The following is a 56,081-nucleotide window of genomic DNA, read 5'->3' on the forward strand; positions in this document are numbered from 1 at the left end:
GTACTCATCCGCGGCCCACACCTGGTCGCCGACCTTGCCGCAGTGCGATGCCGTCACGGCAAAGGACCGGCCGTCCGGCAGGCTGAAGGAGTAGGCGACGCTACACAGCTGATAGCTGAAATACTCCCCCGGCTGCGGCGTCTGCACGGACAGGTGGATGGCCGCGCCCGGCGGCACGGGCGCGAACTGTGGGGTAAGGATCTCGTCTTCGCGCGGCGGGAGCTTGGTCTGCTCCGCCGCCGCGCCCAGATCCGTCGCGGGCGCGGTGCGCTGGCTGGTCTCCTCCAGCGGGTCTTCTACCGGCAGGCTGCACGCGCTGGACAGCGCCACCACCGCGGCGGCCGCGAGGACCCCGCGGCTAGCTCTGCGAAGCACCATCGTCCGGGGTGGTCTCGTCCTCTTCCTCGGCCGCTTGGGCCCGCAGGTCACGCAGGAACTTCTCCGGATCGAATTCCGTGTGGTACTCGGGCCCAGCGAACTGTTCCTGTGCCATTGTTAGACCTCCGTGGTGTCAATCGAGCGGGTGATGTAGTCCTTGACCGCGGCGGCATCGTTCGGCAAGTCCGCCACGGTACGTTCCGCCTCCAGGATACCGGCAAAACGCTCGGGCACCTCCGGCTCCCGGCCGGTGGCCTCCCGGATGGTGTCGGCGAACTTGACCGGCAGGGCCGTCTCCAGGCAGATGATCGGGGTATCCACGCCGGCCTCTTGGGCCGCGCGGGCGGCCTTGACGCCGTCGGCGGTGTGCGGATCGATGAGCACCCCGTAGCGCTCGTCGACGTCCGCGATGGTGGCCAGCCGGTCCGCGTGCGTGGAGCTGGCGGAGGTGAAGCCGAACCCCTCCCGGGCGTCTTCCAAAAGCTCCGGGGACACGGAGAAGCCGCCCTCCTTGACCTTCGTGCCGAACCAGTCGGCCACCTGGGCGGCGTCCCGGCCGGTCAGGTCGAAGACGAAGCGCTCGAAGTTAGAGGCGCGGGAAATATCCATCGACGGCGAGGAGGTCTTGAAGGTCTCCGCGGCCGGGCGCGGGCGGTAGTTGCCCGTGCGGAAGAACTCGTCCAGCACGTCGTTCTCGTTGGTCGCCACCACCAGGGTGTCGATGGGCAGGCCCATCTGGCGGGCGATGTGGCCGGCGCAGATGTCGCCGAAGTTGCCCGTGGGCACGGAGAAGGAGACCTTCTGCTGGTTGTTGTCGGTCACCCGCAGCCAGCAGGAGACGTAGTAGACCACCTGGGCCAGCAGCCGGGCCCAGTTGATGGAGTTGACCGCGCCGATCCGGTAGTCGCGCTTGAACTGGGCGTCCGCGGAGACGGCCTTGACCACGTCCTGGCAGTCGTCGAAGACGCCGTCCAGCGCGATGTTGAAGATATTCGGGTCATCCAGTCCGAACATCTGCGCCTGCTGGAACGGGGTCATGCGCCCGGCCGGGGTCAGCATGAATACCCGGATGCCGGGGCGGCCGCGCATGGCGTATTCCGCCGAGGAGCCGGTGTCCCCGGAGGTCGCGCCCAGAATATTCAGCGTTTCTTCCCGGCGCGCCAGCTCGAATTCGAAGAGCTCACCGAGCAGCTGCATGGCCATGTCCTTGAAGGCGGCCGTCGGGCCCTCCGACAGGTGGCCGATAAAAAGGCCGTCGCCCAGCTCGGTGACGGGCACGATCTCCTCGGAAGCAAACTTCGGGTAGGTATAAGCGCGCGCGGCGATCTGCTCCAGGTCTGCCGGGTCAATATCGTCGATATACAGCTTCAAGACCTCGGCGGCGACCGCGGCGTAGCCCTTCTTATCGGATAGGGTGCGCCAGCTGGTCAGCAGCTCATCATCCAGCTGCGGGTAATGCTCCGGGAGGTAGAGACCGCCATCCGGGGCGAGCCCGCCCAGCAGAATATCGGTAAATTTGGCCGGAACCTGGTCCACATCACGCGTCGAAATATAATCCACGCGGCTAAGTCTAGCGGTTCCGGGCGTGCTCGGGGCCCCTTTTATCCCTTCCCTTGCCGGGGCCCGCCGCGGCGCCGTGCCCGTCGGTCCCCAGTCGACAAAAATTCGCGCGGTAGTAAACTAAGCGGCCATGTCGACTCCTGAGAATCACCGCCCCAACCCGCGGGAAGTCATCACCACCAAGGCGCTGTATGTCTGGGTGGCCGCGGTGTTGGTCTACATCGTGGCGATTACCGGGCGCACCTCCTTCGGCGTGGCCGGCGTCGACGCCATCGAGCGCTTCGGGGTCGACGCCTCCCGGATCGCGGTGTTCACCTCCGTCCAGGTCGGCGTCTACGCCCTGGCCCAGATCCCCACTGGCATTGCCATCGACCGCTTCGGGCCGCGCAACATGCTGGTCGTCGGCGCGGTGGTGATGGGGATCGGCCAAGTCATCCTGGGCTTTACCACTAATTACTGGGTGGCCATCGGCGCCCGCGTGCTCATCGGCGGCGGGGACGCGACCGCGTTCCTGTCGGTCATGCGCATTTTGCCCTACTGGTTCCCGCTACACCGCACGCCGATGCTCACGCAGGTCACCGGTTCCCTGGGCCAGCTGGGCCAGTTCCTCTCCGCGGTACCTTTCCTCTGGTTGCTGGGGGCCACCGGCTGGACGGCGGCGTTTGTCAGCCTGGGCGCGGTGGGCATTATCATCGCGCTGGCCGCGGCCGTCGCGGTGGCCGACTCCCCGGAGAAGGCCGGCGTCTACGAGGAAAAGGTCGTCGAGGTCCAGCCCAACTCCCAGGCGCTGTCCATCCCCCAGCGCCTGAAATCCGTGGTGACCTCCCCGGTGGCCTGGCAGGCGTTTTTCATCCACTACTCCAACATGTTCTTCCAGATCGTCGTGGTGATGATGTGGGGCGTGCCCCTGATGACGCTCGGCATGGGCCTGTCGGAGGCCTCCGCCGGCCTGGTGCTGACCATCAACTCCGTCTTCCTCGTGCTCATCGGCCCGCTGCACGGCAAGATCTCCGCGCGCACGGGCAACGCCCGCGACCTGATCGCCGTCGGCTTTTCCACCCTCCACGTGCTGTTCTGGGCGTGGTTCTTTTCCACTTCGGAACCGCGCGGCTTGGCCGCGGCCCTAGGCTTCGCCTTCATCATCGCCCTCTGCTGCCCGTCCGCGAACTACGGCTTCGACCTAGTCCGCGAGCACCTGGGCCGCGACGTGGTGGCCACCGCCACCGGCCTGGGCAATATGGGCGGCTTCATCGCCGGCATGCTGGGCGCGCAGTCCTTCGCCTTCCTGCTGGACTCCCATTCCCAGGGCGCGGCCTACGAGTGGGGCGATTTCCGCTACGCCGCCTGGGCCATTCTGGCGGTGTGGTCCGTCGGCGTCACTGGCATCCTGTTTACCCGCTGGCTCCGCCGCGGCGAAGACGAGCCCGGCCCGCGCATCCGCATCACCCGCCTGCCGGAATAACCGCTTCCGGGTCTTTTCAGCTGTCCTCTTCGTCTAGCTCCGGGCGGGTCAAAAATTCCGCGACCGCTTCCGGTTCCGCGATGAATTCCTGGGTGGCCCGGTACGCGTCGGTCTCACGGTAGGCCACGTCCTGCAGGCCGAAGTCGTCGAACTGGAAGATCTGCGCCCCGGGCACGCCCAGCAGGATGGGTGAATGCGTGGCGATGAGGAACTGGGCGCCGCGCTGGACAGCCTGGTCGATCTCGGCGAGCAGCGCCATCTGGTGGATGACCGACAGGCCCGCCTCCGGCTCGTCCATGAGGTAGAGCCCGCGGCCGTCGACGTATTCGCCGAGGATATCGAAGACAGATTCGCCGTGGGATCGCTTCATCAGGTCCACGCCCCGGCTGAGGTTGTTGCGCCTGGCGGCCCGCTCGGACTCGTCGCGCAGCAGGTCAAAATGGGTCTCGTTGCGCAGGTAGTACCCGCGCAGCACCGCCTCATCGAAGCGCAGGGCCAGCCAGTGGGACAGCTCCGACTCCGTGTTGGTCCCCTTGACCCCCTCGGGCAGCAGCGGGCCGCCCCGCCCGCTGAAACCGGCGCTCAGGGCGATGGCCTCCAGCAGCGTGGACTTGCCGGCGCCGTTTTCGCCGGCGAAGAACGTCACCGGGCTGCGAAAGTCAATTTTGCCGAACTCCTGCAGGTAACGGGTTATCGGAAGCTCCCACACGTAGGCGCTACTCGCGCGGTGCCGGCGCTGCTCAAAGGGCCGGAACGCCACCGTTGTCAGCATGTCGGGCCACGACCTTCCCTAGTAGAGCTCGCGCAGCCGGGCAGGCAGCGCATCGGCTATCCGTTCAACCAGCCCAGTCTCGGCGCTGCCAGGGGGCAAGGCGCTGGCCGGGTGCAGCCCTACCCTACTGGTAAACGGCAGGTACGTCTCGGCTGCTCCGGCCCCGGCCACCACGAAATCGTTGACCGTGGCCGCCATGGCCACGCCGCCTAAAATCGGCACTCCCAGTGCGATTGCCAGCATCCCGAGGGTCTGCCAGCGCCGGCGGGCGGTGTAAGAACAGGACATAAACGTTACCTTTCCGTTATCTTCTAAGGGAAAGAATAAGCGTCGCGTCTGTGTGGGCGGTGGCCGGTTCCTGCCATCTCGCTGCCGGTTGCCCGGCCCCGCGCTACTGGTCGTCGTTGCTGGCCACCAGCGGGCCGGACTGCCCCTCGATGAGCCCCTCGTCGAAGGCCTTGAGCACTGCCTCAGCCTCGTCCTCGCTCAGGCGGCCCTCACTGACGGCGGTGTCCATGACCGCCTCGAGCTCCTCGCGGGATTGCTCCCGGCTATCGCCCGCCTCGAAGGCCTGCTTGGGCATGGCGGCCTCCGGGATACCCAGTGCCTCGGCCAGCTCGACCAGGCGGTAGCCCGGGCGCGGCTCTTCCTCTTCCTCGTCCGGGGCGGTGGTCTCCGGCCCGGTGGCCAGGGAGGCGGCGTCGCCGACCGTGCGGCCTTGGTGCGTGGTGTTCAGCGGCCACATAAACCAGACCGCCACCAGCGCGAAGATCAGGGCCAGGACGGCCACGGCCCCGGCGACGACCCACTGCTGACGATGCCCGTCCGCCGGCCCGCGCACCGCCTGCGCGGTCCCCGCCGGCTGCTCCGCCGGGGTGTGGTGCGAAGGCGAGGTGGGTTCTGTGCCTGCCATGCTGGCCCCTTGCCTGAACTAATAGAGAATCGAATGAACAAATACTAGTGCTGAACTCTCGGGAATTCTAGCGCCTAGAAGTGCCCGAAGCTATCACCGCGGCGCGGCGGCTCCTGCCGGCCGCTCAAGATATCGATCACGCTGCGGATGGCCTGCTCGCCCACCGGGCCGAAGTTGGGCTTGCGCTCGTCGACGCCGCGGCCGTCTTCGTCGACCACCTGGTGCGGCGCCTCGGGACGGTTGTGCCCGGCAGGTCCCTCGATGCTGATGATGAGCTTGTCGTCTTCTACCTTCAGCTCCGTATCCGCGCCCGCGCCAGCCGCGCGCGCCGAGTCCATAAATCCGCTTAAGTCGCGAAAGGTAGCCGCCGAAAGATCCAAAGAAATCCGCAGTGCCATTATTTTTCTCCTCTACTCTAGGTCCGCTGGTGGTGGGTTTAGTTCGCGTTGGTGCCGCGTCCGCGGTGGGGCCGTATATGGGGCCAGCCACCGTGGACGGCACCTCCCAGTCTAGGAAGACTAACTCGGCTTGCCTAGGCAAAAGCCGACTTTGCCAGCAAAATCAGGGCGAAATCCGGGCGACCCCCTAAGGGGAGGCCGCCGCCTGCTAATCGTGCTCGAAGGATTCGGCCTCGCCCCAGAAGACCTCGTCGACCACGCGGCGGGCGTGCCGGGTCAGCTTTAGGTAGGCCTCCAGGAATTCCTGGTTGTCCTCGGGCGCCCAGCCGGCCGCGCCGGCCACCTGGGCCAGCTGCGGGCCCGGCTGCGGGAGCTGGTCCACGCGCTTGCCGCGGACCAAGACCAGGGCGTTGCGGGCATCGGTAGCCATCAGCCACGCCTCCCTCAGGCTGGCCACCTGCTCGGCGTCAAGCACCTCGCACTCCTCCAGCGCGTCGAGTCCCCGCAGCGTCGACGGGTCGTGGAGCTGGGCGAACTCGTGCGCGTGCATCATGGTCAGCAGCTGGACCGTCCACTCGATATCGGTCAGCGCGCCGCGGCCCAGCTTGGTGTGGGTGTTGCGGTCCGCCCCGCGCGGCAGGCGCTCGTTGTCCACGCGGGCCTTCATCCGCCGGATAGCGCGGATGGTGGACTGGCTCACGCCCTCACTGGGGTACCGGAAGCGGTCGATGACCTCCAGGAATTTCTCCCCGACGTCCTTGTCGCCGGCCACGAAGGCCGCGCGCAGCAGCGCCTGCATCTCCCAGGGCTCGCCCCACTGGTCGTAATAGCGCTCGTAGGAGGCGATGGTGCGCACCACCGCCCCGGACCGGCCCTCCGGGCGCAGGCCCAGGTCGACCTCCAGGGGCGGATCGCCCGAGGGCTTGGACAGGCGGCGCCGCATCTTGTCCACGATCCCGATTGCCCACTTGATGGCGGCGGTCTCGTCCGCGCCCGGCGCGGGCTCGGCCACTATCATCACGTCCGCGTCCGAGCCGAAGCCCAGCTCCATGCCGCCCAGCCGGCCCATGCCGATAACGGCGATTCGCGCCGGCGGGCTCACCGGCTGCGCGGCCGGCGCAGCGTCGGCATCGTCAGCGTTTTCAGTGTTCTCAGTGCCGGCGGGTGCCTCGGCGGTTTCGGCTGCCGCTTCCTCCTGAGCGCGCAGCCAGGCGCGGATCTCGGCGCGCAGGGCGGCTTCCAGCACCGCGTCCCAGACCAGGGACAGGTCCCGGCAGACCTGCTCGACCGGCATAAATCCCAGCAGGTCCGCGGCGGCGATGCGGGCGAGCTCCACCCGCCGCAGCGAACGCGCCACGGCCACCGCCTTGTCCGGGTCGGCGTGCCGCTTGGTGGAGTTGACCAGCGCCTTGAAGGCCTGCTCCGGCTGGGCGTCCATGAGCTTCGGCCCGGCGGCGCCGTCGGAGAGCAACTTGACGGTATCCGGCGCGGCGATGATGAGATCCGCGGTGTACGGCGAGGTGCCCAGGATCTTCATCAGCCGCTGGCCGACGATGCCCTCGTCCCGCAGCATCCGCAAAAACCAGGTGCGGTCAAAGGCCGCCTCCGACAGCTTGCGGTAGTTGAGCAGGCCCATGTCCGGATCGGCGGTGCCAGACAGCCACTCCATCAGCGTCGGCAGCAAAATCGCCTGGATCTTGGCCTTGCGGGAGCTGCCCGCCGCCAGCGAGGTCAGGTGCTCGAAGGCGCGGTCCGGGTAGTTATAGCCCAGGGCGGCCAGCTGCAGCTTCGCGGCCTCCGGCGACAATTTAAGCTCCGCGGAGCTCATGGAGACCACCGAGTGCAGCAGCGGGCGGTAGAACAGGCGCGAATGCAGCTGCGAAATCCGGTGGCGGATGGTGCGCAGCGTCGCCGCCATCATCTGGGCGGCAGAACGCTGGCCCGTGGGCGTGAACCCGGAGATCTTGGCCAGCCACTTCCACGCGTCCGCGTCATCGTTGGGTGGCATGGTGTGGGTGCGGCGGAAACGCTCCAGCTGCAGGCGGTGCTCGAGCAGCCGCAGGAATTCATAGGCCTCGATGAGCTGGTTGCCGTCCTCGCGGCCGACGTAGCCGGCGCTGACCAGGGCGGCCAAGGCGTCGACGGTAGACAGCACGCGCAGGCTCTCGTCGGAGCGGCCGTGGACCAGCTGGAGCAGCTGGATGGCAAACTCCACGTCCCGCAGGCCGCCCGCACCCAGCTTAAGCTCCCGGGTGCGCAGGTCCTCGGGCACGTTGTCGAGCACCCGGCGACGCATGGCCTGCACGTCTTCCACGAAGGACTCGCGCTGGGAGGCCGACCAGACCATCGGCCCGATTTTGTCCAGGTAGTCCTGGCCCAACGGCAGGTAGCCGGTCTGGGGGCGGGCCTTGAGCAGCGCCTGGAACTCCCAGGTGTGCGCCCAGCGCTGGTAGTACTTCACGTGCGAGTCCAGCGTGCGCACCAGGGCCCCGGACTTGCCCTCCGGGCGGAGGTTGGCGTCCACCTCGAAGAAGCACTTGGTGCCAATCTGGATGAACTTCGAGGCCACCCGCGTCGCCTTGCCCAGCCGGGCGTCGTCTTCCTCGCTCAAGGGCTCGGCCACGAAGATGACGTCGACGTCGGAGATGTAGTTGAGCTCCCCGGCCCCGCACTTGCCCATCGCGATGACGGCCAGCTGGCTATCGAGCGGGTCCTCGCCATAGACCGTCGCCGTGGCCACCGCCAGCGCCGCGGTCAACCCCGCGTCCGCCAGCGCCGTGGTCAGCCGGGTAACCGTGGAGTATTCGATGCGCGGCTGCGGGCTCGACTGCCCCTTGCGCGAATAGAACGTGCCCGCCAGGTCGTGGCTGGCCACGCGCATCATCAGCGTCCGGTAGGTCGACTTCAGCGCCCGCGTGGCGTCCTGGCCCGTCGTGCCCGCAACGTAGCTGCCCGGGGTGGTCAGCTGCGCACTCGCCGTGTCCGGCCGGTCGAGTTCGGCGGCGAACTGCGCGGGGCGGGCATCGACCGCGCCCAGAAGCTGCGCGAGCATCTCGTCTGGCTCCGGCAAAGGCTCGGCCAGCTGGCGCCACAGCTCCGGCTCGGCGGCCAGGTGATCGCCCAGCGCCGTCGATGCCCCCAGAAGCGCCAGCAGCCGCACCCGCAGCGCCTCGTTGGTGCGCATCTGCTGATCCAGCTCGCGGCCGGAATCATCCAGGCCCTGGTAGAGGCGCATCACCGTGTTGAGCGCCAGATCCGGGTCCCCGGCCGCGGCCAGGCACCAGAGCAGCTCGGTGGATTCGGCGTTGTTCCAGCCCAGCCACTCCAGGTCGGCGGCCGCGCTCTCCCGGGTCAGCCCCAGGGTGGCCGGGGAAGGTACCGTCGCGCGCACAGTCAATTGCCCCTTTCGCTTGGGTCGGTAAAGGCTTAGTAGTTCAGGTTGTGGCGCAGCTCGAAGGAGGTGATCTGGCGCTGGTAGGCGTGCCACTCATCCCACTTCGAGCGCAGGAAGAACTCGAAGACGTGCTCGCCCATGACCTCGGCCATGAAGTCGGACTTTTCCAGGTGGCGCAGCGCCTGGTCCAGCGACATGGGCAGGTCCTTATATCCCATCGCCCGGCGCTCCCGGCGGGTGAGCTGGTGCACGTCGTCCTCGGCCGGATCTCCCATCTCGTAGCCCTCCCGGATGCCCTTGAGCCCGGCGGCCAGCAGCACGGCGTAGCCCAGGTAGGGGTTCATCGCGGAATCCACCGAGCGGATCTCCACCCGGCGCGACTCCTCCTTGGTCAGCCGGTAGGTCGGCACGCGGACCAGCGCGGAGCGGTTGGACACGCCCCAGGTCGCCGAGCCCGGGGCCTCCGAGCCGAACATCAGGCGCTTATAGGAGTTGACCCACTGGTTGGTCACCGCGGACATCTCGTTGGCGTGCTCCAGGATGCCGGCGATGAACTGCTTGGCCGTCGTCGACAGCGAAAACTCATCATCCGGGTCGTGGAAGGCGTTGGACTCGCCCTCAAACAGGGACAGGTGGGTGTGCATGCCGGAGCCGGAGTATTCCTCGAAGGGCTTAGGCATGAAGGTGCCGCGCACGCCCAGGTCGGCGGCGACCTTCTTGATGACGTAGCGGAAGGTCATGATGGAATCCGCCATGGTGATAACGTCCGCGTGCCGCAGGTCGATCTCCTGCTGGCCCGGCGCGGTCTCATGGTGGCTAAACTCCGTGGCGATGCCGAGTTCCTCCAGGTAGAGCATGGCCTGGCGGCGGAAGCGCGGGGCGGCGTCCTGGGTGGCCTGGTCGAAATAGCCGCCGTTGTCGGTGGGCAGCAGGTCTTCTGCCTCGGGGCGCTGCTGCAGCAGGTAAAACTCGATTTCCGGCGAGGCCATGCAGGTAAAGCCCTCGTTGGCCGCCGCGGTGACCTGCCGGCGCAGGATGTGGCGCGGGTCCACCATCGACGGCTGCCCATCGGGCTGGGCGATGTCGCAGAACATCCGCGCGGACTGCAGCTCCGGCTCGTCGCGGTCGAAGGGCATGATCTGGAACGTCGACGGGTCCGGCAGCGCGATCGTGTCCGATTCGGAGATGCGCGAAAAACCTTCCACGGAGGATCCGTCGAAGCCCACGCCCTCCTCGAAGGCGGATTCCAGCTCGGACGGGCTCATCACCACGGACTTGAGCGCGCCCAGGATATCGGTGAACCACAGGCGGATAAACCGGATGTCCCGCTCTTCGACGGTACGCAGCACGAATTCATGTTGGCTGTTCATGGATTCCACCTTAGTAGGCCGGCCCGGCCGTAGTGGGCTTTGTCGCGGACCAGTCCGGTGGGCCATTGCAGGGTGGTCACATTGCCCGCCTGCGGTCAGTAAGCGGGGGTAGCAAGCAGGGGAAGCTGCCGCCGATGCCCCACGCCCGGCGTGGTCGGATAAGGCCACCACAGCACCCAACGCACTCACTACCGTTTAGACGAAAGGAACCTTTAGCCCCATGCGTTTTAGCTACCACCGCCGCCTTGAGCAATTAGCCGATTTCCTCATCCTTGTCGCCCGCGCCGGCTGGCGGCCGGAGGACCTCATCCACATCTGTGGGCCCTATACCCACCAGATGGTCTTTTACGCCGCCGCCCGCATCCCGGCGCACGTAACCAGCCCGGCGCTACGGCACGCCTGGTTGACCATCGGGCCGCCGACCGATCCCACCGTCCCGGATGAGGCCATCGACCAACTCTTTGAGGATTTCAAGTCCCTGCCCAGCCTGCCCGACTGGGAGCTTCTGGATCCTTCTCAGGCCGCCGAGGCCGCCATGACGTCGGCGCAGCGCAAGGCCGCCGGCAAGGTGGAGGCCCTGCTGCGCAAAGCCGAGTCCACCGAGTTTTTGGACGAGGCCGAGACCCTCATCGCCAAGGCGCAGCAGCTGCGGCAGGAATACCGCCTGGCGGAGGCTTCCGCCGGCGCCGACCAGGCCACCGCCTGTATTGCCCACCGCGTGCACCTGCACGCGCCCTGGGTGGCTTACCAGGCCGTGCTGCTCAGCGTTATCGCCGCGGCGAACTCGGTGACCGCCTTGCTGGTGGACAAGCGCGGCCTGGCCGTGCTGGTGGGCGCTCCCGACGACTGCGCGCACACCGCGGACCTGTTTGCCAACCTCAACCGCCAGTGCGACTGGCACATGCGCAACGGCGCGGACGCGGAAATGGCCAAGTACTTCAGCCAGACCGCCTCCTACCGACGCAGCTTCCGCCTGTCCTATGCCGCGCGCATCTCCGAGCTCCTCGAGGAGGCCAACCGCGCCGGTGCGGCCAGCGCCGACGGGGACGCGGGTGGCGACGGCCTCCTGCCCGTCTTGGCTGAGCGCATGGCCGCGGCTCAGGAGGCCCTCGAGCAGGTCTACCCGCACACCAGCCAGTCGAGCCTATCGATGAACAACCCGCTGGGAGCCGGCGCCGGGGCCAGCGCCGCGGAGCGCTCCCACCTGGGCGGCGACTCCTCCGGCCTTGCGCCCCACCAGCGTGCGCTGAGCGCCTAACCCCATCGTGGGGTCAGAGGCGGGCCCACCGGCTGCCGACGCTTTCCGGATTCCGCGCCGGCGGGTGATGGCCCCGGCACGCATAAATATTCAGCCGGGTATGATCGCAGCTAATAGGCACAGCAGTCTTTACAAGGAAAGGGCACCCATGGCAACCAGCAGTTTCCTCGAGATCGAGGCGAAGTTCGCAGTCGCGGAATCCACCCCCACCCCGGATCTGACGCGCCTGGACCACGTCGCCGGGTATGGGGAATCCACCGAACAGTCCCTATCCGCCATCTACTACGACACCGAGGACCTGCGGTTGACCCGCAACAAGATCACCCTGCGGCGCCGCACCGGCGGCAAGGACGACGGCTGGCACATCAAGCTGCCCGGCTCGACCGGCCGCACCGAGGTCCGCGCCGAGCTCGGTGAGCCCGTCGACGGCGAATACCGCGTCCCGGCAGAACTGCTCAGCCATGTCCGCGCCATCGTGCGCAACCACCCGGTCTCCCCCATCGCCCAGGTTGATAACAACCGGACCGAGACCCTGCTGCTGGGCGACGACGGCCGCCCGGTCGCCGAGTTCTGCGACGACCACGTCACCGCCTGGAGCTTCCTGCCCGGCGGCCAGCAGTCCACCTGGCGCGAATGGGAGCTGGAGCTGGCCGCAGAAACCGCCGGCACCGACCGCGGCAGCGAGATCATCCGCTCTGCTACTTCCCTGCTCATCGGCGCCGGGGCCCGGGTGTCCGCCTCCCCGTCGAAGCTGTCGTCCGCCCTCGGCCGCTCCAAGGACCAGGCCCCGCTTCCCCCGGCCCTGCGCACCCCGGACGTGGAGGAAGACTCCCCGGCGGCGGCCGTCGTCGAGGCCCTGCAGGCCAACCGCGACAAGCTGGTCGAATACGACCCGAAGGTCCGCGCCGACGAGTGGGATTCCGTCCACCAGATGCGCGTGGCCACCCGCGAGCTGCGCAGCCACCTGCAGACCTTCCACGGGATCGTGGCCGGCCCGGAGATCGAAAAGATCGAGGCCAACCTCAAGGAACTGGCCGCCATGCTGGGCGTTGCCCGCGACGCCGAGGTCGTCGAGGAACGCTGGCAGTCCCTGCTGGAGCAGGAAGACTCCGACACCCTGGACGACAACACCCGCCGGCACATCGCCCACGACATGGGCACCGCCTACCGCCGCGCCCACCGGCGCGTCATCGGCGCGCTCAACTCCGACCGCTACCTCGAGCTGCTCGATGACCTAGACCAGCTGCTGGCCCACCCGCCCGTCGTGGAAGCCCAGCCGGCAGAGACCGAGCCGCAGGCCGAAACCGCGTCGGAGACCGAGACCGAGGCAGCCCCGGCACCGGCAAGCACGACCGAGGCCCCGGCACCGGCCGACGGCGCGGAGACAGCGCCCGCAGCTGCCGCCGAGTCTGTGCCCGCCGAGGCAGAGACCGAAAAGCCGCAGCAGCCGGAACCGGCTGAGCCCGAGGACATGGAAACCGTCATGGCGCGGCACCTGGCCAAGGCCTACCGCAAGCTGGTCAAGCGCCACGAAAAGGCGATCATCAACTGGGATAATGACGAGCTCAGCCTGCACGAGCGCGAAGACTACTTCCACGACATGCGCAAGGCCGCCAAGAAGCTGCGCTACGCCGCTGAGGCCGCGGGCTCGGCGACCAAGCTCAAGACCAAGCGCCTGTACAAGGTCTGCAAGCAGATGCAGTCGGTACTGGGCGACTTCCAGGACTCGGTGACCTCCCGCGACAAGCTGCTAGAGCTCGCGCAAGCAGCCCGCAGCCGGGGTGAAGACACCTTCGGCTACGGGCTGCTGTACCAGCGCGAGCGCCAGATTGGTCTGGAGGCGCTGGAGGACTACTCCGAGTCCTTCGATCAGATTAAGTCGGCATTCAAGCCGCTGAAGAAGAAGCTGAAGTAGGTTACTTGTCCCACTGGGCGGGCTTGCCCCAGTCGTCTTCTACTTCCTCGGCTTCATCGGCCGCGGCGTTGCGCTCCGCCGCGGTCTTCAGCGCGTTGCGGGCCTCTTCCTCAGACGAGTACGGCCCCATCCGGTTGTCCCAGGAATCCTGCGGGCCCTGGGTAACCTCACCGGTGGACGGGTTGAAATACCATTGCGAATCCTGCTCGGCCATGGTCTAAGCCTCCTTGTTTGACGGGGTTTATTAAGCGATTTAGCGCGGGTTATCGCCCGCGGTATCCCACAGTACCCATCGGTTCTTGTCCGCGCCGCTAGAATGTTTCTGTTAGGACTTCTCGTGCGCCGGCGCCCAATCCCCATCGATGCGACGGCGAGCGAGTGCGACCGTGAATGAAGGAGTATCCCCCGCAATGCCATTTTGGCCCGCCCCGACCGACCACGTTGTCGATAAAGCCCGCGCCGCCCACCACCAACGCGTGGGCGTAGAAGCCGCCCACGTGGCCAGCGCGCCGGCAACCTGGTTGCTCATCGGTGAGCACGTTGACCACTACGGGGGCATCGTTGCCGCGGGGCTTTCCGATCTGCGCGCCGCGGCGGCCGTCAGCCCGCGCGAGGATTCGACCATCACCGTGACCTACCGCGTCGACGGGCCCGGCGAGCCCCAGGTGCGCGAGGAATCGACGACGCTCGACACCCTGTCCCAACTGGCCGCGGCACAGCAGCCCAGCGTCGACGAGTCCGGGCAGCCGGTCCCGCCGCCGTTCCCGACGGGGGGGCTGGCCGAGCGCTTCGGCGGCGTGGTTAGCACGATGGTCTCCCGGCAGTTGCTCTCCCGCGAGACCACCGGCGTGGACATCACCGTGGTCACGGACATCCCGACCTATTCCGGCCTGGGTGGGCTGGCGGCCGCCGATGTCGCCGTGGCCCTAGCCATGCTGGGCGGCAACGAGGATCCCCACGATGCCCCGCTGCGCGCCCGCCTGGCCGAGGTCTGCTCCCAGGCCGTCGATTCCTTCGCGGCCCTGCCGGCACTGCGCGCCCGCCACACGGCAGCCCTGCGCGGCAACGGCCGGCAGGTCTCCATCATCGACTACGCCGACGGTTCGGTGACCCAGGCCCCGCACCCGCTGGGCGACAAGCTGCACGCCTTCGTCGTCGCGGTCCCGGACTCGAGCCCGGATCCGCAGATCGGGGTGGATCTGCGCATCCGCCAGCGCTTCGTTGACAACGCCTGCCACGCCTTCGGCACGGACAGCCTGCGCCTGCTGCCGGACGCGTCCTCGCGCGTGCTGGACTGGCTGGATGCGGTCCACGAGGTGCACCCGGAACAGGACCACCCCGAGCACGCCGATGCCGCCAGCTGGCTCGGTTTCTACGTCGCCGAGACCGACCGCGCCCTGGGCATCGCGCGCTCGCTGCGGTCTCGCCGCGGCGCCGACTTGCTGCCGCTAATCCACCAGTCGCAGTCGGCCCTGGGCAGTATCTACCACCTGCCGGTGGCCGCCGAAGTCGCCGAGCTGGTCACGGCCCGCGGCGCGGTGGCAGCGCGGGCGGCCGCGGCCGGGGTGGCCAACTCGGTGATCGCCTACGTTTCCGCCGAGCGCGCGCAGAACTTCTCTCAGGATCTGGCCGACGACGGCCTGCTCGTCGTTCCGGTCAACCCCGGCGAACCCGCCGCCTAATCGGCCGTTTTAGTCGGCCGTTTTAGTCGGCCGGCCAGGCGAATTTCACCGCGCGCTCTGCCGGCTCCGCGGTAACCAGGGAAACCGAGGTTTCGCTGCCCACGGCGGGCGCGCCCACGCACTGCCCGATGACCGGCGGCTCGTTGACCAAGAGGCGGGCGGTCTCGCGCTCGGCGTTGCTGGAGAGCACCACCGCCGAAAAATTCGTGCCCACCCAGGGTTCCAGGACGGTGGCCTCGGTCAGCTGCAAGCAGGCCTTGTCCACCTGGGAGGCCAGCTGGGAACTGCGGCGCATCGATGCCACGGCCTCCTCCCCGTCCGCTTTCACCCACTCGGGGATCTCGGTGCCGGCGCAGATAGCCAGGCACACCTCCAGCCCGAAGCGATCGATGAGCCGGCGCAGGGGCGCGGTCACGTGCGCGTAATAGCCACCGATGCCCGCGTGGATCTGCCCCTCATCACGCCCCAGCAGGGCGTAGTCCGCCCCGCGCAGCAGCCGGAGAGCCTCGCGCATGACCGCCATCCCGCGCGGCGAGCTGGCGTCCCCCCGCGCAGAAACTCGGAGATGCTCTGCTCCCCCAGTTCGAAGCCTAGGGCGCGGGCCTCGGCGCGGAACTCCTCCTCGGCCTCGGGGCTGGCACCTGGCAAGGTGCGCAGGAAGCCCACGCCGTGGCTGTGCATGAGTTGGCCCGCGCACATGCCCGCCATCAGGGAGATCTCGGAGTTGTAGTCCATGACCTCGTGGCGCGGCTCGATCTCCAGCTCGAAGCGCCCCTCCGCGTCTTCCACCACCCGCTGCGAAGGGATGCGCAGGGAAATCGCCTCGCGCCGCAGTGCGGAGGCCTGCCGCAGCTGGCCGACCTCCGGCAGCAGGCGAATGGCGGAGTTCATCCGCCCGTGCACCAAGTCCTCGTGGACGCCGTCGTAGTCCAGCCGCGCCCGAGAGCGAACGAGGGCGCGCTCGACGAAAAAGTCCGTGACCTCCCCGTCAGTATCCAAGTCGAAGCTAAAAAGCACCGCCGGCCGGTCCACGCCTTCCAGCAGCGAGGCGCGATCCTCGGAGAGCACGGCCGGGTGCAGGCGGGCCGGCGCATCCGGCAGGTAGATGGTCTGCCCGCGGGCCATCGACTCGGCGTGCACGGCCGCGGGTGCTTCCTCGCCGGTCCCGCCCAGCCAGGCGCCGACGTCGGCGATGGCGTAGTAGACGCGGTAGCCTCCCGCGGTCCCGCTGGTGATGTAGACGGCCTGGTCCAGGTCCTTGGATCCCGGCGGGTCGATGGTGACGAGCGGCAGGTCGCGGGCGTCCCGGCGGCTGGCGGCGAACTGATCGACCGCCGCGCGGGCCTGGTCGTTGACGTGCTCGTCGAAGTCGCGCGAGACCTGGAATTCCGTGGCGACGTTACCAAAGTCCAGCGGCGTAGCATACAGCTTCATACCGCCTCATTGTTCCACAGGCGCCCCACTCTCGCGCGCTGGTGCGAGCAACGGGAGATTAAAAAGCATGGGGCGAATGAGCCGGCCTATGAGCCGGATTCTGTCCGCGCGGGGCGGTTGCCCGTCCCCGGCGTGGTAAACATCCATCTGGGTCGACCATTGCTGGCCGCCTCAAGCAGCTACCTTCAGGCTCGGGCGAGCAGCCCTCAAACACCTGATCGGGCCTGCCTAAAAAGGCAGGCCGTGATGCCTTGCTCCCGGTGGGGTTTACCCAGCCACCCCAGTCACCTGGGGTGCTGGTGCGCTCTTAACGCACCGTTTCACCCTTACCTGGATTGCTCCAGGCGGTCTACTTTCTGTTGCACTTGCCCGCGGGTTGCCCCGGGTTGCTGTTAGCAACCACCGTGCTCTGTGGAGTCCGGACTTTCCTCGGCGCCTGCCTGCCCCCACGCGTGGGGCGGTTCATTTGCCGCGTTTACCCGGCCGACTCATTCGCGCGCTTCAGTTTAGTCCGCGCGCGGGCGGGCGGGAAAATTAGCTGTGCTCCGCGCCCAGCCCGGCTAGGTGGCCGGCGTCGTTGACGCAGCGCACCAGCGCGCCGTCGTCCCAGAACTCCGCCTCGGACAGCGAGGCAAGGTCCAGGAAGAAACGCTCGAACAGGCTGGGCCCGCCGCCCAGGCCCTGCGCGACCAACGACTTGATCGGGTTGACGTGGCTGACCAGCACGATGGTCTTGCCCGCGTAACGCTTAACGAGTTTCTCCCGCGCCTGGCGCACCCGTCGGTGCAGCTGCTGGAGGGATTCCCCGCCCGGGGTGGCCACCGCGGTGTCTTTCAGCCACTTAGCGTGCAGCTGCGGGTCGCGCTCATGGGCCTCGCTGAAGGTCAGCTTCTCCCAGGCGCCGAAGTCGAGCTCGATGAGCCCGTCGTCGGTGTCCACGTCGAGGCCTAGGACCTCGCCGACGGCCCGCGCGGTTTCCTGGCACCGGCCCAGCGGGGAGGCCACCACGGCCGAGACCTGGCAGTCCTCGCCCGTACCGAAGCGGCTGGCCAGGGCCTGCGCGGCGGCCAGAGCCTGGCGGCGGCCCAGCTCGGTCAGCGGCGGGTTGGAGTGCCCGGAGTATTGCCGCAGCGCCGACATCTTGGTTTGCCCGTGGCGCAGCAGCACCAGGCGGGTGGTTTCCCCGCGCCCGCCCAGCCAGTCGCTGGGCGCCGGCCCGCCGTGCTCGGTCGTGCCCGCGGCGTCGTCATCCGTACTCGCATCGCCCTCGATGCCGCCCTTGATGCCGTCCTCGGCGCCGTCCCCGCTGCCGCCGACGATGCCGACCGCATGCCCCGCGGCCGCCGCGTCCATGGCGTCGTTGGACAGGGCGTCGGCGACCTTGTTCTTGGCGCGCGGGACCCAGGCCAGCTGGAAGTCCTCCAGGCCGGCCACCAGCTTGTGGGCCTGCATGGCCAGCTTCTGCATGTCGGGGTGCTTGATTTTCCAGCACCCGTTCATTTGCTCGACGACGAGCTTGGAGTCCATGTAGAACTCGATCTCGCTGGCGCCCAGCTCCTGGGCGGCCTCGAGCCCGCGCAGCAGGCCGTTGTACTCGGCGACGTTATTCGTGGACTGCGTGCCAACCACGTAGGCGATGGTGCGCAGCACCTCGCGCCCGTCGGCGGCGTAGACCACCGTGCCGGAGCCGGCCACCCCGGGGTTGCCGCGGGATCCGCCGTCGGCGTAGATGATTACCTTCATGCGCGCTTCCGCCTAGGACTGCCGGATGAGGTAGGTGCCGCACTCGGGGCACTGCGGGACCTCGTCGGCCGGCGCGTTGCGCACCGCGGACTGGTCCGCCGGCGGGAGCACGATGAAGCAGCCGCCGCAGGACTTCTGCGCCTTGAACTCGGCGGCGCCGACGTTGTTTTCGGCGCGCTGGTCGTCGAAGATCCGCAGCGCCTCGCCCGGCAGCTGACCGCGCAGCTGCTCGATTTCGACGCGCGGGTCCGGCTGGTTGGCGGTCGCGGCCTGGGCGGCCTCGGCGGCGCGGCGGGCGACCTCGAGCTTGCGGGCGGCCTCGTCGCGCTGCGCTCCCTGCGAGTCGCGGTTGTTGCGCAGGGCGTGGATCTCGTTGTGGGCTTCCTGCAGCTCGCTCATCAAGTCGGCGATGCGCGACTTCGCCGCGTAGCGGTCATGCTCCAGGTCGCGGCGCTTGTCCGGCTCCAGCTCGGCGGACAGCTGCTTGCGGTCGTCGCGCTCGCGGGCGCGCAGCTTGCGCTCGTCGGCCTGGATGCGCAGGATCTCATTTTCCATATCGTCCACGGCCATCTGGGCGGACCCGGCGGAATCCACCAGGCGGGCGTACTCGCGCTCGGCGGTGGCCAGCTCCTCCTGCTCCGGGCTCTGGCGCTCCTCGGCGCCAAAATCGACGGCGCGCTGCAGGTTGGCCAGCTTCAGCAGCACGGCCTGGCTTTCTGGTTGCAGCTTCATGTCCTTTATTCTCCTTCCGAATGTAGCGACACGGTCCACGGGTCGGTGCGAATTTTTAGGACTTCGCAGTCTAGCCCGGTCTTCTCGGCGACCAAGTCGCGGGCCTGGTAAGTCCAAGGGAACTCGCTGGCCCAGTGCGCGGTGTCGATGACCGCGGGGCCGCCGGCGCGCAGGTGCTCGTCGACGGGGTGGTGCCGCAGATCCGAGGTCACGTAAACGTCGACGCCTAGTTTAGCCGCCTGGTCTAGGAAGCTATCGCCGGCACCGGAGCTCACGGCCACGGTCTGGACGAGCTGGTCCGGATCCCCGGCCGCGCGCACGCCCCAGACGGTCTCCGGCAGGGCGTTGGCCACCTGCTGGGTAAACTCCCGCAGCGTCATCGGCTCCGGCAGGCGGCCGACCCGCCCCAGGCCGCAGGCCTGTTCCAGGTCCGCCGGTTTGGCGGACTCGACGACGTCGAAGGCCGGGACCTCGTAGGGGTGGGCATCGATAAGCGCGGCCTGGATGGCGCGGCGCCGGGACGAAGGCGCGACGAACTCGACGCGGGTTTCGGCCCCGCGGTGGAGGGTGCCGACCTCGCCTTCGGTGGGGTTGGCCCCCGGCAGGGGCTCGAACTGGCCGGTGCCGGCGATGTCGAAAGAGCAGGCGCGGTAGTTGCCAATCTGGCCCGCCCCGGCGGCAAAGAGGGCCTCCTTGACGCGGTCGGCATCGCCGGCCGGCACGTGCACGCCCCACTTGTCCATGACGTCTGGGTCCTTGACCACGATGGGCCGGCCGGGTTCAATGCCGACCAGTTCGGCCAGCTTGTCGTTGACGCCGGGGCGGGCGGAGTCGGCGTTGGTGTGGGCGGCATACAGGGCCACGCCCCCGCTGAGCAGGGTGTGGACGACCTTGCCCTTCGGCGTGTTCGCGGCCACCGAGGTCACCCCGCGCAGCAGCAGCGGGTGGTGGACGACGAGCAGCTGCGCGCCGGCATCGACAGCCGCCTGGGCAACCTCGAGCGTGCAATCCAGCGCGAAGGCCACCTTGCTCACCGGCGCGTCCGGGTCGCCGCAGACTAGCCCGACGGCATCCCATTTTTCCGCCAGCGCCGGCGGGTAGGCCGAATCCAGGTGGTGGCAGACTTCTCCCACGGTGGCCGTAGTGGTCATACTTTTTATGCTCCTTTAGCGTTGGCAGGTCCTAACGGTATATCCTAACTGCGTTCTACGGTTGTGTAAGCAGCCCCCGCAAATCGAGCTAAAGGTGAGAATTCCCCGCTGATGGTTGTTTCTGAGACTGATCCCCGCCTCCACATCGTCTTCGTCTGCACGGGCAATATCTGCCGCTCCCCCATGGCCGAGGTCATCATCCACGACTCCGTGGAGTCCGCCGGGCTTGACGATGCCGCCCGCATCACCTCCTGCGGCCTCGGCGGCTGGCACGTCGGCCAGGGCGCCGACAAGCGCGCCATCGCCGAGCTGCGCCGCGGCGGCTACGACGGCAGCTCCCACCGCGCCAGCCAGCTCTCCGCCGAGGACCTGGACGCCGACCTCATCGTCGCCCTGGATACCGGGCACCGAGAGACCCTGCGTCAGCAGGCGCCGGACCCGGACAAGGTCGTGCTGCTGCGCGATTTCGACCCGGAGTCCGCCCCGGATTCCTCGGTGGCCGATCCCTTCTACGGCGACGAGGAGGATTTCGCCCGCACCCGCCAGGCCATCGAGGCCGCCGCCGCCGGGCTCATGGCTTGGATTCGCGACCATGCCCGTGACTAGACTGGGTATCTGTGGGTACTCGGACTAAGCAGACTGCACTGGACAGCGAGCCGGTGCGCGCGCGGCAGCAGACGTCGTGGTGGAAGACTTTCCTCAAGCCCAGCTGGGTTTTCCTGCTGCTGTTCGTGATCGTGTTTTCCTACCTGGCCTTCACGGTGCTAGCACCCTGGCAGCTGGGCAAGGACGACGACATCGTCGAGCGCAACGAGCACATCACCGCCGCCTACGAGAAGGACCCCGTCCCCGCCGACGAGATCCTGGACGAAAACGGCGCCATCGCCGGCGGCGAGGAATGGTCGCGCGTTATCCTGCGCGGGCGCTACATACCCGACGACGAGGTGCTGGTGCGCCTGCGGCCGGTAGCCTCCGGGCCTTCCTACCAGTCCCTGGTCCCCTTCCGCACCGACGGCGGCCAGACCATCTTGGTCAACCGCGGCTGGGTCCCGGCCGGTGAGGCCAACGCCGTGCCCGAGATCGCCCCCGCCCCTAGCGGCCCGCAGGAGGTCGTGGGCATGGTCCGCCAGCACGAGGCCGAGCATTCCTCCGCCCCCGTCGAGCGCGACGGCTACCCCCAGGTCCATTCCATCAACCCGCCCCAGGTCGGCGAGCTTATCGATGCCGACCTCGGCGCCGACTACGTCCAACTGACCGAAGATCAGCCGGGCGTGCTCAACCCCATCCCGATCCCGCAGATGGACCGCGGCAACCACCTGTCCTACGGCTTCCAGTGGATTGCCTTCGGCATCATGGCCCCGCTGGGCCTGGGCTATTTCGTCTGGGCCGAAATCCGCGAGCGGCGCCGCGTCCGCGACGAGGAGGCCGAGATGGCCCAGCTCGACGCCGCCGAGGAACACGCTGCCCCCGCCGCCGGCTCGGCCACTGGGGCGGCCGCAGCTGCCGAGCCGGAGACCGCGGATTCGAAGGCCGAGGCCGCTGCCGAAGCCCACGAGCGCCGCATGCGCGCCCGCTACGGCGACTCCAAGCCGGACTTCTACTCGAAGTTCGCGAAGCGGAACAAGGAACGCTTCTAGCGCGGTTCCGGCACCGCCCCACAGACGCGAACAACGCCCTCCCGGGTTCGGGAGGGCGTTGTTTTCTGTGCGGCCTACAGGGCTCGAACCTGTGACCTATTGGGTGTAAACCAATTGCTCTTCCAGCTGAGCTAAAGCCGCAATGCGCGAAAAGCGCTTTACAAAGACTAGCCCGCCGCCGCGAGCTAGCGCAAATTGACCCCGCCAGCTGGCGGGGCGGCCTTATTTCTTGGTGTAGCCGCGGCCGACCAGGCAGCTGCCCTGCCAGTCACCCAGGCGCTCGGCCTTGGTCTGGACCAAGCCGGCCTGCTGGGCGGACTCGGAGATTTCGCCTGGGGCGACGGTGCCCGGCTTGCCGGCGCCCGGGGTCAGCAGCCAGATGACCCCACCCTCGCCCAGCGGGCGCAGCGAGTCCACCAGGCCGTCGACCAGGTCCCCGTCGCCGTCGCGCCACCACAGCACGACGGCGTCACACAGTTCGTCATTTTCTTCTTCGAGGAAGTCTTCCCCGATGACGTCTTCGACGGATTCCGAGATTGCCGGATCGCAATCCTCGTCCCATCCGAGCTCTAGGGCAACCATGCCTTTGTCGATGCCCAGCATCTTCGCGTAGTCAGCATGGTCGTTGGTTACGCCCGCAGCGTCCGCCACTGAAATTGTCCTCCTGTGTGTGTAGGGTCCTGGCGCTTCACCAGGCTGTGTCAGGTAGCACTCTACCGCTTAATACTGCAGTTTTCTCACTGTCGCCCTAATTGTGCCCTAGTTGCGGCTTCCCACTCTTCCCAGCGCGGAACTTAACAGGCTTCACAGTTTCGCCATTCCCACTGCACAGCGCGGCAAATATTTGGTGCGGCGGGATTTGCAACGGCCCGGCCCGCGCGCGCGGAGATAAAGCGCGTATTCTGGACGGCAAAGTGCTTAATTTACTTCAGGAGGCTTTTAATGGCTGAAAAGGACGCCCTGCAGGGGGACTCCAACTTCCCGCTGATTCGCGACGGCGTCGCGTCTTACCTGCACGATAAGGACCCGGAAGAAACCCGCGAGTGGATGCAGTCCCTCGACGGCCTGCTGGACTCTTCCGATCCGGAACGCGCCCGCTACCTCATGCTCCGCCTGTTGGAGCGCGCCACCGCTAAGTGCGTGCAGCTGCCCGCGCTGACCTCGACGGACTTCGTCAACACCATCCCGACCTCGCTGGAGCCGGAGTTCCCGGGCGACGAGGAGCTGGAGAAGCGCTACCGCCGCTGGATCCGCTGGAACGCCGCCATCATGGTGCACCGCGCGCAGCGCCCGGGCATCGGCGTGGGCGGCCACATCTCCACCTACGCTGGCGCGGCCCCGCTCTACGAGGTCGGCCTGAACCACTTCTTCAAGGGCAAGGATGATCCGTCCGGCGGCGACCAGATCTTCTTCCAAGGCCACGCATCGCCGGGCATGTACGCCCGCGCCTACCTGGAAGGCCGCCTGTCCGAGGAGGACCTGGACGGCTTCCGCCAGGAGGTCTCCCGCCGCAAGGGCGAGGGCCTGCCTTCCTACCCGCACCCGCGCCTGATGCCCTGGTTCTGGGAGTTCCCGACCGTGTCCATGGGTCTGGGCCCGGCCAACGCCATCTACCAGGCTCGCTTCAACAAGTACCTGGAGCAGCGCGGCATCAAGGACACCTCCAAGCAGCACGTCTGGGCCTTCCTGGGCGACGGCGAGATGGACGAGCCCGAGTCCCGCGGCCTGCTGCAGATGGCCTCGCTCTACGAGCTGGACAACCTGACCTTCGTGGTCAACTGCAACCTGCAGCGCCTGGACGGCCCGGTCCGCGGCAACACCCAGATCATCCAGGAGCTGGAGTCCTTCTTCCGCGGCGCCGGCTGGTCCGTCATCAAGGTCATCTGGGGCCGCGGCTGGGACAAGCTGCTCGAGGCCGACAAGGATGGCGCCCTGGTCAACGTCATGAACACCACCTCCGACGGCGACTACCAGACCTTCAAGGCTAACGATGGCGCCTACGTCCGCGAGCACTTCTTCGGCCGCGACGAGCGCACCCTGAAGCTGGTCGAGGATCTCTCCGACGACGAGATCTGGTCCCTGCGCCGCGGCGGCCACGACTACCGCAAGATCTACGCCGCCTACGCGCAGGCGCTGGACAACCACGGCACCGGCAAGCCGACCGTCATCCTGGCCCACACCATTAAGGGCTACGGCCTGGGCCACAACTTCGAAGGCCGCAACGCCACCCACCAGATGAAGAAGCTGACGCTGGAGGATCTGAAGCTCTTCCGCGACAAGCAGGACATCCCGATCTCCGACGAGGAGCTGGAAAAGGATCCGTACCTGCCGCCGTACTTCCACCCGGGCAACGACGCCCCGGAGGTCAAATACATGCTGGAGCGCCGCAAGGAGCTCGGTGGCTTCCTGCCGGAGCGCCGCGTGGACTACACCCCGCTGAAGGTGCCGGAGCTGTCCAAGCTGCGGTCCGTGATGAAGGGCTCCGGCAAGCAGGAGGTGGCCACCACCATGGCGCTGGTGCGTACCTTCAAGGAGCTCATGCGCGACAAGGAGCTGGGCAAGCGCGTCGTGCCGATCATCCCGGACGAGGCCCGCACCTTCGGCATGGACTCCTGGTTCCCGACGCTGAAGATCTGGAACCCGCGCGGCCAGAACTACGTGCCGGTGGACCACGACCTGATGCTGTCCTACCGCGAGGCCACCGACGGCCAGATCCTGCACGAGGGCATCTCCGAGGCCGGCGCGTCCGCCAGCTTCACCGCGGCGGCGACCTCGTACGCCACCCAGGGTGAGCCGATGATCCCGCTGTACATCTTCTACTCGATGTTCGGCTTCCAGCGCACTGGCGACGCCTTCTGGGCCGTCGCCGACCAGATGGGCCGAGGCTTCCTCATCGGTGCGACCGCCGGCCGCACCACCCTGACTGGTGAGGGCCTGCAGCACATGGACGGCCACTCCCCGATCCTGGCCTCGACCAACCCGGCCATCATCTCCTACGATCCGGCGTTCAGCTTCGAGGTGGCCCACCTGGTCCACCGCGGCATCGAGCGCATGTACGGCGAGGGCGAGGGCGAAAACGTCATCTACTACCTCACCGTCTACAACGAGCCGGTCCACCAGCCGGCCGCTCCGGAGGACCTGGACGTCGAGGGCCTGCACGGCGGTATCTACCACTACAACACCGCCGAGGACGGCTCCCTGCCGGCCAACATCCTGGCTTCCGGCGTGGGCGTGCACGAGGCGCTGCGCGCCCAGGAGATCCTGGCCCGCGACTACGACGTCAAGGCCAAGCTGTTCTCCGTGACCTCCTGGTCCGAGCTGGCTCGCGATGGCGCCCGCCGCAACCAGGAGGCCCTGCGCACCGGCAGCGAGCCGACCGAGGCTTTCGCCACCAAGCAGCTCAAGGACCACGAGGGCCCGTTCGTCGGCGTGTCCGACTTCGCCACGGACCTGCAGGAGCAGATTCGCCCCTACGTGCCGGGCACCTACATCGTGCTGGGCGCGGACGGCTTCGGTTTCTCCGATACCCGCGAGGCCGCACGCCGCTACTTCAACACCGACGCCGAGTCCATCGTCGTCGCTGTCCTGGAGGGCCTGGCCCGCGACGGCAAGGTTGACCGCGACGTGGTGAAGAAGGCCGCCAGCGACCTCAAGCTGGACGACCCGACTAGCACCACCCCGAGCGAGTAAACCGCCAACAAAGCCCCACTTCCTAGCGCCTCAACGCGCTGCAGGAGGTGGGGCTTCGTGCTGCCTAAAGGTAAAAGGCTAGCAGTCGCTATGGGCGTCGAGGAGGCGGCCTAAGCACTCGGCGACCTTCTCCGGCTCTTCCAGGATGACCATGTGCCCGGACTCGTCCACGACCTCGAGGTCGGCCTGCGGCCAGTGGTTCAGGATGACCTCGGACTGGCTGCGCGGGGTCACGATGTCCAGCTCGCCGACGACGACGGTGCCCGGCAGGCCGGACAGCCGCTGCTGCGCGGCGAATTCGCGGTGCTCCAGCAGGTCGTCGAAGAAGCCGACGAAGGAATCCAGCGGGGTATCCAACAGCATCGCGGCGTGGAATTGGATGCGCTCCATCCGCGGGAATCCCGCCGCCAGCAGCGCCAGCACGGGCGCGGCGAACTGGGCGACCTCGTAGCGCATGATGTTCATCTTCTCCGGCAGGCGGTTGCAGGCCTTGTACAGCCCGTGCATCAGCGCCGAGTTCAGCACCAGGGCCACCCCGCGCGCGGAGAAGCGGCGCATGGAGGTCGAGACCAGCAATGCGCTATCGATGCGCCCGTAGGTCTTCTCGTCGCAGCGCCGGATCAGGTTGAGCGCGACCATCCCGCCCAGGGAGTGCCCGACGATGACCAGCCGGCCCTGCGGGGCGCGCTCGCGCACGACGGCGAGCACGTCGTCGGCCGCCGAGCTAATCGAGCAGTCCTCGCTGGGCACCGTGGCGGACTGGCCGTGCCCGCGCAGGTCGACCAGGAGGCTTTTGACCCGCGGGTAGTGCTCGCGCAGGTAGTCGACCTGCTCGTAGAAGCTCTCGGCGGCCAGGGTGTAGCCGTGGATGAAGACGACGGTGACGTCGGCATCGTCAGCGCCTGCCTCATACCAGGCGATATCGATGCCGTTGCCCGTGCTGGTCCCCTCCGCTAGCAGGTGGGTAAGCCCCGGCGCCGTGCGGTGATCGTGCAGTTGCTCGTAGGCTTTGCGCAGCTGCCGGCGGCCGGACGGCAGGAACCGCTTGCCCCAACTGCGAGCGATGATCTCGGCCTGGTATCTCCTTCTCATGTCGACTAAATATCCTATCCGAACCGCCGCGTTTAACCTACTAGACTAGGTCCCATGGCCAACGATCTCACCGCGCAACTTCAGGCGCACTTTTCCTCCGGCCCGGCCGAGGAGTCTTCTTCCCCGGCGGGCGACACCTACGGCGAGCTGTGCCAGCTCATCGAATCAGTCACGGGGGTGGATGCCGACGACATCGAGCGCGATAAGCCGCTGACGGACGTCGACCTGCGCTCGCTGACGATGATCGAGCTGACCGTCAAGGCCGAAGAAAAATTCAAGGTCCGACTCGACGAAGAGACCGTGCTGGGCTTTTCGACCGTCGGCGATTTCGTGAACTATGTGGAGCAACACCGATGATTTCTTACCTGTCTGACATGGACGGCGTGCTCATCCGCGAAGGCGAGATGGTCCCTGGCGCCGACCGCTTTCTGCAGGCCCTCTACGACAACGGCATCGAGTTCATGGTGCTGACGAACAACTCGATGTCCACGCCGCGGGACCTGTCCGCGCGGCTGGCGAATACGGGCCTGCGCATCCCGCCGGAGCGCATCTGGACCTCGGCGACCGCGACCGCGACCTTCCTGTCCACGCAGGTCAAGGACGGCACCGCTTATGTCATCGGCGAGTCCGGGCTGACCACCGCCCTGCACGAGGCCGGCTGGATCCTCACCGACGCGGACCCCGAGTTCGTCGTGCTGGGCGAGACCCGCACCTATTCCTTCGAGGCAATCACCACCGCCATCAACCTGATCCGGGGCGGCTCGCGGTTTATCGCCACCAACCCGGACGTGACCGGGCCCGCCCCGCAGGGCGTGCTGCCGGCGACGGGCTCGGTCGCCGCGCTGATCACGACGGCCACGGGCCGCGAGCCCTACTACGTCGGCAAGCCAAACCCGGTGATGATGCGCTCGGCGCTCAACCACATCGGCGCCCACTCGGAAGACACCGTCATGGTAGGCGATCGCATGGATACCGACGTCAAGGCCGGCATCGAGGCGGGCCTGCGCACCGTGTTGGTGCGTTCCGGCATTACTGACGATGCCGAAATCACCCGCTATCCCTTCCGCCCCACCGCGGTCAAGGACTCGGTCGCCGACCTAGCCGGAAACGTCCTCGAACCCTTCTAGCTGCGCGCTAAAGCCGTGAGCGCGCGCCAGCTGGCTCATCTCCGCGGCGAAGGCCACCAGCTCCGCGCGGGTGCCAGTCAGCACCTGCCGGCAGCCGACCCCGCAGGGCGTGCCAGTGGCTCGGCCGGCGGCCAGCGCGACGATATTGTCGCCGGGGTAGTCCTTGTGCCAGCGGGTGCACCACTGGGCGGTCAAGGGGTCGTCGCCGGGCACGACGAATTCGGACTCGGACTCGATGACGCGCGCCATCAGGTCCTCGACCACGGGCCGCAGGCGCACGGGCATGCCCGAAATCCGCAGGACCGTAGTCAACGTCGCGGCCGTTCGCGGCGCGACCCCGATGGGGCCGGCCGGCCAAGTAGTGGCATCCGCCGAAGATGCGGCGATGCCGGTGGGTGTTACGCATGTACTCAAAGCCGAATCTCCTCCGCGGAGTAGCCCCGCCACCGACGCCCTCCCCGGCACGGATAGGCCGTGCCGCGCCCGCACCGCTGCGCTATGCCGGGTGCGAAAAGCTGCGCGCTGGCAGGTGGAAATCCCTCGCGGAATCCCTGCGGAATCTCCTACCGGAAATCCCCGCGGAACCACCTAGCGGAATTTCCCAGCGGAACCTCCTGCCAGAAACGCGCAACCGGGGCGTCGTTTAGTGGCGCAAGACGAGCATCGTCTTCCCCAACGAACTCGAATGCGTTACCTGACTTAGTCTCCCCTCACACCCGTCACATCAGCAACTCTAAACCACTACTTCAATCCCCCGTTTACTCAACCTCAAGTACAACTTGAACCCCACAGGTTGCGGGGGCTCCGGCACGGGGTCCCCGCCGCGGGAGCTCCGCCGCGGGGCTCGAGCTTCTGGGCTCGCTTTCCGGCGCGGGGTTCAGGCTCCGGCCTCAGGGCACAGCTTCGCGGCCCCACGGTCCGCCCGGCGTCTAGTTCCGCTGTCCGGTCAGCTCGGCGTAGATCGCCGCGTTGGTCTCGGCCCACAGCGGCTTGGCCCAGTCGCCGAAGTCGCGGTCGGTCAGCGCCACCATAGCGTGTTCTCCCGCCACCCAGAGGTAGGTGCCCGACATCCCGAAGTGCCCGGCGGTCTCCTTCGGCATGTTCGCGCCGGTCCAGTGCGGGTCCTTGGTCCCCCGCAGCTCGAAGCCCAGACCCCACGGGCAGGGCTTGTGCATCCCGTAGCCGGGCACGATGCCGCGCAGCTCCGGAAACTGGACCGTCCGCATCTCCTCCACGGACGACGGGTCCAACAGCTGTGGGGTGAGCACCTCGCGCGCGAAGGCGGCCAGGTCATCGACGGTAGAAACCAGCCCGTGCCCGGCCGAGCCCTCCAGCGCGGTATCGTGCATGCCCAGCGGCTCGAGCACTCCCTCGCGCAGGTAGTCGGCGAAATCCATCTCCGCCGCCGCGCCTACGGTCTCGGCCGCCCACTCGTAGCCGGCTGAGGAATAGATGCGCCGCTCGCCCACCGGCTTCTGCGGCTCGCGGGAGTCAAAGCCCACCCCGGAGGCGTGCGCGAGCAGGTGGCGCAGCGTCGAGCCTTCCGGCCCGGCGGCCTGGTCGAGCTCGACTGCGCCCTCCTCGACGGCGAGCATCACCCCGTAGGCGACGACGAGCTTGGTCACCGACGCCACCGGATACCGCCGGGAAGTATCCCCTACCACATCAACGACCTCGCCGCCGCGCAGCACCTGCGCCGCAACGTTGTCGACGGGCCACTGGTCAAGATGTTCACGCAGACTCATGCCTTCCCAGCGTACCGTCGCCCGGCTGCGGAAGCTTATGCGCTGCAGGCAGCGGCATCGGGCTGCTCGCCGTCGGCGCGCTGCAGGCCCCACAGGATGAGCGCCCGGGCGGATTCGTCGCGCGGCAGCTGCGCGTGCTCCGGCGTCGTACCACAGGTTTCGCCCAGGTCGACGTTGACGACGTCCGCGCCCGCAACGGCCTCCAGCTGCGACGAGCTGTTCGGAGTCACCGTCTTGTCCGCCGGCGAGTAAATCGAGGTGTATTTCACGCCCGCGGTGGAATCCGGCAGGGCGTTGAGCTTTTCGATAAACGGCGAGCCAATCACCTGCTGAATCGCGGCCGTGGAGGCCAGAAAGCGCGCCAGGTTCGGCACCGCGGTGATAATCGGCCCGAGGAAGTCCAGCGCCCCGCCCAGCGTGGTGCCGTGGTAATTGCCGCCGATGGCCACCACCCGCGCCACCGATGCCTCGTCGCCGTAGATCTGCTCATAAGTCTTGGTGTGCATCCCGCCCTGGCTGTGCCCGACGAGGTTGACCTTCTCGGCGCCGGTGGCCTGGCGTACGTAGCGGATCTGCTCGGCGACCTCCCGGCCGGAGGCGTCTAGGTCCCCGATAGCCTTCAGGGACGGGATGGCGTTTTGCAGGGTGACGTCGTCGGCGCCGTAGTCGAAGGCCCACACGCACATGCCGGCGTCCTGCAGCTGCGGGATGAGGCTCTCCCAGTTGCTGGCGTTGTCCGAGGTGCCGTGGAGCAGCACGACGGGCTCGTCCACCTCGCCGGTCGGCTGGCAGGTCGGGTCGTTGATGCCGAAGCTATCGTCCACCGAGGTCTCATACGGCGCTGCCGATGCCCCAGCCGCCTGCCCGGCCCCCGCCGCCAGGGTGGCGGCCATGACGGCAGCCACCACTGCCCCACGCTGTGTGCGCATAATGCGTCCTTTCCCAGAAAATAAGCTGAATAAAAATGCAACTTATCCTATCTCCTGGGAAGCCCGCCGGCAGGCTGGGACAGCGGATCGTGACCGATGTCATGCGCCTGCCATGCGTCAGAGTCAGCCGCGGCGGATCACGCCGCACGCGCTAGTCTGCGAAGGGGTAATCCGTGTACCCGTGGGCGCCGTCGGCGTAGAAGGTGGCCTGCTCCGGGGTGTTGAGCGCCAATCCTTCCTTCCAGCGGCGCACGATGTCCGGGTTGCCGATGATTTCGCGCCCCACCGAGACGGCATCGACGTAGTCGAGCCGCTGCATGGCCTCGGCGTCGGGCAGCTCGGTCAGCTGGGCGAACCCGTTGTTCATCAGCACGCGCGTGCGCCCGTTGCGGCGGGTGCGCCCAGCCAAGTCGGCGACCAGCTCGTCGGCCGGGTCGCCGTGCAGGATGGACACGTAGGCCACCTCGAGCTCGGCCAGCTCGTCGACGAAGCGGCCGTAGACCTCCGCCACGTCCGCGCGATCGTCTTCAATAACGCCCTGCACGTTGTGCTCCGGGGAAATGCGCACGCCGACGCGGTCTGCGCCGATCTCCTCGACGACTGCCCGGGCGACGGCCAGCGGGAAGCGCAACCGGCCCTCCACGCTGCCGCCGAAATCATCCGTGCGCTGGTTGGACGACGGCGCCAGGAACTCGTGCAGCAGGTAGCCGTTGGCGTTGTGGATCTCGATTCCGTCGACGCCGGCATCGACAGCCCGGCGCGCCGCCGCCCGGAAATCGCCCACGATGCGCTCCAGCTCCGCGGCCTCCAGCTCCCGCGGGGTCAGCGCGTCCTGCTTGCCGTCGAAGGTGTGGATCTGGGTGCCGGAGCAAATCGCGGACGGGGCCACCGGATCCGCCCCCTCGGTCAGGTTCGGGTGGCAGACGCGGCCGCCGTGCATGACCTGCATAAACATCACGCCGTCGGCGGCGTGGACGGCCTCGGCGACGTGCTGCCAGCCGGCCTGCTGGGCATCGTTAGTGATGCCGGCCTGGCCGGGGAAGGCGCGCGAGTCCAGCGACGGGAAGACCCCCTCGGTCACGATGAGCCCCAGCGATGCCCGCTGCGCGTGGTACTGCGTGTGCAGCTCGGTCGGCACGCCGCTGCGCCCAGCGCGCTGGCGGGTCATGGCGGCCATCGTGATGCGGTTGGACAGGGTGTGGCGCCCGAGTTCCAGGGGCGCGAAAAGATTCGAAGACTCCATGTGGGAGCAAACTTCGCAACCTTAGAATTTATTCCTTTTCATTCACGTAGAAGGTTTGCTTGTTGACAAACTCGTCCATGGCCAGCGGCGAGAGCTCGCGCCCGTAGCCGGAATTCTTGATCCCGCCGAAGGGCAGCTCCGGGGCCGAGGCCTGCGGGATGTTGACGTGAATCATGCCGGTCTCGATCTGGGAGGCCACGTGCTTGGCGCGCTCCTCGTCCGCGGAGAAGACGGCCCCGCCCAGGCCGTAGCGGGAGTCGTTGGCCAGCGCGATGGCCTCCTCCTCGCTGCCGACGCGGTAGATTTCGGCCACCGGCCCGAAAAACTCGGTGTAGTAGGACTCCGAGCCGACCGGCACGTCCGTGAGCACCGCCGGGGAGTAGTAGGCGCCGACCTCGGCCAGCTCGCCGCCGACGTGCAGCGTGGCGCCGGCCTCCACGGCCTCCTTGACCTGCTGGTCCAGGGTCTCGGCCGCCGCGCGCGAGGACAGCGGGTAGTACTTGCCCTCGGCCCCGTCCAACGGGTCGCCAGGCTCGTACTGCTTCGCGATGCGCACCATCTCCGCCACGAAGTCATCGTAGATGTCGTCCAGGACGATGATGCGCTTGTTCGAGGTGCAGGCCTGGCCGGTGTTCGCCAGGCGCTTGTCCCAGGCCTGGCGGGCGGCGGCCGGGATGTCGGCGGCGTCCAGCACGATGTAGGCGTCGGTGCCGCCCAGCTCCAGCACGCACTTCTTCAGCGCCTTGCCGGCCTGCGCGGCCACGGCCGAGCCGGCGCGCTCCGAGCCGGTCAGGGAGACCCCGCGTACCCGCGGGTCGGCGATGATCGTCGAGACCTGGTCGTGGGTGGCGTAGAGGTTAATGAACGCGCCCTCGGGCAGCCCGGCCTCGGTGAGGATCTGGGCGAACGCCGCCGAGGAGCGCGGGCAGATTTCGGCGTGCTTGAGCAGGATCGTGTTGCCCACCATCAGGTTCGGCGCGGCGAACCGGGCGACCTGGTAGTACGGGAAGTTCCACGGCATGACGCCGAGCAGCGGGCCCACCGGCAGGCGGCGCATGATGGCGGTGCCGCCGCTGTGCGGGATCTTTTCGTCCTGGGCGAACGCGGCGCCGTTGTCGGCGTAGTAGTCCAGGATCTTGGCGGAGTACTTCACCTCGCCGATGCCGGAGCCCAGCTCCTTGCCCATCTCGGTCGCGGCGATTTCGGCGAGCTCCGGCGCGCGCTCGCGCAGCAGGTTCGCGGCGTTCTTGAGGACCTTCGCGCGCTCATCGAAGCTGGTCTGGCGCCAGTGCTGGAAGGAGTCGGTCGAGTCGGTGATCGCCTGCCCGATGGCGGCATCGGTGGCGAACTCGAAGGTCTGCTCGATTTCGTCGGTCTTGGGATTCTGAACGCGGTAGTTCTGTGACATACCCCGAGTCTAGGTATCACCTCGGCCCGTGTCACCCGTCTCGGTGGCCGCCGTGGGCTCTACCGTCTCGGTCTGGGTGGCCGTGGGCTCGGCGGTCTGGGCGGCCGGCGCCTGTCCGCCCTGCCCCGCCTGGCCGGCCGAACCCGCCGAATCCGCCGAGCCCGCCGAGCCCGCCGAGCCCGCTGCGCCCGCCTGCCCTTCCGGCTCGGCCTGCGGCGCGGTGGTCTCGGTCGCAGCGTCGGGCTGCGGCTCGGCATTCTCGGCGGTCGGCTCCGTGGCCTCCGCGGTGCCCGTGCCGGCGTCCGCGTCCTCGGCGGGCGTAGTCTCCGGCGCCGATTCCGTCGTCGTCGGCATCCAGTTCGCCGGCGACAGCCAGCCGGCGCTGGCGTTTTCCGGGTTGCTCGAGGCCAACGCCAAGATGCCGATGACCGCCAGGGCCGCAAAGAGCCCCGTCGTCGAGGTCCTAATCCGCCCGCCCAGGGTCACCAGCTTGCCCCAGCGCGTGGTGGGCTGGTCGTCGCGCCAGATGCTGCCGGTCCCCGCCGGCGCCTCCTCGTCGTCGCCTTGCAGGGCCGCTTGGTCGGCGGCCACGTCCGCGGGGTCTTCCATCGGCGTGGCACCGTCGGGACCGGCCAGGACCACGGTCTCGGCGTCCGCTGCCTCCTGCGCCGGCGCATCGCCAGCCTCCTCGCGGCGGGTAGTCTCCACGGCCGGGCCGGGCAGCTCGCCGGGGGCATCGCCGGCCAGGTGGTAGTGGTCCCAGAAGGCGTTGAGCAGCGCGGAACGGATGCCGCGCTCGACGGCCCACTGCCGGGCCGGGTTGACCCGCACCATGACGCGGTAGTTGACCTGCCAGGGCTGGCCGGCGGCCGTGGGGGCCTCCAGGCCGGTGGCGGGCAGGACCTCGACTTCGTCGACGACATCGGGGGCGATCTGCGGATCCGCAATCGCCTCGCGGGAAATCCGCTCGACCTGCGCGGTGATATCGGCGGGGTTCTCCCCCGTCGAGACCGGCACCGCGAGGTTGACCACCGCACGCGACCAGTCCTGGGAGTAGTTGGTGACCACGCCGGCCGAGCCGTTGGGCACCGTGACGACCTCGCCGGTGGGCGTGCGCACCTTGGTGGTACGCAGCGTCAGGGCCACGACCGTGCCCTCGATGCCCGTCGCCCCGTCGAAGCTGACGTAGTCGCCCACGCCGAACTGCTTCTCGGACAGGATGAAAAAGCCGGACAGGAAATCACCGATGATGGACTGCGCGCCGAAGCCGACGGCGGCAGAGACCACGGTCGCGGGGATGGCCGCGCCCAGCGGCGGCACGCCGATATTCGACAGGGCCGCCACGACCAGCAAGAAGTAGGCCACGACCTCGCCGACGTAGACAAGCGCCCCGACCAGCGCCAGGCGCGCCTTGGTGGCTTCTTCCTCCTGGTCCAGCCGGCTTTCGATGATGCGCACCACGAGCCGGCCAATCCGCGGGATAAGCACCGCGGTTAGCACAATGCCCAACAGGGGCAGGCCGTGATCGACCAGGATTCCCCACAGTTGGAACAGGTAGTATTTCAGGTTCATATCAGCCAAATTAGACCGTCAACCTGAACGTTTAATGCCACCCAACTGCTGGCTGTTTTCAGGTTTTTACTCGCCGCGCTGCTCGTAGCGCTTGACCAGCCGTTCGATGAGCTCGTCGGTCAGGTCGTCGTCGGCCAAGATCCGGTCGAGCATATCGCGGTGGGCGGAGTCATCGCTGTCGTAGGAGTCCCCGGCCAGGTCGACGCCCATGCCGGACAGCAGGCCCTGGTCTTCGGGGCTGTCGTCGACGGGGGCATCGTCGAGCGCGGTGGGGTCGACGGCGGCGAATTCGGAGGTGAATTCCTCCATGAACTCGTCGGCGGCGGTCTCCGCGTCCGTGCGGCGCGCACCCTTGCGCACCTCGGCCTCGATGCGCCGCTTAAGGGCCTTTTCCATCTGCCGATGCCGCCACCGCCGCAGTTTGCCCGGCTCCAGCTTCCGGCCCACGGCCCGGCCCTTGTGCTCGGCCTTCTTAGCCAACGATGCCATCTGCGCCGCCGTATCATTCACCGGCGCCCATTCCTGGTTCGTGGAGACGCGCCAGTTACCCCAGTAGCCCCACAAGGTGAGTACGAAACTGATGATGGGCCCGACCACCATGCCCACGGCCATGAAGCCGAATTGGTGCGCTATGAGGACCGTGACGGCGCAGGCGACCGCGGGGATGACGGTGGGCCGGTTGTCGCCGAAGACGGCCGGGGTGCGCCCGGTGACGGTGTCGCGGATCATGGACCCGCCCGTGGCGGTGAACACGCCCATCATGATGCAGGGCAGGACCGGCAGGCCGTAGGTAATGGCCTTGACCGCGCCGGTGGCCGCCCACAGGGCCGAGACCAGGGCGTCGCCGTGGACTTCGAAAAACTCCCAGGTCTTGCCTTTAAAGTAGACGAAGCGGGCGATGAGCGCGCCGGTAAACGCCAGGATGAGGTACTCCGGCTCGCTCATGGCGGCGACGGTGCCGCGGTTAATCAGCACGTCGCGGATCATGCCGCCGCCCAGCGCCGAGAACAGCGCGATGAAGAAAAAGCCCACGATATCGTAGCCCCGCTGGCGCGCAATCGTGCCGCCGATGATTCCCATCAGCAGCACGCCGCTGACATCGGACCAGCGGTACAGCGCGGTGATTAGGGGGTCTACCTCTTCGACCGTCATACTGCCGATTTTAGAACCACCCCGCACGCGCGGCTGGCACCACACCCCCAGTGTCTCACCCGCTACCGCCGCCCCGCTACACTAGCTACCAGCGCTGCGCGCGGTTGAACGGGGCTATAGCTCAGTCGGTTAGAGCTACGGACTCATAATCCGTTGGTCGCGGGTTCGAGCCCCGCTGGCCCCACTGGTCAAAAGGCGTCTAGCCGCGCTTAGACACGCCGACGGGGCGTTCGTGGGCAATTTTTCCCACGAACGCCTCGTCTTTGTCGTTTTTGCCGTGTTTGTCGTGCTTCAGGTTTGCTGTGCTCCCGGTTCTTGGCTTCGGGCCCGCGCCTTCGGTCCGCGCTATTGAACGCGGGCCTTCTAGGCCCGGGCGGCTGGCACATCGGGCGGGCGCTCCGGCGGCACCCAGACGGTTTTGCCGTGCACTCGGGCTAGGCGCCCGCGCTTTTTCGGGTTGTCCACGCCGTCCTCGTTCGCGCCGTTGTGGTGCGGGCACAAGGTGGCCAGGTTGTCCTGGTTGGTCGGCCCGCCGGAAAACCAGGGCCGGATGTGGTGGACCTGGCATTCGTCGGCGCCGGCCAGGCACTGCGGCCAGGCGCAGACGGGGTGTTCCATCGTCGCCAGGCGCCGCTGCTTCCAGGAGGCCAGGCGGCTGTCCCGGTAGAGGTTGACCGGCCCGGCGACGGGGTCGAAGACGCCGACGTAGCCGGCATCGGCAAGCGCGCGGGTGACCAGTTCGGCGCCGCTGATGACCGCGCCGTTGGTCAGCTGGACGGCGATGTCCTCGCCCGCCCCGCCGGAAACCAGCTCGCCGAAGTCTTCCAGATTGAGCACCACGTTGGTGGTGACGTGGGCGCGCTCGGCGCCGCCCTCCCCGGTGAACAGGGCGCGGGCGTCCTCGACGTCTTTGACGTGGGCTTTGATGTCGGCGACAAGCCCGGCATCGGCGACCAGGCGCATGGCCCACAGGCCCGCGGTGGAGCGGGTATAGACCACGCCCGGCACCGGCTCCGGCTTGGGCGCGGCGGCGCGGACCTTCCGGGCAGCTGCCCGGCGCATGCCGGCGGCGCCCAGCTCGAGGCCGGACAGTTCCTCCATGATGCGCCAGGCGTCGTTTTTGTTTTTCACCCGCCGCAGCACCCCGCAGACCACGTCGAGGACCTGCAGGCCGTGGCCTAGCCGCTCGGCGTTCGCGCGCACGCGGCGCTGGCGGCGGCGATGCTGGACGGTCCCGAACAGCGTCTGGGCCAGGCCGATGACGCGCTCGACCTCGTCCTGATTCTGCGTCATGTCGGCGCGCAGGCTGGCCCAGTCGGCGTGCCAGGCGCCCTCAATGACAGCGATGCCCGGCTGCGCACTGGCAGCCAGGAAGCGCTGCAAACAATCCCCCGATGTCATGGGGCCGACTCTAAATCAGCCCGCTAGTCCTCGCAACCGGAAAGGGCGCCGACGGCGTCGACGACCAGGTCCCAGAAGGCCGCGTGGTCGAGCGTCGTGGCGACCTGGGTGTGGCAATCATCGCCGGCCGGGGCGCGGAAGTCCGTGACCGTCATGCCGGTGGTCAGCGCGCCGCTTAGCTCCACCTGGACGGGCGCCTTGACCGTGCGCACGATGGCCGGGTCGATGAGGTAGGCAATCGTGCACGGGTCGTGGACCGGCGGGTCGTCGAAGCCCTGGTTTTCGCGGTAGGCCTCGCGGAAGAAGCCGAAAAGCCCGACCACGAAGTCGCCCAGCTCGGTGCCCATCGCGCGGAAGCGCTCCTCGACCTCGGCGGTGGCCAACGCCTGGTGGGTCAGATCCAGGCCCACCATGGTCACGGGCCAGGCCTCGCCAAAGACGATGTGCGCGGCCTCCGGGTCGACCTTGATGTTGAACTCCGCCACCGCGGACCAGTTGCCCTGGTGGTAGCCGCCGCCCATGAGGACGACCTCGCGCACGCGCTCAACGATGCGCGGTTCCTTCCGCGCCGCCAGCGCAATATTGGTCAGCGGGCCCGTGGGCACCAGGGTGACCGTGCCGGGCTCGTTCGACATGACGGTATCGATGAGGAAATCCACCGCGTGGCCGTCTTCGACCGCCACGGAAGGCTCCGGCAGCTCGATGCCGCGCACGTCCATGCCCGTCGATCCATGGATGTCCTCGGCGACCTCGACGTCGCGCACCAGCGGACGGCTACAGCCCGGGTAGACGGGCACCTCGGTGTGCCCGGCCAGCTCCAGGACGACCTGCGCGTTGCGGGTGACCTTGTCCAAGGTCTGGTTGCCGCCGACGGTGGTCACGCCCAGCAGGTCGATGCCGGGGTTGCCCAGGGCCAGTAGCAGGGCGACGGCATCGTCGTGCCCGGGATCGCAGTCCAGAATTATCTTGGTCATCTTCTCCTACCAATCTCCTGGTCGTGGTTGGCGGCTGCGACCGTGTCGCCTATGGATTCCGGCTTCGGGATGAGCAAGCTCATGGCCAACGCCGCTGCCAAAATGATACAGCCGGTGACCAGTCCCGCGTGGTAGCCGGAATCGAAGGAGCCGGCCACGCCGAAGAGGATGGCAAAGCTCAGGCCCGCGCCCAGGTTGAAGGCGCCGGCGTTCATGCCGGGCAGGTAGCCCTGGTTGTCCGCCGGGGACAGCACGATGCCCAGCCCGTTGAGCATGATGTTGGCAATGCCCGCGTAGGTAATACCGATAAACAGCGAGACGAACAAAAGCGACAGCTTGCCGGGGTTGCCCACGATAAAGACCGTGACGATGAGGCCGACGACCGTGCCGACCAGGCCGGTCTGCAGCACGAATTTGTAGCCGACCTGCGCGGCCATCCAGCCGGCGATAGGCCCGAAGACCAGGCCGGCCAGCGCGTACGGGGTCAGCGTGTAGAAGGAGACGACGTCCGCGCTCATGCCGGCGCCGACCTCGGCGTCCTGGCCCAGGTTCGGGATGAGCCCGTTCATGACGGCGAAGACGCCGGTCATCGTCAGCAAAGTGGTCGACAGCAGCGCCCAGGTGCGGCGCTGCTTGAGGTAGTCGACGGTGACTAAGGGGTGGCGCACGCGCTTTTCGATGTTCCAGAAGACCACCAGGCAGACCACGCCGACCGCGAGGAGGATAACGACGAGGAGCCAGTTGGCATCGGCAAGCTTGCCGGCCTCGTTGAAGGCGGTGAGCACGCAGCCCAGCGCCACGGCCAGCGGCGCGATGCCCGCCCAGTCCATGGAGATGGTCGCGTCCGCCACGGATTCCTGCGTCCAGCCGCGCACGCCGATAGCGGCCAGTGCGCAGACGACGGCCATCGTCCAGAAGACCGAGCGGAAGCCGAAGTGGTCCGCCAGGAAGCCGCCTGCCAGGGCGTCCACGCCCGCGATGCCGCCGTTAACCGAGGTCAACACGCCCAGCAGCAGGGCGTACTGTTTCTCGTTGGCGACCTGCTGGCGCAGCATGATCAGCGTCAGCGGCACCGTCGGGCCCGCCACGCCCTGGATAACACGGCCCAGCAGCAGGATGGTCACGTTCGGCGCCAGCGCGGCGACCAGGCAGCCCAGGCCGGTGACGGTCATCATGCCCACCAGGACCTTGCGACGGCCGATGAGGTCGCCCCACCGCGGCAGGAAGAGCGAGAACAGCGCCGCGGCGGTGAAAAACGCCGTCTGCGTCATGCCGATGTGGGAGGTCGTCGCCCCCAGCTCGGCTTCCATGGTGGCCAACGCGGGCGAGAGCATGGAGGCGTTGAGCTGGAAGGCGAAGACCGCCGCCAGCAACGCGACCATGAGCGGGACCACCTGTTTGAGGGCAAGCGGCCGGGGTTCGGCAGTAGCGTGCATGTCTACTCTTTCTACTGGATGTGACGGGTTTGTTAGCTAAAAAGGATATTAGGCATCGCACCGCCAAACCAGATCGCGGACCCAGCCCGCCGCGCGTAGGCCTGTATGCTGGGAATATGGTTTTATCTTTGTTTATTCGTGAAGGGTTGACCCCATGAACGGTCTCGGAGAATTCATCGGAGCCCGGTGGCAGGACATCGCTTTCCGTGCTTTCCAGCACACCAGCCTGGTCGTCCAGTCGGTGGCCGTGGCCTTGGTCATCGCGCTCGTTATCGCGGTGCTGGTGACGCGCTCGTCGAAGGCGACCGCCGCGGCCAACGCGCTGTCGTCCATCGGCTTGACGCTGCCCTCGCTGGCCCTGCTGGGCCTGGCGATTCCGCTCTTCGGCATCGGCACGGTCCCGTCGGTAGCGCTGGTGGTCTTCTACGCGGTGCTGCCCATCCTGCGCAACGCCATCGTTGGGCTGCAGGGCGTGGACCCGGCCGTCGTGGAATCCGCGCGCGGGCAGGGCATGTCGCCGGCCGCGGTCTTGTTCCGCGTGCGGCTGCCGCTGGCGTGGCCGGTCATCATGACCGGCATCCGCGTCTCGACGCAGCTGTCGATGGGCGTGGCCGCCATCGCCGCCTACGCGCTGGGCCCTGGCCTGGGTAGCTATATCTACTCCGGCCTCAGCCAGATCGGCGGTGCCAACGCGCTCAACTACGCGCTCGTCGGCACGCTCGGCGTGGTCATCGTCGCCTTGGTGGTCGACGCCTGCCTCGCCGGACTCCAGAAACTCACGACCTCGAAGGGGATTTCCGCATGACTGACCGTTCTACTGGCGCCGAGATCGTCTTCGACGCCATCACCAAGTCCTACCCCGGCCAGGGCTCACCGGCCGTCGACAACCTGTCGCTGACCATCCCGCGCGGCGAGCTCGTGGCCTTCGTCGGCCCTTCGGGTTGCGGCAAGACCACCTCGCTGAAGATGATTAACCGCCTGGTCGAGCCGACCAGTGGCCGGATCCTCATCAACGGCGAGGACGCCACGGCCAAGGATCCGACGCGCCTGCGCCGCGAAATCGGCTACGTCATCCAGGGCGGCGGCCTAATGCCGCACATGACGGTGGCGGATAATATCGCCATCGTCCCGCACCTGCTCAAGTGGCCGAAGTCGAAAATCGCCCAGCGCGTCGACGAGCTGCTCGACATGGTCGGCCTGGATCCTTCCGTCTACCGCGACCGCTTCCCCCGGGAGCTCTCAGGCGGCCAGCAGCAGCGCGTGGGCGTGGCCCGGGGGCTGGCGGCCGACCCGCCCGTGGTGCTGATGGACGAGCCTTTCGGCGCCGTGGATCCGATTACGCGGACCCGCCTGCAGGACGAGCTGGTCAACATCCAGTCGGACCTGGGCAAGACCATCGTGTGCGTCACCCACGACATCGATGAGGCGGTCAAGCTCGGCCACCGCATCCTGATTCTGCAGCCCGGCGCGCAGATCGCGCAGTACGATACCCCGGAAAACATCCTGGCCGCCCCGGCCAACGAGTTCGTCGAGGACTTCATCGGCTCCGGTTCGACGCTCAAGCAGCTGAGCCTGAAGCGCGTCGAGGAGATGGACTTGTGGGATGCGCCGGTCGCGCGCATCGGCGAGCCGGCCGACGAGGTCGTCGCCCGGGTCCGCGCCGCCGGCGAGGACACCGTGGTGGTCCTCGATGACAAGGATCGGCCCCGCGAGTGGGTCACCCTGCGCCAGGTGCAGCGCCACCGGGTCCTGCCCGAGCCCACCGTGGAGTTGTCCTCGGTGGTCGGTGCCCGCTCCACGCTGAGCGATGCCATGTCGGCCATGCTCGTATCCTCCCACGGCGGCGCGATGGTCACCCGGCGCGGAAAATTCATTGGCGTGCTGCTCTACGACACCGTCAATGACTACGTACGCACCCTGAAGGCAGAGGCGGGTGACAGCGAGCAATGAAAGAAAAGCTAACCCACACCTCGGCGGAAAACCGCCTGCTATTGATAGGCATCCCGGTGCTCGTGGCGGCCGCGCTAATCGGCTGGTTTATCTGGCACTCGGCGGCGGACCTCGACGACATCGAGGCGCGGACCCTGGACCTGTCTAACGTCGGCTATCTGGCGCTCGAGCACCTCCAGATCGTGGCGGTGACCGCCCTGTTGGTGGTGGTCACGGCGGTGCCGCTGGGCATCGTGCTCACGCGCCCGGCCACGAAGTTCCTCGCGCCGCTGGCTACCGGCCTGGCCAATATCGGGCAGGCCGCCCCGGTCATCGGCGTCATCGTTTTGCTGGCCATTTGGCTGGGCTTCGGCCCGCCGGTGGCGATTGCGGGCCTGTGGGTCTATGCCTTCCTGCCCGTGCTCGCCAACGTGGTGGCCGGCCTGCGCGGGGTCGATCCCGCGCTGGTGGAGGCCGCCCGCGGGCTGTCGATGTCGCCGGCCCAGGTCCTGCTCAAGGTCGAGCTGCCCATGGCGCTGCCGGTCATCATGACCGGCGTGCGCACCTCCCTGGTGCTGTTGGTCGGCGCCGGCGCCTTCGCCACCTTCATCGACGCGGGCGGGCTCGGCGGGCTGATCACTACCGGCATTAACCTGTACCGCAATTCCATCCTGGTTTCCGGCGCGGTGCTCATCGCGGCCTTGGCTCTGGCCGTCGAATGGGTGGGCCGCCTGCTGGAAGTGGCCCTGACTCCGAAGGGGATGAACGCATGAAAATTCGCACGCTAATCGCCGCTGCCTGTCTCGTGCCCACGCTGGCCTTGGGTGGCTGTGGGCTGGGCACCGCGGGCGGTTTCGTACCCACGGCCGAGCTCGACGGGGAGCTTTCGGCTATCGATTTGTCAGGTACCCACGTCTCCATCGGTTCGAAGAACTTCACCGAGCAGATCATCCTGGGCAAGATCGGCGCCATCCTGCTGCAGTCGGCCGGCGCCGACGTCGAGGATCTCACCAACGTGCCGGGTTCCACCTCGGCGCGCCAGGCGCTGGTGGCCGGGGATATGGACATGATGTTCGAGTACACCGGCACCGCCTGGATTACCTACCTGGGTAAGACGGATCCGATCCCGGACACCCAGAAACAATACGAAGCTGTCAAGGACGCCGATGCCGCCAATGGGCTGACCTGGCTGCCGCCGGCGCCAATGAACAACACCTACGCGCTCGCCGTCAGCGAGGACACGGCGCAGGAATACGGCATGGAGTCGCTGGACGACATCACCAAGCTGCCGGTCGAGGAACAGACCATCTGCTCGGACGCGGAGTTCATCGCCCGCAACGACGGCCTGATGCCCATGCTGGATGCCTACGGCGTGGAACAGCCCAGCCGGGAGCGCCTGTTGGAGATGGATTCCGGCGCGGTGTACGCGGCCCTCGACCGCGGCGAGTGCCGCCTGGGCTCGGTCTTTGCAACCGACGGGCGCATCGACGCGCTCGATCTCCACGTGTTGAGCGATCCGAAGGGCTTCTTCCCCAAGTACAACATGGCCCCGGTCGTGCGCACCGAGGTTATCGAGGAAAACCCCGAAATCGCCGAGCTGCTGGCTCCCCTCTCTGATATCTTGACCGACGAGCGGATGCAGCAGCTCAACGCGCGCGTGGACGTCGACGGCGAGGATTACGCCACCGTCGCCTACGACTTCCTGCGCGAAGAGGGCCTCATTAGTTAATCAGTTTGAGTAGCACCGGCCCGCGGCGCGCCCCGCCCGCGGCGCTGGGGCAGGTGCCCGCGGCCGCGCACCCGCCGCAGCCGCTGGACGGGCAGCCAGAGACCGGTTCGGGCACGAGCCCGCCGGTGGCCAGCAGGTGATCGAGGATGGCGTCGACGACGCCGGCATCCAGCCCGCTGCGCGCGGCGACCTCGGCGCGGGAGGTGACCCCGCGGGCGATGAGCTCGCGCACGGTTTCCAACGGAGAAGTCTGGGCGGTAGTCATTAGAACCACAACCGCAGGATCTGGAAAGCCGCCACAGATAGCGTCCAGGCTAGGGCCAGCTGCACGCCGAAGCCGAAGATGGTCCAGCGCCAGCCGATTTCTCTACGCTGGGCCGCCAGCGTGGCCACGCAGGGGGTATAGGCCAGCAAGAACAGCATGTAGGCCCAGACCGCGGCGCGGGCGTGGCCGCCGGAGGCGGCGTCGAAGTCGGCGCGCACGTGTTCGCTCAGGCTGCTGTGGGCCTGCTCGTCGGGCGCGGCGTCGGTGACGTCGTCAACGGAGTAGGTCTGCGCCCAGGTCGAAATCAGCGCTTCCTTGGCCACGAAGCCGGTGACCAGCGGCCCGGTCAGGGACCAGGAATCGAAGCCGGCGGGGGCGAAGATGGGCGCGGCGGCATCGGCAAGCGCGCCGTAGGCGGAGTCTTCGACGGCGAGCTCACCGGCGCTGGCCTCATCCAGCTGGGCGGCGGAGACCGGCAGGGCCATGAGCATCCAGACCACCACGACGGTGGCGACGATGATGCCGCCGGCGGTGCGCAAGAAGCCCTTGAGCCGGGTCCACATGACCGATAGCGCCAGGCGCGGGGTCGGGATCTGGTAGGTCGGCAGGTCGATGACCAGGGGCTCGTACGGCATCGCGCGCCAGAGCGTGTGGCGCAGCAGCAGGCCGGTGAGTACGACCAGCGCAATCGAGATGACGTACATGGCAAAGACCACGGACCCGGCGTGCGCGGGGAAGAAAGTGCTGGCCAGCATCACGAAGACGACCAGGCGCGCCGAGCACGAAGTGAACGGGATGAGCAGGCAGGTCAGGATGCGGTGGCGCGGGGTGCCCAGCACGCGGGTGGCGGAAATCGCCGGCACGTTGCAGCCAAAGCCCACGACGATGGGGATAAACGCCTTGCCCGGCAGGCCGATGGCCCGCATGACGCGGTCGGTGACCACCGCCGCCCGGGCCATGTAGCCGGAGTCTTCCAGCACCGCGAGGCAGATAAACATCAGCGCCATCAGCGGCGCAAAGGTCAGCACCATGCCGACGCCGCCGACGAGGCCGTCGACGATAAGGCCCGTGACCAGCGGGTGGTCCCAGCCGAGCGCGCCGAGGGCCGCGGTGACCGCGCCGGAGACCGGCCCGGAGACAAGCGCCTCGAGCCCGTCCTGGAGGGGCCCGGCCACGGTGGTGGTGATTTGGAAGACCAGCCACATCACGGCCATAAACAGCAGCGGGCCGGCCACGGGGTGCAGGGCCACCTTGTCGAGGCGCTGCGTAAACGTGGTGACCTCGTGGTCCTGGCTGACCGCGGCGCGGGCGGCGGCGTCCAGGTCGATAAAGCGCTGGTCGGGGGTGTCGTCCGGGCGCAGCACCTCCGGGCTGCTTGCCAGGGCCGCGTTCGCGGCCGTGCGTACGCGGGACATCCCGTCGCGGCGGCGCGGGTCGACTGCCACCACCGGCAGTCCGGTGGCGGCCGCCAGCGCGTCGGCGTCCACGCGCATCCCCCGCGCCTGGGCCACGTCCAGCTTGGTCAGCGCGACGATAATCCGGTAGGGCTCGCCGGCGAGCTGGAAGGCGATGTTCAGGCCGCGGGCGACGGCGGTGGCATCGACGGCCACGATGACGAGATCGGGGCGGTGGCAGGGCGGGGCGTCGAGCAACATGTCGCGGGTCAGCGCCTCGTCGGGGCTGAGCGGATCGAGGGAGTACGCGCCCGGGAAGTCGATGACGTCGGCCTGGGCGTCCTTACCCAGGCGCCAGGCGCCGCGGCTGATTTCCACGGTCGTGCCCGGCCAGTTGCCGGTCTGGGCGCGGGCGCCGGTCAGGGCGTTAAAGAGGGTGGATTTGCCGGAGTTGGGCGCGCCGACCAGCGCGACGATGGGCGAGCCTTCCGGGGCCAGCGCCCCGCCCGGGTTGCCGTGGCAGGTTGCGGTGGTCATGCCAGCACCTCCAGCAGGCGCAGGGTGTGGGCATCGACGGCGTAGCGGCAGGTGCCGACGCTCACGATGCGCGATCCGCCCGCCACGGCCGGGCCAATCTCGGCCTGCGCCCCGGCGCGCAGGCCCAGTTCGGCCATGCGATTGGCCAGCGGGGCGTTTGCCTGGCGCAGGTGCTCCACGTTCGCGGCGGTTAAAACGAGTGAGGTCCCCCGCCTCCCGCGGGGCGGGCGCTGGGCCCGGGAAGCAATGGCTGGCATGGCCATCGTCCTTTCGGTCGGTGGTGCGTGTCGTCGAAGCCGCGCACCAAAGGCTTATAACACCTTTTAAGCTACTCCGAGTTAGCCAACCCTACCCAAATTTTCGAGGCAAGTGTGACCAAGTAGACCTTAACCAAAGTCCGGGGCCACTCCCCTGCCTCGCGACCTGCCGCTTGCCCAGCGCATGCCCGATGTTTACAGGCGGATACCCAGCTGGCGGGCGTAGCCGCGCAGCTGATCCATAACCGCCGGGTTGCTCAGCGCGCCGCCGACCGCGGCGATGATGCCGACCAGGCCCACGATAGCGGCGACGGTGCCGCCCCGGCTGGAGCCGCTGCTCAGATCAGCGGACGAGCCGTCGGACGAGCCGGCGGAGGAACCGTCCGAGCTCTGGCCGTCCTGGCCGTCCTGGCCGTCCTGGTCGTCCTGGCCAGCCTCGCCGACGACGAACTCGTAGTCCTTGGTGTAGGTGTTGCCGTGGACGTCGGTCGCGGTGACCTGGGCGGTGTGGGTGCCTTCTTCCAGGTCTTCCGGCAGCGGCGCGCGCCAGATGTGGGCGGCACGGTCCGCGATGCTGCCGCCGTGGACGGCCTGGGCCTGCACGGCCAGCGGGTCGGAGTACTCGGCGCCGTAGCGCTGCTCCTCGCCCTGCATCGGCTGGGTGCGCTCGGCCTCGACGGCCTCGGCGCCGTCGAAGGAGACCTCGACGGTGGAGCCGGTAGCTCCCATAAAGAAGTTGGTGGTCAGGTAGGACTCGCCCAGCTCCTCGGCGCCCACCTGCTCCGGGTTATCGAAGGCCGGCAGGTCACCGCCCTTCTTGGCCTGGGAGCCGTCGTACTCGATGGTCTCGTCGTACCACTCGCGGTAGCGCGGGGTGTTCAGGGAGACGTTCATCTGGTCGTTCTGGTTGCCGCCGACCGGGGTGAAGAACTCGCTGACCTCGGAGCCGTTGATGTCCAGGGTGAGCACGCCCGGCTTGGAGCCGTCGCGGCCGTAAGACTTCGGCACGCCACCCTCGCCCATCTCGCCGGAGTACCAGTCGCCGGAGATGGCGCCGGCCACGATGTTGGTAAACGGCAGCTCGTCCACGCCCAGGGTGTCCTTCCACTCCTGGGTGCTGTCGCCGGCGCGCATATTGGCTACAGCATGGGTGTGGCCGCTAACGGCGATGGTCTCGCGGCCTTCGACCAGCTTGGCGATCTCCTTGACCTGGTCTACCTGGTGGCGGGCGGAGCCGGAGTCGGAGAAGGAAAACAGCGGGATGTGGGAGGCCAGGACGATGACCTTGTCCTCGGGCGTGCGCTCAAGGTCGGCGCGGAGCCAGGCCATCTGGTCGGCATCGAGTGCGCCGTTGTACTGCTCGCCGTCGACGGGGTACTCGACGGATTCCAGGGAGATGATGTGCGCGTTGCCGACGTCGTAGGAGTGGTAGGCCGGGCCGAATTCCTGGCGGAAGGTGTCGAATTTGTGCTCGGCATCGGCGTCGAAGTCCAGGTCGTGGTTGCCGGGCAGGAAGCGCGCCGGCGCGTTGAGCATGCCGGTCAGCTCGCGGGTGTCCGGGTAGAGGGAGAGGTCGTCGCCGACGACGTCGCCGATAAACAGCGCGCCGCAGTTGGTGAAGTCGTCGCGCTGGCTGAGATCGGTGAACGCGCCGGCGCGGGCGTAGCCGACCTCGTCCTTGTCGTAGGTCTGGATGTCGCCGCCGATGAGGCAGCGCTGGTTGTCCAGCGCAGAGTCCGGGTCGGTCACGAGCGGGAAGTTGACGGCCTCCGGCGTGCCACCGCTGGCCTCGATGCCGCCGTATTTCAGCTCCGGGGAGCCTTCCGGGACGTGGTTGTAGTAGAACTGCGCGGCGTTGGCCTCGTCGACGGGCACCTGGTAGCCGGCCGGCTGGGTGATGAAGACGGTGGTGTTCTCGTCGACCGGGATCTCGTAGCGGCCCTCGGCGTCGGTGGTCACGACCTCGCGGCCGTTGGAGACGGCCACGCCCTCGATGGGGGCCTCGTCGTCGTCCTGGGTGGAGTTGCGGTTGGTGTCGTCGAAGACGGTGCCGGTGAGGGTGTCGCGGACGGCATCGTCAGCGGCGGGGACGACCTCGACGTGGCCGCGGTAGAGGCCGTCGTCGGCCAGGGCGGTCGGTACGGCGAGGGTGGACAGGGACAGGGTGAGCGCGGAGATGGTGGCAACGGAGCGGTAGCGGCGGTGAGCCATAACAAGAATCCATTCGAGTGTGAGAGAGTCGGTACGCCCGCACACTCTAGGGGCCGCTCGTAACCGCGCCTTGAATTTTAGCTTTCGACTAAGTTAACAATCGCCTTTCCAGACGTTGGGCTTGTAGCCCGGCGTCGGCGTGGTTGGGGTCAGCGCCGACGATGCCTCCTCGTGGGTATAGCCACACACCCCCATCAGGTCGACGAGCAGGGAGCGCACCTGTGCCAGCATGACCGTGGTGGAAATGCCACGGGAGATGTCCTGGGCGTGCACCAGCTCCACCCCGGTCTGGGCGGCCAGGCGGCGCAGGCCGGTGGTCAGCTCGGAGATCTTGGTCGAATCGGCGAAGTCCGGGTCGGTCAGGATGGCGTCGGAGAGCTGGGTGGTCAGCTCGGCGACATCGCGCAGCAGCTCGATGAGCTCGTCGGTGATGGGCTCGCTATCCAGCACCGCGACGTGCGCCCGGCGGGAGAGCACGCGCGTGTTGCGCATGGCGTTGTCGACGTTGTTGAGCAGCCCCAGCAGCACGCGCATGTCCTCGCGCTGCTTGACCAGCAGCGGGGAGGCGAAGACCACCTCGCGGGAGTTGTTGGCCTCGGCGATCATCTTGTTGATGTTAGCCTGGCTGCCGCGGGCGCGCTCCAGGGCGCGGGCGATGCCGGCGGCGTCGCGGGCGTGGGTGGCCTGCGCGACCTCGTCCAGGATGGAGCCGGTCAGCCCCAGGATGCGCGCGACCTCGCGGCGCCCGTTGCGCAGCGGCGAGGCCGGCACCAGCGCCATGACCAGCAGTGCGACCATGCCGCCGACCAGGGAGTCCACCATGCGGTCGGTACCCCCGGAGGTCTCCGGCGGCAGGATGGTGGCGATGAGCACCGCGGCGAAGGCCGCGTGATTGGCCACCAAGGCGCCGCGGTCGACGAAGGTCGCCAGGGCCACGGCGACGGCCACCCCGACCGCGATCTGCCAGGCGCCGGTGCCCACGAAGTAGATGAGCCCGTCGCCCACGCCGACGCCGAGGGTCACGCCGACGACCAGCTCCATGGATTTGCGCACGCGGTCCCCGGCGGCCGAGTAGACGATGACGGCCGACATCGGGGCGAAAAACGGCAGCGCGTGCCCGATGACGTAGTGCGAGAAGCCGAAGGCCAGGCCCGCCGCCAGGCCAATCTGGATGATATACATCCAGTTGGAGCGCAACCGCCCCAATCCCTGCCGGACTTTACCGATTGTCAGCGCCTTCGCCACATGCTTTGCTCGTGCCACACCCTAGATAGTAGCCCGCGCCCAGCGAAAACAAGGCATCGCGAGCGCCTTAAAATGCGCTTAAAGCCCTCCCCGGCACAGCTAGCGGTTCAGCGGCGTGCCCTGCCACCTAAAGCCGCGGTCCATAAGCAGGCTGCCGGTATCCGACGGGCGCAGGGTGAGCTGGTGGGCGGCATCGTCAAGCTGCAGCTGCCCGTCCACGAGGCGGTAGCGCAGGTGGTACTCGTCCGCGAATTCTTCGCCGGCGCCGAAGTTCTGCTCGTCGTCGGCCATCGGGGCCAGCAGGTACAGATCCAGGCGCGGGCGGCCCGGCTCGCTGTCATCGACCCGGTAGAAGCCGGCTTGCAGGTCCCCGTTGGCGCGGCGGACGGTCGCCCCCGCGAACTCGCCCGGGTCGGCGTCCAGCTGCTCGAGCGCCGGCCCGCTGGCCACCTGCTGCTTGCCGAGGGCCACGGTGGACAGGCGGGCATCGTCAAGCAATTGGGGCGCGGGCTCCGAGCTGTCCTGGGCGACCTGCCACACGCCAGCCAGATCCTCGTGGACCGTGGCGAACTGCCTGGGCACGAGCACAGCCGGCGCCACCAGACCGGCGACCAACAGCACGGCCGCCGCCACGGGCGGAACCCAGCGCGTAAACCTGTGCACCCGCGGCCACGGGATAAGCCGCGGAACCTGCATCTTCGGCACGGAACGGCCCAGCGCGAAGGCCAGCACGCGCGGCACCCAGGGCGCTAGGACGATAAGGAAGAGCACCATCTGGACGAAGGATCCCTGCTTGACCGGCACGTCGAAGGTCAAGTTCAGCAGCCACACCACCCGAGGGAAACCGCCCCGATGAGGCCACCCAGCCACGCCGTGCGCCGCCACAGCACGAGCGCCGCGGCGAGCAGCTCCACAGCACCGGCCAGAAACTGCACCCACGGGCTAAAGGCCATGAACGTCCACAACAGCCCCATCGGGGACTTCTCCCCAACCGTAATCAGCAGCTGCGGGTAATCGACCACCCCCATCTGCAGCAGAATCACCTTCGCCGCGGCATACGGCAAGACGAAGACAAAAATAACCACGTGGACGACAGCATGCAGCGCCCACCCAAACGTGCGCCACGGAACGCGGCGGAAAAAGGAAGTCGAAGTCATAGCCACAATCCCGCCACGCACCGCGACCGCGCAGAAGAGGGCGAGCACGCAATTTCACGGTAGGGCCCGCCCTACCCCCCCCCGACTGAGCGCGAAAACCGCACGGGATCTGTCCATAGTTTTGCCATACAACGGTTGTACTTAGCATTTGCAACACTCATAATGACAGTTGCCGCGGGAACCTTTCACCCGCGGATCTCTTGTTTCTCGCATGCCTAACGAACGGCACGCCTACCTGGAAAAGGAATCCATACATGCTTGCATCCCGCCGCCTCACGCGGCCTATCCTGGCTTTTCTGCTCACGTCATCTTTGGTGGCCACCAACGTCAGCGCTCACGCCGCTCCTACTGCCGAGCTACCCGAATCCGCTCTGGGCCATGACGCTCTTTCCGATCCCGTTGCTGACCAGTCCCCCGACACTTCTGAGCAGGTCCGCGAAGCCGCGGATGAAATGAACCACAACTCGCCTAGCTTACACTCCCGTGGGGCCGACAAAAGCACTGGAGATGCCTACTCATCCTTCTACCACGACCCAGTGGACCTGGATGGTTCTTCCCCAGGACAATTGTTCCGGAATTCCTCGGTGCGAAACCCCCTAAACACGCTGGGCATTACCAACATCGGCCCTTACAAGGCGGAACGCATCCTCTACTCTTCCACCAACCGCAAGGGAGAGCCCATTCCAGTCAGCGGGATCGTCATCGAGCCGAAGAAGGATTGGATGGGGGACGGGCCACGTCCCGTGGTCGCCTACGCCCCCGGCACCCAGGGCGTAGCCGACCACTGCTCGCCATCGCGCAAAATCGCCGAAGGCGTGGGCGACTACGAACAGCTCTTCTTTGAAAGCCTCCTCAAGGAGGGGTACGCAGTGGTCTTGACTGACTATGAAGGACTTGGCACTCCCGGCCTGCATACCTACATGGACCGCCTCAGCCAAGCCCACGCCGTGCTCGATAGCGTACGCGCTGCGCAGCAACTAGACGGCTGGGATTTGGGCCCGGAGAATCCCGTTTTCCTCAACGGCTACTCACAGGGCGGCGGCGCGACCGCCAGCGCCGCGGAGCAGTATGACTCCTACGCCCCAGAACTCAACGTCAAGCTCGCAACAGTCGGTGCCGCCCCAGCAGATCTGACTCTTTTGCCACCAGCCCTCGACGGGACTACGTATTTCCTTTTCGAACTCTTCGCTCTACTCGGCCTGTCCCAGAGCTACGGCATCGATTTCAATGACCAGCTCAGCCCCCGCGGACAGAAAGTCCTCCGCAACGCCACAAACACGTGCACCTTGGGCCTCGGGCTCTATTCCGGACAGACCATCTCCGGGCTCACCGCCGACGGCGCTGACGTTCACGAGCTCATCGACACTGCTCCTTATAATCAGATTCTTGCGGAGCAACATATCGGCCACCGAGCCCCCACAGTCCCGGTAATCATCACACACAGCCGTGGCGACGACGTTATTCCCTTTGATACAGCCGAACAATTGGCGGCAGAGTGGGCCGACCGCGGTGCACAAGTCACCTTCCTCCCGAATGATGCTGGTTCGCACGTAGCTGGCACCATCCCGCACATTGATGCCACCCTTGACGCCATCAAAGCAGTACTAAACAGCTAACCGTCTCCTCTCACCTACCGCTGCCTAAGACTCACGGTCTGCACAGACTTTACTTAGGACGACCTGTTACCTCGGGTTTGTTTGTCATAAGCGGTCCGGAAGCGGCGGGCGTTAGACCACCCAGTTCTGCGCTGCGGCTTCTTCCGGCGGTCGGTAGGGCGCATCATGAGAGTCAGCCCATCGAAATCGATGGGCTTCCACTGGTGACGGTGGGTCCGAAATTCCATCCCCTGTTCGTTATTGGTGGAATACACGAGCAGGGCCCGACCGTCCTTACACAGCTCAACCGTCCGTTCCCACAGCAGCTCCCTAATCCGCGCGGTCGGCCGGCCGACGAAAACTCCCGGCGAGACCTCCATCAGCCACTTGGTGAGGTCGCCGCGCAACCCTGCGGGACAAGCGGATAAAACCAGTACCATCATGACAACTGCTCTTCCTCAGCCCAGTTGATTCCAGACGCGATGACCTCGAGCTCGCTCCACAGCAGTAGCTCCGCGTCATTTAAGAGCTCGTCATCAGGGACGTCGAACAGTGTCTTAAGGTCGCCGACCATACGAGGCATCAGTCGTTGCTCGACCACAGCGTCGCGCACGCGGCGGCGGACTTCGACGCTAGGCTGTCCACCCGCAGCTGCCACGGCATCAAATGCGGCGGGGATGGAGATTTCAGCCTTGTAAAGGTCCGCAATATCGTAAACAAACGAACGGTCCGTGCCCGTGTGAATAATGCCTAGGGCGGGGATGAATCCTAGGGCAGCAACGACGGCATGGGTGACCCCGTAAAGGGCCGCGGAACCTGCTGTCAGGGCCTGGTTAATCGGATCCGAAGAACTGAAATCACTGGGATCGTAAGATCGACGGTTCCAGTACACGCCGGTGCGTTTGGCCTCGGCCGCGTAGATCTTCTTCATCCTGGCGCCTTCCCTGCCGCGCAGCTGCGCCATGGTCAACCTACTCACGTCTTCACCGGCGAAGCGCATGGAATACATCGCCCTAGCGCAGTTCAGCCGTCGGCGCTGGTTGGTCACTACGGAAGCATGTATTTCAGCCATACGCGAGGACTTAGCAGGTGGCCTACCGCTCGCGTAGTAGCGCACGCCGCGCTCCCCGACCCACACGGTTGAGACCCCGGCGTCGCCGAGCAACGCCATGGCCGCGTACGTCACCCTGGTCCCTGGTCCCAGCAACAGCGCGGCGAGGTGCGTAGCAGGCAAATGCGCGATCCCGCGCCGGTCCTGGATGGTCAGAGAATTTCCTTCTCTATTTACCACTGCCCTTTCCACGTAGAGAAAGCTCAGCCGGTCTTCCATCCTCGACAGCGCGGTGCGCGCAATAGGTACCTCCCTAGGCGTTGGCATTGGTTCGGGCCCTGGCCAGAGTCATCAGGCCGCACCCGTAACCGCGCGCTCGCCCAATTCCTTGTGTCAGCGCCGCGCGCAAGAGATCTGGATCCGTAACTTCCAGGACACCCGCGAAACGAGCAGTCACGATGTGCACTCGAGCGCTGCTTCGACCACGACGGAAATCGAGAGTCTTACGCTCGATGACGGTGGGTACTTCGGTCGGATCCCAACGCTGCCGTTCTTGGTCTGATACTTCGTCACTAGCCCGGGGGGCGAGGCTAAAGCCACACTTGCCTGCCTTGTCATACAGCCATCCGAGCTGGTGCGGGACCGATACGTGAGCCTTAATCTTGCTGCGCTTGCCCTCAACTGTCTGGGCGAAGGTAGGGTTCGCCACCAGCTCGAAGTGCCAGCGCTGCCCCTTCTTGAGCGCCGCAAGAAAGCGGTCGTATTCAGCAATCTGTGCTGGACGAGTATCCCACCCGGCCTGCTCAACAATGTGCTGACCGGAGGACTTTTCCGGACCGACGATGTAGAGCGCGTGCTCATGACCGTTAGTGTCCGCACGCCACAGCACTCGGCCGGAAGACTCGTCCAGATCCGGCGGAAACGCCGCTCGGACGGCCGCGTGCATGGACTGCGGGTCTGTCAAAAGCTTGCGCCCCTGCCTCCTGGCTGGGTTAATCAGCACTTTCGTCAACGTTGTCATGCGTTCAGCACCGCCTCAAGGAAGGGATCCGCCTGCAGCTCGTTGGGCTCCAGGGGGTTGGTCAAGGTGGCGTAGTCGGTCTGGACGACCTCTCGCCAGCCATATTTTCGGTGTTCAGGGTTGTAGGAGACCGGCACGTCCTGGCGCGCGACCCCTACCTCACCCGCTTGGGCATCCCGGTAGATGGGCAGGGTCACCTGCTCGCCGCAGGTTTTCATGTGATTCTTGGTCGCATGCCATTTCTGGTGGCCCTGCAGCGCCTCGACCGCCGATTTATCCACGACGCCCAGGACCAGGTTGGGAGGAACAGGACACGAACGCCGCCCCATAAATAACGGGTAGACGGGATCATTGAGCGCCTCAACAAAGCCCTCCAGCAGTGACCGGTCCTCTGCCTCCACCGCGACTACGAAGGCCGCGTCCGACAGAAAATACCGGGTAATCAGCTTAGCGGATGCTTTGGGATCACGTTGCCACGGTTGCGCGGTCTGATAATCGCGCAGCAAGCTGCCGGATTGGTCGACGCGCACGGCAAGCCGCAGATGTGCAAGATCCTCGATCGGGTCGGTCCGTCGTCGCCCTTGGGCCGCCGCGATCAGACCGACGATGCCGGATTTAGACGGCGTCGGCGCCGTCGTTCTGGTGGCATACCGGGACTCATCGCCCCACGACTGCATCGGCCCCTTTAGCAAAAGCAAAAGAGAAGAAGTCATTGGCAAAAACTCCTAACCCTTAGCTTTCCAGAGCAGCGGAAACACGCTCTTGCAGCTCGCTGAGGGTTACTGCTTCTGCGATATCGGCGAAAGCTTCCCGAGCCTCTTCGAAGCCCAGCACGAATCCAGCCTTCGGCTTGAGGTCATACATTTCTTCGAAGCCCTTTTCCTCGGCCGCAAGAGCCTTGGCGCCGGCCACACGGAGGCTCTCTGCCTCAGTCGGCTCCACCGGCGATTCAAAAGCGGTGACCAGGGAAACCGGGCGGGTCTCACGAACCGCCACATAGACCAACTCCGGGAGCGTCTGGTTGGCAAACGTGTTGATCTTGCCGGTCGGCATCGACTTGATGAAGGCGTCGATGAACTGCCCCGCAGCAGTACGGGCTTCCTCCTCGGACCCCAGGTTTTCAGCCAGCCCACCCAGATTTACCGTGGCGTAGCGGTACAAGGTCGACGACATCATCTGAACCGTGCCAATCATTCCCGCACCGGTTTCCTCCCCGGCTTCCGCGAGGTCGTCCACTGCGGTGAAGTAATCAAATTCCGGCGCGCTAGCGTGGATGCCCAGTGCATGGGCCACCTGGACTGCGGCGTCCACGTTGTAGGCAGCATCGTCAGCGACCATGCGCCCGAACATCGCCATGTCTACGGAGTGCTCAGTATCAAGGATTTCCTTGGCCTCGCCCTTCTTGATCTTTTCGCCATCAGCCTCAACGAGGGCCTTTACTGCCCGATCAATTTGGTGCGGGCTCAGGAAGATCAAATAGCTGGTTTGTGGGTAGTACGCGTCGTCCAGCTTCTCCTGCTGTTCCTCGCCGGCTTCTACTTCCTTCTTCAGGGAGGTGATCTTCTTCTTGTCGACTTCCACCTTGATTCCGGCAGCCTTGAAAAGCTGAGTTACAGCTTCGATGGAGCGTTCGTTGTCCCAGCCCTCATGTACTTGGAGGCCTTGAGCAATTTCCTGCGGGAGGCGCTTGGAGCGCTTGCCGACACTGTCGGGAGAAACATTGGACTCGAAGTACTTGCGGATGGCGCGCTTCCAAGACTGCGAGGAGACGCGCTGACGCGGCACGCCACCGTAGACGGCGGACTTCGGTGCCCCAGTGTCATCGCGGTTGATCAGGGACGGTGGAACGGTTTGCAGGGCATGGATATCGACGATGTAAGACATGGTTTTCCTTTCGAGAGGGAGGGAGTTTAGTTAGGACTTTTGGGGACGAAAGCTCGCACCGGCGGCGAAATCGCGTCCCCAGCGCAGAAGCACCCCTTGGCGACGCGAGGCGTCACCCTGTGTCGTAGAGGTCTGGAGCAGGACGCGGAGATCACTAGCGAAATAACCGTAGTGGAATGCCAATTTCGATGAACGCAGAAGCGTAATGAGCGATCTCAGCTGAACCATCCGGGAGGCT

General features: G+C 67.0%; 51 protein-coding genes, 2 tRNA genes, 1 other RNA gene and 2 pseudogenes (2 of these 56 running past the window's edge). 15 read left to right on the top strand and 41 right to left on the bottom strand.

The features are described from left to right. The 3 genes in view from VVS03_RS02400 to thrC are tightly spaced (at most 2 nt apart) and all read right to left on the bottom strand, a layout consistent with a single transcriptional unit that may run on beyond the window. Positions 1-378, bottom strand: the start of a protein-coding gene (locus VVS03_RS02400) for a trypsin-like serine protease (RefSeq protein ID WP_368518991.1). Its footprint begins 534 nt before the window's first position; 378 of the gene's 912 nt are visible here — the first part of the coding sequence; it begins with the start codon at positions 376-378; its stop codon lies beyond the left edge, outside the window. After that, complete coding sequence (locus VVS03_RS02405) at positions 359-493, bottom strand: hypothetical protein (RefSeq protein WP_290222556.1); 135 nt, start codon at positions 491-493, stop codon at positions 359-361. The genes VVS03_RS02400 and VVS03_RS02405 overlap by 20 nt, the downstream gene beginning before the upstream one ends. 2 nt (positions 494-495) lie before the next feature. Further along, positions 496-1,938, bottom strand: a complete 1,443-nt coding sequence (gene thrC, locus VVS03_RS02410) for a threonine synthase (RefSeq protein WP_368518990.1) — start codon at positions 1,936-1,938, stop codon at positions 496-498. 130 nt (positions 1,939-2,068) lie between these two features. Between thrC and VVS03_RS02415 the strand changes: the two genes are divergently transcribed. Beyond that, complete coding sequence (locus tag VVS03_RS02415; RefSeq protein ID WP_368518989.1) at positions 2,069-3,400, top strand: nitrate/nitrite transporter; 1,332 nt, start codon at positions 2,069-2,071, stop codon at positions 3,398-3,400. Between the two features lie 538 nt (positions 3,401-3,938). Here VVS03_RS02415 and VVS03_RS11305 read toward each other — a convergent pair. The 6 genes and pseudogenes from VVS03_RS11305 to VVS03_RS02445 form a co-directional block, all read right to left on the bottom strand. Next, a pseudogene (locus VVS03_RS11305) lies at positions 3,939-4,172 on the bottom strand (AAA family ATPase); the annotation flags it as partial. 18 nt (positions 4,173-4,190) lie between these two features. Continuing rightward, a complete protein-coding gene (locus VVS03_RS02425) occupies positions 4,191-4,460 on the bottom strand; it encodes a hypothetical protein (protein ID WP_368518987.1) in 270 nt (89 codons plus the stop codon). A 103-nt stretch (positions 4,461-4,563) separates the two neighbouring features. Beyond that, the gene (locus VVS03_RS02430; protein WP_368518986.1) at positions 4,564-5,085 is read right to left on the bottom strand and encodes a hypothetical protein; all 522 of its coding nucleotides are present in this window, start codon (positions 5,083-5,085) and stop codon (positions 4,564-4,566) included. 74 nt (positions 5,086-5,159) lie between these two features. After that, complete coding sequence (locus VVS03_RS02435; protein ID WP_368518985.1) at positions 5,160-5,483, bottom strand: hypothetical protein; 324 nt, start codon at positions 5,481-5,483, stop codon at positions 5,160-5,162. 208 nt (positions 5,484-5,691) lie between these two features. Continuing rightward, on the bottom strand, positions 5,692-8,874 hold the full coding sequence (locus VVS03_RS02440; RefSeq protein WP_368518984.1) for a bifunctional [glutamine synthetase] adenylyltransferase/[glutamine synthetase]-adenylyl-L-tyrosine phosphorylase: 3,183 nt from the start codon (positions 8,872-8,874) through the stop codon (positions 5,692-5,694). 35 nt (positions 8,875-8,909) lie between these two features. After that, positions 8,910-10,247, bottom strand: a complete 1,338-nt coding sequence (locus tag VVS03_RS02445) for a glutamine synthetase family protein (RefSeq protein WP_368518983.1) — start codon at positions 10,245-10,247, stop codon at positions 8,910-8,912. Positions 10,248-10,467: 220 nt separating this feature from the next. Here VVS03_RS02445 and VVS03_RS02450 point away from each other — a divergent pair, with 220 nt between their 5' ends. Then, positions 10,468-11,505 carry a DUF2786 domain-containing protein gene (locus tag VVS03_RS02450; RefSeq protein ID WP_368533837.1) on the top strand — a complete coding sequence of 346 codons (1,038 nt, stop codon included), beginning with the start codon at positions 10,468-10,470 and terminating at the stop codon, positions 11,503-11,505. A gap of 148 nt (positions 11,506-11,653) precedes the next feature. Continuing rightward, positions 11,654-13,420, top strand: a complete 1,767-nt coding sequence (locus tag VVS03_RS02455; RefSeq protein ID WP_368533836.1) for a CHAD domain-containing protein — start codon at positions 11,654-11,656, stop codon at positions 13,418-13,420. Position 13,421: 1 nt separating this feature from the next. On the opposite strand, the gene VVS03_RS02460 is transcribed toward VVS03_RS02455, so the two are convergent. Beyond that, the gene (locus VVS03_RS02460) at positions 13,422-13,634 is read right to left on the bottom strand and encodes a hypothetical protein (RefSeq protein WP_368518980.1); all 213 of its coding nucleotides are present in this window, start codon (positions 13,632-13,634) and stop codon (positions 13,422-13,424) included. Between the two features lie 196 nt (positions 13,635-13,830). Here VVS03_RS02460 and VVS03_RS02465 point away from each other — a divergent pair, with 196 nt between their 5' ends. Then, positions 13,831-15,102, top strand: coding sequence for a galactokinase family protein (locus tag VVS03_RS02465; protein WP_368533835.1), 1,272 nt, complete (start codon positions 13,831-13,833; stop codon positions 15,100-15,102). A gap of 22 nt (positions 15,103-15,124) precedes the next feature. On the opposite strand, the pseudogene VVS03_RS02470 reads toward VVS03_RS02465, so the two are convergent. The 5 genes and pseudogenes from VVS03_RS02470 to VVS03_RS02490 all read right to left on the bottom strand — a co-directional run bounded on the left by VVS03_RS02470 (position 15,125) and on the right by VVS03_RS02490 (position 20,162). Then, positions 15,125-16,536: pseudogene (locus VVS03_RS02470) on the bottom strand (RNB domain-containing ribonuclease). Between the two features lie 73 nt (positions 16,537-16,609). Continuing rightward, an RNA gene (rnpB, locus tag VVS03_RS02475) (RNase P RNA component class A) lies at positions 16,610-17,027 on the bottom strand. Between the two features lie 43 nt (positions 17,028-17,070). Further along, positions 17,071-18,279 (bottom strand): bifunctional RNase H/acid phosphatase, encoded by a 1,209-nt coding sequence (locus VVS03_RS02480; protein WP_368533834.1) that lies wholly within the window; start codon positions 18,277-18,279, stop codon positions 17,071-17,073. Positions 18,280-18,291: 12 nt separating this feature from the next. Continuing rightward, positions 18,292-19,011, bottom strand: a complete 720-nt coding sequence (locus VVS03_RS02485; protein WP_368518977.1) for a zinc ribbon domain-containing protein — start codon at positions 19,009-19,011, stop codon at positions 18,292-18,294. Positions 19,012-19,016: 5 nt separating this feature from the next. Next, entirely contained in the window at positions 19,017-20,162 is a 1,146-nt protein-coding gene (locus VVS03_RS02490) for a Nif3-like dinuclear metal center hexameric protein (RefSeq protein ID WP_368518976.1), read from the bottom strand. A 111-nt stretch (positions 20,163-20,273) separates the two neighbouring features. On the opposite strand from VVS03_RS02490, the gene VVS03_RS02495 reads away from it, so the two are divergent. Next, positions 20,274-20,768, top strand: a complete 495-nt coding sequence (locus VVS03_RS02495; protein ID WP_368533833.1) for a low molecular weight protein-tyrosine-phosphatase — start codon at positions 20,274-20,276, stop codon at positions 20,766-20,768. 53 nt (positions 20,769-20,821) lie between these two features. Then, a complete protein-coding gene (locus tag VVS03_RS02500) occupies positions 20,822-21,799 on the top strand; it encodes an SURF1 family protein (RefSeq protein WP_368534054.1) in 978 nt (325 codons plus the stop codon). 68 nt (positions 21,800-21,867) lie between these two features. Here VVS03_RS02500 and VVS03_RS02505 read toward each other — a convergent pair. Further along, positions 21,868-21,940 (bottom strand) — tRNA-Val (locus VVS03_RS02505). An 81-nt stretch (positions 21,941-22,021) separates the two neighbouring features. After that, positions 22,022-22,450, bottom strand: coding sequence for a DUF3052 domain-containing protein (locus VVS03_RS02510; protein WP_409338167.1), 429 nt, complete (start codon positions 22,448-22,450; stop codon positions 22,022-22,024). Positions 22,451-22,741: 291 nt separating this feature from the next. Here VVS03_RS02510 and aceE point away from each other — a divergent pair, with 291 nt between their 5' ends. Next, entirely contained in the window at positions 22,742-25,489 is a 2,748-nt protein-coding gene (gene aceE / locus VVS03_RS02515; RefSeq protein ID WP_368534570.1) for a pyruvate dehydrogenase (acetyl-transferring), homodimeric type, read from the top strand. A gap of 78 nt (positions 25,490-25,567) precedes the next feature. Here the strand turns inward: aceE and VVS03_RS02520 are convergent, their stop codons facing one another. Further along, positions 25,568-26,581: an alpha/beta fold hydrolase gene (locus tag VVS03_RS02520; RefSeq protein WP_368518973.1), complete on the bottom strand. Its 1,014-nt coding sequence runs from the start codon at positions 26,579-26,581 to the stop codon at positions 25,568-25,570. Positions 26,582-26,635: 54 nt separating this feature from the next. Between VVS03_RS02520 and VVS03_RS02525 the strand changes: the two genes are divergently transcribed. Beyond that, the gene (locus VVS03_RS02525) at positions 26,636-26,938 is read left to right on the top strand and encodes an acyl carrier protein (RefSeq protein WP_368518972.1); all 303 of its coding nucleotides are present in this window, start codon (positions 26,636-26,638) and stop codon (positions 26,936-26,938) included. Continuing rightward, positions 26,935-27,708 carry an HAD-IIA family hydrolase gene (locus VVS03_RS02530; RefSeq protein ID WP_368518971.1) on the top strand — a complete coding sequence of 258 codons (774 nt, stop codon included), beginning with the start codon at positions 26,935-26,937 and terminating at the stop codon, positions 27,706-27,708. Before VVS03_RS02525 ends, VVS03_RS02530 begins: the two co-directional genes overlap by 4 nt. On the opposite strand, the gene VVS03_RS02535 is transcribed toward VVS03_RS02530, so the two are convergent. The 7 genes from VVS03_RS02535 to VVS03_RS02565 all read right to left on the bottom strand — a co-directional run bounded on the left by VVS03_RS02535 (position 27,679) and on the right by VVS03_RS02565 (position 35,757). Next, positions 27,679-28,122 (bottom strand): hypothetical protein, encoded by a 444-nt coding sequence (locus VVS03_RS02535; protein ID WP_368518970.1) that lies wholly within the window; start codon positions 28,120-28,122, stop codon positions 27,679-27,681. The genes VVS03_RS02530 and VVS03_RS02535 overlap by 30 nt on opposite strands. A 515-nt stretch (positions 28,123-28,637) precedes the next feature. Further along, entirely contained in the window at positions 28,638-29,453 is an 816-nt protein-coding gene (locus VVS03_RS02540) for a serine hydrolase domain-containing protein (RefSeq protein ID WP_368518969.1), read from the bottom strand. A 35-nt stretch (positions 29,454-29,488) separates the two neighbouring features. Beyond that, positions 29,489-30,382, bottom strand: coding sequence for a lipase family alpha/beta hydrolase (locus VVS03_RS02545; RefSeq protein WP_368518968.1), 894 nt, complete (start codon positions 30,380-30,382; stop codon positions 29,489-29,491). A gap of 151 nt (positions 30,383-30,533) precedes the next feature. Beyond that, entirely contained in the window at positions 30,534-31,625 is a 1,092-nt protein-coding gene (locus VVS03_RS02550; RefSeq protein WP_368518967.1) for an alkene reductase, read from the bottom strand. A 28-nt stretch (positions 31,626-31,653) separates the two neighbouring features. Further along, positions 31,654-33,033 (bottom strand): NAD-dependent succinate-semialdehyde dehydrogenase, encoded by a 1,380-nt coding sequence (locus VVS03_RS02555; protein WP_368534571.1) that lies wholly within the window; start codon positions 33,031-33,033, stop codon positions 31,654-31,656. 9 nt (positions 33,034-33,042) lie between these two features. Further along, complete coding sequence (locus VVS03_RS02560; protein WP_368534572.1) at positions 33,043-34,605, bottom strand: mechanosensitive ion channel domain-containing protein; 1,563 nt, start codon at positions 34,603-34,605, stop codon at positions 33,043-33,045. A gap of 66 nt (positions 34,606-34,671) precedes the next feature. After that, a complete protein-coding gene (locus VVS03_RS02565) occupies positions 34,672-35,757 on the bottom strand; it encodes a trimeric intracellular cation channel family protein (protein WP_368534573.1) in 1,086 nt (361 codons plus the stop codon). Positions 35,758-35,867: 110 nt separating this feature from the next. On the opposite strand from VVS03_RS02565, the gene VVS03_RS02570 reads away from it, so the two are divergent. Continuing rightward, a tRNA-Ile gene (locus VVS03_RS02570) sits at positions 35,868-35,941 on the top strand. Between the two features lie 179 nt (positions 35,942-36,120). Here VVS03_RS02570 and VVS03_RS02575 read toward each other — a convergent pair. From VVS03_RS02575 to VVS03_RS02585, 3 genes are read right to left on the bottom strand one after another with little or no spacing between them, the layout of a single operon-like run. Beyond that, positions 36,121-37,158, bottom strand: coding sequence for an HNH endonuclease signature motif containing protein (locus tag VVS03_RS02575; RefSeq protein ID WP_368534574.1), 1,038 nt, complete (start codon positions 37,156-37,158; stop codon positions 36,121-36,123). A 23-nt stretch (positions 37,159-37,181) separates the two neighbouring features. Then, a complete protein-coding gene (locus VVS03_RS02580) occupies positions 37,182-38,132 on the bottom strand; it encodes a nucleoside hydrolase (protein ID WP_368534575.1) in 951 nt (316 codons plus the stop codon). Beyond that, positions 38,129-39,568: an MFS transporter gene (locus tag VVS03_RS02585; RefSeq protein WP_368534576.1), complete on the bottom strand. Its 1,440-nt coding sequence runs from the start codon at positions 39,566-39,568 to the stop codon at positions 38,129-38,131. Before VVS03_RS02585 ends, VVS03_RS02580 begins: the two co-directional genes overlap by 4 nt. Positions 39,569-39,722: 154 nt before the next feature. Here VVS03_RS02585 and VVS03_RS02590 point away from each other — a divergent pair, with 154 nt between their 5' ends. Genes VVS03_RS02590 through VVS03_RS02605 form a run of 4 tightly spaced genes read left to right on the top strand, consistent with a single transcriptional unit; the run spans position 39,723 to position 43,226 of the window. Next, positions 39,723-40,373: an ABC transporter permease gene (locus tag VVS03_RS02590; RefSeq protein ID WP_368518960.1), complete on the top strand. Its 651-nt coding sequence runs from the start codon at positions 39,723-39,725 to the stop codon at positions 40,371-40,373. After that, positions 40,370-41,518, top strand: coding sequence for an ABC transporter ATP-binding protein (locus VVS03_RS02595; protein ID WP_368518959.1), 1,149 nt, complete (start codon positions 40,370-40,372; stop codon positions 41,516-41,518). Before VVS03_RS02590 ends, VVS03_RS02595 begins: the two co-directional genes overlap by 4 nt. Next, positions 41,515-42,270 (top strand): ABC transporter permease, encoded by a 756-nt coding sequence (locus VVS03_RS02600; RefSeq protein ID WP_368518958.1) that lies wholly within the window; start codon positions 41,515-41,517, stop codon positions 42,268-42,270. Before VVS03_RS02595 ends, VVS03_RS02600 begins: the two co-directional genes overlap by 4 nt. After that, positions 42,267-43,226, top strand: coding sequence for a glycine betaine ABC transporter substrate-binding protein (locus VVS03_RS02605; RefSeq protein ID WP_368518957.1), 960 nt, complete (start codon positions 42,267-42,269; stop codon positions 43,224-43,226). The genes VVS03_RS02600 and VVS03_RS02605 overlap by 4 nt, the downstream gene beginning before the upstream one ends. On the opposite strand, the gene VVS03_RS02610 is transcribed toward VVS03_RS02605, so the two are convergent. From VVS03_RS02610 to VVS03_RS02640, 7 genes are all read right to left on the bottom strand, one after another. After that, complete coding sequence (locus tag VVS03_RS02610) at positions 43,219-43,491, bottom strand: FeoC-like transcriptional regulator (protein ID WP_368518956.1); 273 nt, start codon at positions 43,489-43,491, stop codon at positions 43,219-43,221. The two genes, VVS03_RS02605 and VVS03_RS02610, sit on opposite strands and share 8 nt — an antisense overlap. Then, positions 43,491-45,422 carry a ferrous iron transport protein B gene (gene feoB / locus VVS03_RS02615; RefSeq protein ID WP_368518955.1) on the bottom strand — a complete coding sequence of 644 codons (1,932 nt, stop codon included), beginning with the start codon at positions 45,420-45,422 and terminating at the stop codon, positions 43,491-43,493. The genes VVS03_RS02610 and feoB overlap by 1 nt, the downstream gene beginning before the upstream one ends. Beyond that, positions 45,419-45,679, bottom strand: coding sequence for a FeoA domain-containing protein (locus VVS03_RS02620; RefSeq protein WP_368518954.1), 261 nt, complete (start codon positions 45,677-45,679; stop codon positions 45,419-45,421). The genes feoB and VVS03_RS02620 overlap by 4 nt, the downstream gene beginning before the upstream one ends. A 195-nt stretch (positions 45,680-45,874) precedes the next feature. After that, the gene (locus VVS03_RS02625) at positions 45,875-47,890 is read right to left on the bottom strand and encodes a calcineurin-like phosphoesterase C-terminal domain-containing protein (RefSeq protein WP_368518953.1); all 2,016 of its coding nucleotides are present in this window, start codon (positions 47,888-47,890) and stop codon (positions 45,875-45,877) included. 93 nt (positions 47,891-47,983) lie between these two features. Continuing rightward, positions 47,984-49,153: an aromatic acid exporter family protein gene (locus tag VVS03_RS02630; protein WP_368518952.1), complete on the bottom strand. Its 1,170-nt coding sequence runs from the start codon at positions 49,151-49,153 to the stop codon at positions 47,984-47,986. Positions 49,154-49,234: 81 nt separating this feature from the next. Then, positions 49,235-49,966 (bottom strand): hypothetical protein, encoded by a 732-nt coding sequence (locus VVS03_RS02635; RefSeq protein WP_368518951.1) that lies wholly within the window; start codon positions 49,964-49,966, stop codon positions 49,235-49,237. Continuing rightward, entirely contained in the window at positions 49,954-50,292 is a 339-nt protein-coding gene (locus tag VVS03_RS02640) for a hypothetical protein (RefSeq protein WP_368518950.1), read from the bottom strand. Before VVS03_RS02640 ends, VVS03_RS02635 begins: the two co-directional genes overlap by 13 nt. Positions 50,293-50,546: 254 nt before the next feature. Here VVS03_RS02640 and VVS03_RS02645 point away from each other — a divergent pair, with 254 nt between their 5' ends. Further along, positions 50,547-51,908 carry an alpha/beta fold hydrolase gene (locus VVS03_RS02645; protein ID WP_368518949.1) on the top strand — a complete coding sequence of 454 codons (1,362 nt, stop codon included), beginning with the start codon at positions 50,547-50,549 and terminating at the stop codon, positions 51,906-51,908. Between the two features lie 53 nt (positions 51,909-51,961). Here the strand turns inward: VVS03_RS02645 and cas2e are convergent, their stop codons facing one another. The 6 genes in view from cas2e to casB are tightly spaced (at most 34 nt apart) and all read right to left on the bottom strand, a layout consistent with a single transcriptional unit that may run on beyond the window. Beyond that, positions 51,962-52,330, bottom strand: coding sequence for a type I-E CRISPR-associated endoribonuclease Cas2e (cas2e, locus tag VVS03_RS02650; RefSeq protein ID WP_368518948.1), 369 nt, complete (start codon positions 52,328-52,330; stop codon positions 51,962-51,964). Continuing rightward, positions 52,327-53,217 (bottom strand): type I-E CRISPR-associated endonuclease Cas1e, encoded by an 891-nt coding sequence (gene cas1e, locus VVS03_RS02655; protein ID WP_368518947.1) that lies wholly within the window; start codon positions 53,215-53,217, stop codon positions 52,327-52,329. The genes cas2e and cas1e overlap by 4 nt, the downstream gene beginning before the upstream one ends. 34 nt (positions 53,218-53,251) lie before the next feature. Next, positions 53,252-53,959, bottom strand: coding sequence for a type I-E CRISPR-associated protein Cas6/Cse3/CasE (gene cas6e / locus VVS03_RS02660; RefSeq protein WP_368518946.1), 708 nt, complete (start codon positions 53,957-53,959; stop codon positions 53,252-53,254). Next, entirely contained in the window at positions 53,956-54,672 is a 717-nt protein-coding gene (gene cas5e, locus VVS03_RS02665; protein WP_368518945.1) for a type I-E CRISPR-associated protein Cas5/CasD, read from the bottom strand. The genes cas6e and cas5e overlap by 4 nt, the downstream gene beginning before the upstream one ends. Positions 54,673-54,691: 19 nt before the next feature. Continuing rightward, positions 54,692-55,843, bottom strand: a complete 1,152-nt coding sequence (cas7e, locus tag VVS03_RS02670; RefSeq protein WP_368534577.1) for a type I-E CRISPR-associated protein Cas7/Cse4/CasC — start codon at positions 55,841-55,843, stop codon at positions 54,692-54,694. Between the two features lie 30 nt (positions 55,844-55,873). Next, on the bottom strand, positions 55,874-56,081 hold the 3' portion of the coding sequence (gene casB, locus VVS03_RS02675; RefSeq protein ID WP_368521727.1) for a type I-E CRISPR-associated protein Cse2/CasB. Its footprint extends 446 nt past the window's final position; the window shows 208 of its 654 coding nt (coding positions 447-654); its start codon lies off the right edge, out of view; its stop codon occupies positions 55,874-55,876.

It is taken from the genome of Corynebacterium sp. LK2537 (assembly GCF_040946485.1).
Taxonomy (GTDB): Bacteria; Actinomycetota; Actinomycetes; order Mycobacteriales; family Mycobacteriaceae; genus Corynebacterium.

Excerpts from the sequence above, each read along its gene's own strand:
- VVS03_RS02430 (WP_368518986.1), bottom strand. The coding sequence starts at position 5,085 with ATGGCAGGCACAGAACCCACCTCGCCTTCGCACCACACCCCGGCGGAG.
- VVS03_RS02540 (WP_368518969.1), bottom strand. The coding sequence starts at position 29,453 with ATGAGTCTGCGTGAACATCTTGACCAGTGGCCCGTCGACAACGTTGCG.
- VVS03_RS02465 (WP_368533835.1), top strand. The coding sequence starts at position 13,831 with ATGCCATTTTGGCCCGCCCCGACCGACCACGTTGTCGATAAAGCCCGC.
- VVS03_RS02490 (WP_368518976.1), bottom strand. The coding sequence starts at position 20,162 with ATGACCACTACGGCCACCGTGGGAGAAGTCTGCCACCACCTGGATTCG.
- VVS03_RS02435 (WP_368518985.1), bottom strand. The coding sequence starts at position 5,483 with ATGGCACTGCGGATTTCTTTGGATCTTTCGGCGGCTACCTTTCGCGAC.
- VVS03_RS02595 (WP_368518959.1), top strand. The coding sequence starts at position 40,370 with ATGACTGACCGTTCTACTGGCGCCGAGATCGTCTTCGACGCCATCACC.
- VVS03_RS02525 (WP_368518972.1), top strand. The coding sequence starts at position 26,636 with ATGGCCAACGATCTCACCGCGCAACTTCAGGCGCACTTTTCCTCCGGC.
- VVS03_RS02480 (WP_368533834.1), bottom strand. The coding sequence starts at position 18,279 with ATGAAGGTAATCATCTACGCCGACGGCGGATCCCGCGGCAACCCCGGG.
- VVS03_RS02555 (WP_368534571.1), bottom strand. The coding sequence starts at position 33,033 with ATGTCACAGAACTACCGCGTTCAGAATCCCAAGACCGACGAAATCGAG.
- VVS03_RS02585 (WP_368534576.1), bottom strand. The coding sequence starts at position 39,568 with ATGCACGCTACTGCCGAACCCCGGCCGCTTGCCCTCAAACAGGTGGTC.
- VVS03_RS02620 (WP_368518954.1), bottom strand. The coding sequence starts at position 45,679 with ATGCCAGCCATTGCTTCCCGGGCCCAGCGCCCGCCCCGCGGGAGGCGG.
- VVS03_RS02575 (WP_368534574.1), bottom strand. The coding sequence starts at position 37,158 with ATGACATCGGGGGATTGTTTGCAGCGCTTCCTGGCTGCCAGTGCGCAG.
- VVS03_RS02485 (WP_368518977.1), bottom strand. The coding sequence starts at position 19,011 with ATGAAGCTGCAACCAGAAAGCCAGGCCGTGCTGCTGAAGCTGGCCAAC.
- VVS03_RS02495 (WP_368533833.1), top strand. The coding sequence starts at position 20,274 with ATGGTTGTTTCTGAGACTGATCCCCGCCTCCACATCGTCTTCGTCTGC.
- cas7e (WP_368534577.1), bottom strand. The coding sequence starts at position 55,843 with ATGTCTTACATCGTCGATATCCATGCCCTGCAAACCGTTCCACCGTCC.
- VVS03_RS02460 (WP_368518980.1), bottom strand. The coding sequence starts at position 13,634 with ATGGCCGAGCAGGATTCGCAATGGTATTTCAACCCGTCCACCGGTGAG.
- VVS03_RS02450 (WP_368533837.1), top strand. The coding sequence starts at position 10,468 with ATGCGTTTTAGCTACCACCGCCGCCTTGAGCAATTAGCCGATTTCCTC.
- VVS03_RS02425 (WP_368518987.1), bottom strand. The coding sequence starts at position 4,460 with ATGTCCTGTTCTTACACCGCCCGCCGGCGCTGGCAGACCCTCGGGATG.
- VVS03_RS02600 (WP_368518958.1), top strand. The coding sequence starts at position 41,515 with ATGAAAGAAAAGCTAACCCACACCTCGGCGGAAAACCGCCTGCTATTG.
- VVS03_RS02640 (WP_368518950.1), bottom strand. The coding sequence starts at position 50,292 with ATGACTTCGACTTCCTTTTTCCGCCGCGTTCCGTGGCGCACGTTTGGG.
- VVS03_RS02605 (WP_368518957.1), top strand. The coding sequence starts at position 42,267 with ATGAAAATTCGCACGCTAATCGCCGCTGCCTGTCTCGTGCCCACGCTG.
- VVS03_RS02590 (WP_368518960.1), top strand. The coding sequence starts at position 39,723 with ATGAACGGTCTCGGAGAATTCATCGGAGCCCGGTGGCAGGACATCGCT.
- VVS03_RS02645 (WP_368518949.1), top strand. The coding sequence starts at position 50,547 with ATGCTTGCATCCCGCCGCCTCACGCGGCCTATCCTGGCTTTTCTGCTC.
- VVS03_RS02610 (WP_368518956.1), bottom strand. The coding sequence starts at position 43,491 with ATGACTACCGCCCAGACTTCTCCGTTGGAAACCGTGCGCGAGCTCATC.
- VVS03_RS02405 (WP_290222556.1), bottom strand. The coding sequence starts at position 493 with ATGGCACAGGAACAGTTCGCTGGGCCCGAGTACCACACGGAATTCGAT.
- VVS03_RS02550 (WP_368518967.1), bottom strand. The coding sequence starts at position 31,625 with ATGGAGTCTTCGAATCTTTTCGCGCCCCTGGAACTCGGGCGCCACACC.
- cas6e (WP_368518946.1), bottom strand. The coding sequence starts at position 53,959 with ATGACAACGTTGACGAAAGTGCTGATTAACCCAGCCAGGAGGCAGGGG.
- VVS03_RS02455 (WP_368533836.1), top strand. The coding sequence starts at position 11,654 with ATGGCAACCAGCAGTTTCCTCGAGATCGAGGCGAAGTTCGCAGTCGCG.
- VVS03_RS02560 (WP_368534572.1), bottom strand. The coding sequence starts at position 34,605 with ATGAACCTGAAATACTACCTGTTCCAACTGTGGGGAATCCTGGTCGAT.
- cas2e (WP_368518948.1), bottom strand. The coding sequence starts at position 52,330 with ATGATGGTACTGGTTTTATCCGCTTGTCCCGCAGGGTTGCGCGGCGAC.
- VVS03_RS02580 (WP_368534575.1), bottom strand. The coding sequence starts at position 38,132 with ATGACCAAGATAATTCTGGACTGCGATCCCGGGCACGACGATGCCGTC.
- VVS03_RS02625 (WP_368518953.1), bottom strand. The coding sequence starts at position 47,890 with ATGGCTCACCGCCGCTACCGCTCCGTTGCCACCATCTCCGCGCTCACC.
- VVS03_RS02415 (WP_368518989.1), top strand. The coding sequence starts at position 2,069 with ATGTCGACTCCTGAGAATCACCGCCCCAACCCGCGGGAAGTCATCACC.
- VVS03_RS02530 (WP_368518971.1), top strand. The coding sequence starts at position 26,935 with ATGATTTCTTACCTGTCTGACATGGACGGCGTGCTCATCCGCGAAGGC.
- cas5e (WP_368518945.1), bottom strand. The coding sequence starts at position 54,672 with ATGACTTCTTCTCTTTTGCTTTTGCTAAAGGGGCCGATGCAGTCGTGG.
- aceE (WP_368534570.1), top strand. The coding sequence starts at position 22,742 with ATGGCTGAAAAGGACGCCCTGCAGGGGGACTCCAACTTCCCGCTGATT.
- feoB (WP_368518955.1), bottom strand. The coding sequence starts at position 45,422 with ATGACCACCGCAACCTGCCACGGCAACCCGGGCGGGGCGCTGGCCCCG.
- VVS03_RS02545 (WP_368518968.1), bottom strand. The coding sequence starts at position 30,382 with ATGCGCACACAGCGTGGGGCAGTGGTGGCTGCCGTCATGGCCGCCACC.
- cas1e (WP_368518947.1), bottom strand. The coding sequence starts at position 53,217 with ATGGAAGACCGGCTGAGCTTTCTCTACGTGGAAAGGGCAGTGGTAAAT.
- VVS03_RS02520 (WP_368518973.1), bottom strand. The coding sequence starts at position 26,581 with ATGAGAAGGAGATACCAGGCCGAGATCATCGCTCGCAGTTGGGGCAAG.
- VVS03_RS02565 (WP_368534573.1), bottom strand. The coding sequence starts at position 35,757 with ATGACGGTCGAAGAGGTAGACCCCCTAATCACCGCGCTGTACCGCTGG.
- VVS03_RS02445 (WP_368518983.1), bottom strand. The coding sequence starts at position 10,247 with ATGAACAGCCAACATGAATTCGTGCTGCGTACCGTCGAAGAGCGGGAC.